Here is a 53691-nt window from a genome sequence, read left to right on the forward strand (position 1 = left end):
CGATCCCAACGCAGCGCCCGTTACCGGTCTCGTCGGTCTCCTCGGATTCGGCTGTGGAATCGTCGCCGTGGTTCTGGGCGACGTCCTCGTCACCATGGCCCGCACTCGAGTCGCTGATGCGATGGTCGACGAGAGCGCGGTCGACCTCGAGTGGACGGCCGGGTGGACGTGGGTCACACAGGTGCGGTTGCTGGTCGGCCTGGTCGCCGTCGTTGGGGTACTGGTCGCACTCGCCGTCGTCTCTCTGGGCTGGACGGAGGCCGTGGTCTCGAGGGGCGCACTCGTCGCCGCCACGATGGCGTTCGTCGTGGTGGTGCTGGCCACGAAGGCGCAGGCTGCACCGCGAACCTACCGTCTCACGCCCGAGGGACTGGAGCAGCGTCGCCCGAACGGGGCGCGCCTGTTCACTCCGTGGACGGCCATCGACGGGGTGACCGTGGCCGACCGCTCGGTCGTCCTCCACCGGCGTAGTATTCGCCCCGACATTCGCTTCGCCCGTCGGGACGTTCGGCTCGACGACGAGCGGATACGCACCGAGCTAGGGCAGTATCTCGAGTGACGGACACTCGGTTGCCAGCCACACCGATGGCGGCGTTCCCGGAGTACCGTTCGAACACTCGAGCGCCCCATCGGACCGCGGGTTGGGAGCGAATCGTCCTCCACTGGTATCACCGGCAGTCATTTCCAGAAATTATATGTATCTATCCGTGAAACTCTCCCGTGGAAGCTGCGCCCGCCGGATGCCGGTTGGGGCATAAGAATTGCCCCGGGTGCTGAACCCACCCAGGGCGTGGCTTCCAAATAACCCGTCAGCGGGTTTCGAAGCCATGACTCAGTACCAACCACGCGGCCTTAAAAGGCTCGCATACGCACCGTACAGCCCGCGAAACGCCCGTTCTCCCAGTGACGACGTTGGTCGGCGAGTGAGTGGCTCGTTCGCTCGAGTTTCACGGTCACAGCCAGCACCCACTCGAGTCTCACGGCCGGTCGCACTCGCTCGAGCGCGCCACAACGGGAGGCGTCGATGAGCGAGGACGTCGGCCGGTGGGGCGGCGAGGAGTGGAACCCGCCGCGCTGTCCGCACTGTGAGAGCGTCGTCGTGGGGGTGACGGCGACGGGACCGGACACCATCCAGGCCTCCTGTGGCTGTTGGCTCACACAGGCGGAAGCAGCGGAGTTGCGGACGGGAGAGTAGCGGTCACTCGAGCGCCGTCGCGCTGCCGGTGGCGGTCCCCGCTGCGGGTGGCTCTGCGACCGGGATCTCGAGGGTGACGACCGTTCCGCGGGGCTCGTTCTCGGCGAAACTGAGGGTGCCCCCGGAGTGGGTGACGACCCAGTTGACCAGCCAGAGACCGAGACCGCTGGCGTGGCGTAGCTGGGTGATCTCTTTCTCCTCGAGTAAGAGTTCCTGTTCTTCGGTGGGGATGCCAGGGCCGTTGTCGGCGACCGAGAGCGTGAGGAAGTCGTCGGCCGGGTCGACCGACACCGAGAGGGCGGTCGTCGGCAGGTCGTTGTGGACGACGGCGTTCTCGACGACGTGGTGGATGGCGGTCTCGAGCATGTCGTCGGCGCGGGCGTAGACGCCGTCGTCGGGATAGGAACGCGAGACGGTGATCGTCGCGTCGGAGAGGTCGTTCTCGACGGTCTCGATGGCGGTCTCGACGCTGTCGACGATGTCGATGGGACCGGTGGCACCGTCGCGGCGGTCGAGGGTCCGCTCGACGGCGCGGGTCTTCTCGGCGAGACCGATGAGTTCGCCGGCGCGCTCCTGGATGACGTCGGCGTACTGGCGGTTGGTCTCGTCCTCGACGACGTCGGCGAGCATCTCCGCACAGCCGTTGATGATGTTCATCCCGTTTCGTAGGTCGTGGCGGAGGACGCGGTTGAGAATCTCGACGCGCTTCTGGCGCTGTTTCTGCTCGGTGATGTCGGTGTAGACGCCGAAGGCGCGTTCGGGGTCGGCTCCCGACTCGAGGTCGACCGGGACGACGCGCATCATGAAATCGCGCAGGCCGTCGCTCGTCCGGCGTTTCACCTCGGTCTCGACGGTCTCGCCGTGAGCGCCACGGCGGTTGATCGTGTCGGCTTCGGCCCGACGGTCAGTCGGGACGATGAAGCGGTCTAACGGCTGGTCGGCGACGTCCGCCTGGTCGAAGCCGAAGACGTGTTCGAACGCCGGGTTGACGCGCTCGACGACGGGGTCGTTCTCCGTGCCGTGGCGCGCGCTGACGACCGCGTCGGGGACGTTCTCGAAGAGGGCGGCGAACCGGTCGCGCTCCTCTCTGAGCTGTGACCGGAAGGCCATCCGCTCGACGGCGTCGGCGACGTGTGAGAGCAACAGTTCGGCGAGTTTCTGGTCGTGCTGGTCGAACGCTTCGACGTCGGTCGAGAGGGCGACGAACGCACTCGAGCGGCCGACGGGGATACTCAGCGCCGAGCAGACGGGGCGGTTGGCCGCCGGTGAATCGTCGTCTGTCGGTTCGTAACTCACGAGTTCGCCGTCGGCCGCGTCGTCGACCTCGTAGAGGAGGTCGGTGGCGTCGATGATCCCGGTTCGATACGTCTCCTGGCTCTCGACGACCGTCCGCGCGATTGCGTTCATCGTGGTCCGCTGTGCGTGATCGGCGGCGAGGTCCGAGGAGACCGCTTCGACGGCGACTGCGTTCTCCTCGACCCGACAGACCGCACAGACGTCGAAGTTGAGGACGCCCGCTGCGGCGTGGACGGTCTCCTCGAAGAGTTCGCGGTCGCTCTCACAGAGTTCGAGGCGGGAGGCGACCTCGTGGAGGTGGGTGGTCTTCTGTTTTCGTTCCCGGAGTTCGCGTTCCATGCGCTTGCGCGCGCTCACGTCGCGGACCGTCCCGACCGACCCCGCGTACGTGCCGTCTTCACGGAGGACGGTCGTCGTCAGTTCGCAGGTGATCGTCTCACCGTCGCGGCGCTCGAGCGGCAACTCGTAGGTCGCGACGTCGCCGCCGGTGCGCAAGAGCGTCTCGATCTGGCGCTGGCCGCGTTCGTAGGTCGTCTCCGAGAGGACCGTCGAGACGTGGCTGCCGAGGAGGTACTCGCGCGAGTAGCCGACCATCGCCGCGAGCGTCTCGTTGACCGTGACGAAGGTTCCCTCGCGGTCGAGACCGTAGACGCCGTCGCCGACGGTCTCGACGATCACCTTCGCCTGCTCGAGTTCGCGCTGTCTTCGCGCCCGGTCGAGGGCGGCCTCCGCGGTGGCGGCGAGGACGTAGGTCATGCGGACGTCGGTCTCGTCGAACGGCTCCGGAGACGCAGACGCGACGGCGAGCAGACCGTGTTCGCCGAGCGGGTAGAGCGCGACGTTGCGCGCACCGGGTCTCGTTCCCGGCGGGACGAGGTCGGCGGTCAACTCGTCGATCACGCGCGGCTGCTGGCGGTCGTAAACCTCCCAGAACAGGCCGCCGTCGGGACCGATCGGTGGCGGGAGACCGTGGCGCTCGCGAACGCGTTCTGTGACCGCGGCACACTCGAGGCGGTTCGTCGCCTCGTCGTAGAGTCGAACGCTCGCTTTCGGGCGCTCGATCACGTCGTCGACGGCGGCGACGGTCAGCCTGGCGATCTCCTCGGGAGTCTCGGCGAGCATGAGATCGTGAGTGGTCTCCTGGAGCGCTTCGAGAACGTCCGCCCGCTTGTGGTCGGCGGTAACGTCCTGAACGCACGAGAGGAGTCCGGTGACGGTTCCCGTCTCGTCGACCAGTGGGACGTTGAGCCACTCGCAGGTGACGCTCGAGCCGTCGCGGCGGACGTTTCGCCCCCTCGTGCGGTGTGCACGCCCACGCGAGCGGAGGTGTTCCCAGTAGCTGCGGACGGCGTCTCGCTCCTCGTCGGGGACGAGTATAGCCGTCACGTGCGCGCCGAGAGCCTCGGTTTCGGTGTAGCCGAACAGGTCCGTCGCCGCGTCGTTCCAGGCGACGACCTCGAACTCGCGGTTCCACTCGATGATCGCGAGGGGTGCCTGCGCCGTGAAGAGTTCGTCGTGCGGGCGGGAGAGTGCCGGATGGCTCCCGGCGTTCGCGCGCGCCCGGTCGACGGCGAGTTCGACGACGCGCGAGACGAGCGTCTCGACGCCCGCCTCGTGTGGGACGTAGCCGTCGGCGCCCGCGGCGACGAGGTCACCAGCGAGCGTCTCACTCCCGTCGCCGGTGAACACGACGAGCGGAACCTCGGGATGAGTTGCCCCGATGCGTTCACAGACGCCGGGTCCCGTCGCGTCGGGGAGACGCGACTCGGTGACGATGCAGGTCTCGCCCGTGACCTCGAGTGCGAGCGCCGCCTCGAGCGTCTCGACGTGGTCGGTTTCGGCACCGATGGCCCGAAACGCGTCGGTGACGTCGTCTCGGGGCGTACCGTCGACGTATACCACGTGTAGCGAAGTCGTCATTCGGATGTCACCACGAGTCCCGTATTCGTACGGACAACGAACGGGGGTGTCTTTAATGTTAGAGTCGACTCAGGTGGTGAGTCGAAAAAAGTCCGGTGGAGCGAACGGCCGCGCCGTGGACGGGTCTCAGTCGGCGAAGCCGCGGAGGATGCCCTGGCCGTCGGTGCCACCGACGTCGGGGAGCGTCGCGCGCTCGGGGTGGGGCATCAAGACGGCGACGGTCTCGTACTCGCCGAGGACGCCCGCGACGTTGTGTTTCGACCCGTTCGGGTTCGCCGCCTCGCTCACCTCGCCGTCTGCGTCGCAGTAGCGAAAGAGCACGCGCCCCGAGGACTCGAGTTCCTCGAGTCGCTCGTCGGTGATCTCGTAGCGGCCCTCGCCGTGGGCGATGGGCACCTCGATGACCTCGCCCTCCTCGTAGGCCGCCGTCCAGGGGGTGTCCGCGCGCTCGACGCGCAGGTAGACGGGTTCACACTGGAAGCGAGCGCTCCGGTTGGTCGTGAAGACGCCCTCGGTGAGACCGGACTCACAGCCGACCTGTGCGCCGTTGCAGACGCCGAGGACGGGGACGCCGTCGGCGGCGGCTTCGCGAACCTCGTCCAGGATCGGCGAGCGCGCGGCCATCGCTCCCGCGCGGAGGTAGTCGCCGTAGGAGAACCCACCCGGCAGCACGACACCCGTCGTCTCCGCGGGCAGGCCGTCCTCGTGCCAGACGATCTCGGCGTCGATTCCCAGGTGTGAGAGCGCGGCCTCGGCGTCGCGGTCACAGTTCGACCCGCCGAAGCGGACGATCGAGACCGTCACCGTCCCCACCCCGTGGTGGTGGGACCGACGGGTTCGATCGGTGTGTGAGAGCGCATCATCTACCGCTCGTCGACCTCCACGTCGTAGTCGTGGATGGTCGGGTTCGCGAGCAGTCGGTCGGCCATCTCACCCGCTCGCTCGCGCGCCTCGTCGCTCGAGTCGGCCTCGAGATCGATCTCGAAGCGGTCGGCCGAGCGCAGCGCCGCGAGGTCGAAGCCCAGCCGCTCGAGAGCGTGTCTGGTCGTCTCGGCCTCGGGGTCGAGGACGCCGTGTTTGAGTCGAACCGTCACCGTCGCGGTGTAGGCGGTCATTATCTGACTCCCCGTAACCGTGCTCAAAAACGCTTTCGCCTTCGGGCCGTGATGCACGAACGTGTACAACACCGGCGGAAGGTCTCACCGGGCGCGCGTCTCGAGCGCTCGCGTCCCGCTCGAGCGCGCACTAGTGGCCGTCTCGAGCGCCTCGGTGATCCGGTCGGCGCTCCGGCGCGCGCCTGCGATGGTGCCCGCGAGCGGGCCGACGCTCGAGGCGGCGAGGGCACCCGTCGCGAACACCCGCGAGGACCGGCCGTCGGTGTGTCGCCACGCGAGCGTCTCGTCGTCCAGAACTGCGAGTCCGCGGTAGCCACGCTCGAGACCGAGCGCCCCGGCGACGCGCTCGACGAACGGGTGGTCGGCGACGGGGTCGAAGCCGGTCGCGAGCACGACCCGGTCGGCGAGGAGACAGCCCCCGCCCGCGAGCAACAGACGGACCTCCCCGTCGACGGCCCGCGCGTCGGCGACCTCACCGCGGCGAACCGAGAGCGTCCCGGCGTCGGCACACGCCTCGAGGTCGTCGTGGAGGTACGGCGGCACGGTCGCGTCGTTTCGCGCCTCACAGATCACCTCGTAGCGGGCACGAGCGCCCGGCGGGTGGCCGTGGAGGTGGCGCTCGATGTGTTTCCAGTTGATCCAGCGCGGGTCGGCCTCGACGAGTTCGCGCTCGAGCGGGCGACGGTGACAGAGCGTGACCTCGTCGGCGCGCGAAGCGAGACAGGTCGCCACCTGCGCGGCCGTAATGCCGCCACCGACGACGACCGTCCGACCGCCCGCGTCGGCGTCGAACCCCTCGTCGAAGACGTGGGTGACGCGCTCGAGTCCGTGCGCCCACGCGGGGCGGTGGGGTCGTCCCTGTCCGACCGCCAGCACGCACCGTCGCGCCCCGATCGTTCCTCGAGTGGTCTCGAGTTCGAGACCGCCTGCACGCTCGGCAATCGCGGTGACGCCGGCCCGTCGGTGGAGTGACTCGAGGTCGTGTGTCTCGATCACGTAGTCGGCGTAGTCGAGAAACAGCGACAGCGACGGTCGCCGGGGGTAGCCGGGGGTGGGTCGCAACTCGTCTTCCCGGCCGCGACTCTCCGCGAAACTCTCGAGACCGAACGGTTCGGTACCGACGTGGTGGACGAACGTCGAGCGCAGTTCCGCCATCTCGCAGGCGTGCGCCTTCCGGCGAAACGACTCGAGGAGGCGCTCGCGCGGGTCGACGATCACCAGATCGGAGCGCTCCAGCGAGGTCTCCTCGAGCAGTCGCTGGACGAGGTAGGTCCCGTGGATACCGCCGCCGACGAGGGCGCACTCGTACATCGACCCGACGTACGACCCGTTATTATTTTACGTCTTCGGATTGCTAAGATTGGATAGAATGAACACCTCGGCTATTAACCTGGCGGCCAGCAGCCAGTGATGGACGTTCACGCGGACGGCTCTGTCGCGAAGTTGGCAACCTATTCAGAGCGTATAGCAAGTATTATTAAATCTCCGCCAGAATTGTTAACGAGATGAGCGAGCACTCCATTCCCGTGACGGTTCTCAGCGGAACGCTCGGTGCCGGAAAGACGACGATGCTCAACCACGTCCTGCGCGAGGCGGGCGAGCGTGACCTCGCGGTCCTCGTAAACGACATGGGGTCGGTGAACGTCGACGCCGATTTAGTCGCCGAGCAGTCGGACATCTCCGCCGAGGAGGAGGAGGAACTGGTCGAACTCTCGAACGGCTGTATCTGCTGTGAACTCCGCGGCGACCTCCTCGACGCCGTCTCGAGGCTCACGCGAGAACGCGAGTTCGACGCACTGATCGTCGAGTCGACCGGCGTCGCCGAGCCGCTGCCGGTCGCCCAGACGCTCACGCTCGGCTTCGACCAGACCGACCTCGACCCGACCGAGTTCTACGAGGAGACCGGCATCGAACCGCTCGAGGGCTGTCACCTCGACACGACCGTCACCGTCGTCGACGCCCACCAGTTTCGGGACGCGATGGAGTCGACGGATGTCCTCGAAGACGGCGACACCGACAAGCCACTCGGTGATCTCCTGATCGAACAGATCGAGTTCTGTGACGTGCTCGTGCTCAACAAGTGCGACCTAGTCGACGAGGAGGCACTCGAGCACATCGAAGAGACCCTCGCAGTGCTCCAGCCGCGGGCGACGGTCGTCCGAGCCGAACACGGGCGAATCGACCCCGAGCTGATCCTCGAGACCGGCCAATTCGACTTCGAGGCCGCGAGTCAGTCTGCAGGGTGGAAACAGGAGCTGCGCGAGCCTCACGCGAGCGCCGAGGAAGAACACGGCGTCACCTCCTTCGTCTTCGAGGCCCGCCGGCCGTTCCACCCCGAGCGCTTCGCCGACGTGCTCGACTCGTTCCCCGACGCGGTGGTCCGCGCGAAGGGCCACTTCTGGCTCGCCGGACGCGAGGAGGAAGCGCTGACGCTCAACGTCGCCGGACAGTCGGTCCGCGTCGGCTACGGCGGCGACTGGTTCGCCACCCTCCCGCCGGAGGAACTCGACGAACAGTTCGAGGCGTTCCCCGAACTCGAGGAGCTGTGGGACGAGGAGTGGGGCGACCGCGGCACCCAACTCGTCTGTATCGGCGTCGAGATGGACCACGAGGAGGTACGAACCGCGCTCGAGGCCTGCGTCCTCACCGACGAGGAGATGGCCGCCGACTGGGAGACCTACGAGGACCGGTTCCCCACCTTCGAGATGCTCGAGGAGGGGGACGAGGACGAGACCGACTCGGCCGAGAGTGAACACGACCACGGCCACGACCACGACCACACGGTCGAAGCCGAAGTCGGACTCGGTGATTGAACCGGTGGCCGACCGACCACACTCGAGTGCTGGGACCGGAGAGCGCCCCTCTCGAGGGCGCGTCGAGAGCGTCGTCTACGAGGCGGTCGTCGAGCGCTACGAGGACGAACCCGACGTCTGTACCATCTTCCCGCGCGGTGGCGACGACCCGGTGACGACCTGGATTTCGGCCGACGAGGGATCGTTCGTCGACGTCGAAGACGTGCGGTGAGCGGTCCAGACGCGGGTCCGACCGACAAACGCAGGCCTGACTGACAAACGCGGGCCCGACCGGCAAACGCGGATTCGGCCGGGGACGACACTGCCATCACGAGCGCGTGAGTTGCTAGTCTCTGCGAACCCGAGCGGCCACGATCCTAGCAACGCTTTTTGAGTAGAATCGCCTGGATTACTAGCGCATGGCATACACGTGTTCGACCTGCGAGTCGGAGTTCCAGTCAGCAGCGGGCGTCACCCAGCACGTCGCGCTCCACCACAACACCTGTGCGGTGTGTGACGAGTCGTTCGACGACACCGACGGCCTGCGAACGCACATCCACGAGACGCACTGAGTCTGCAAACGCACAGCCACGAGACACACAGAGTCTGCGAACGCACAGCCACGAGACACACAGAGTCTGCGAACGCACAGCCACGAGACACACAGAGTCTGCGAACGCACAGCCACGACACCGAGACCGTCCCGTGTGAGTCGCTCGAGTCGTGGACGGACCGGCGGCCACCGACCGGCCGGATCGACGCCGTCTTTCCGAAGAACCCGGCAACGAGCGGCCGGTGTCACAACGTTTTTCCTCGAACCTGACCAACCGGTTAGCCAGATGGGAGTACCCGGGCGACTGACGGCGATGCGGGCCGTGCCAACCGCACCGCAGGCCGAATGAGCGGGGCGCTCAGACGACGGCTCGACTCGCTCCGGCGCTCGAGCGACGAGCGTCTCGTCGTCGGGGCAGTCATCCTGAGTACGTTCTTCGTCGGCTTCGGCGGCGGTGTCGTCTTCCCGATCCTCCCGAATCTCGGTGTTCTCCTCGGCATCTCTCCGTTTCTCGTCGGTGTGATCCTCAGCGCGAACCGGTTCTCACGGCTGGTCGCGAACGCGCCGGCGGGCGTCCTCGTCGACCGGGTCGGGACGCGGACGCCGTTCGTCGCCGGAATGGTGATCCAGACGGCGTCGACGTTCGGCTACGTCGTCGCCGTGCTGTCGACGGTCCCCGAGGCGTGGTTCTTCGTCGCCCGACTCGGGTGGGGCGTCGGCAGCGCACTCGTCTTCGCGACGGCCTACACCATCGCCGCCGACGTCAGCGACACGGATTCGATGGGCACGAGCATGGGCGTCATCCGCGGCGGCGTCCTCTTCGGCTTCCCGACGGGCGTCGTCCTCGGCGGCGTCGTGAGCGAACTCTGGGGGACGGTTACCGCCTTCGCGCTGGCGACGGCGTTCGCGGGCGTGGCGAGCCTCGTTGCCTTCTGGTCGGTCCCCGAGACACACGTCCAGGGTGAGACCAACACCTCCGTCAGGCCGTGGGACGTCGACACCAGCCTCCCCGCCGTCACCGTCGGTCTCGTGAACTTCGCCGTCCTCTTCGCCTACATCGGCGCGCTGTTCGCGACGCTCGTGCTCTTTCTCGGCGAACACGACCTCGGCGTCCTCGGCTTCGACGCCCAGGGTTCCTCGGGTATCTTCATGGCGGCCACCGTCGTCGCCGCCGGCGCGTTCATGTACCTCGGCGGCTACGTCAGCGACCGCCAGCGCTCGAGAGTGCCGACGCTGGTGTGCTTTCTCGGCGCGACGGTCGTCGGCTTCCTCCTGCTCGCTCAAGCGGACTCGGTCGCGACGCTCACCGCCGCGTGTCTGTTGATCGGGGCCGGACAGGGTGGGACGAGCGGCCCGCTGATGGCGCTGTTGGCGGATTTGACGCCCGACGAACGGATGGGGCGGGCCGTCGGCACGAACAACGTCTTCGGCGACATCGGCGGCGGCTTCGGTCCCATCGTCTCGCTGCCGCTGATCGAGACCGTCGGCTTCTGGCCGGTCTACCTCGCCTGTGCGCTGCTGCCAGCACTCGCCTGCGTGATCTTACTCGGCGGCGTCTACCGCGAGACCGGCCAGTTCACGCCAGCCATCTGAGCCAGCGGCGGGCGAGTCACCCACAGAAACAAACGTTTTTGGCCGAACGGTTGCACAGAAGAAGTGATGAGTGCGATTCCGACCGAGAAGAGGTGGCCCCGATGACGACCGACGTGACCGAGATCACGGTCGTCGGAGACGACGACACCGGACTGATCGCCCGCGTGACGAGCCTCCTCTTCGAGCGCGGAGTCAACATCGAGGACCTCGATCAGGCCGTCCGCGACGGCGTCTTCCGGATGTACCTCGCGGTCGACTGCTCGGAGATGGTCTGCACCGAGGCGAAACTCCGCGCCGACCTCGAGGAACTCGGCGACGACCTCGGTCTCGACGTCCAGGTTCGGTTCCCCGCCGACCGCGAGAACCAGCACATCGCCGTCCTCGTCACCAAAGAGAGCCACTGTCTCGAGGCGCTGTTCGAGGCCTGGGCGAACGACGACCTCGGCGCGGACATCGGCGTCGTCATCGGCAACCACGACGACCTCGAACCGCTCGCCGACCACTACGACGTCCCCTTCCACGACATCGGCACCGAGAGCGGCGCACAGAACGAGGAACGACTCCTCGAGTTACTCGCCGAGTACGACGCCGACCTGATCGTCCTCGCACGCTACATGCGGATTTTGAGTCCGAACGTCGTCTTCCGCTACGAAGACCGGATCATCAACGTCCACCCCTCCTTACTCCCCGCCTTCCCCGGCGCGGAGGCCTACCGCCAGGCCATCGAAGAGGGCGTCCGCGTCGCCGGCGTCACCGCCCACTACGTGACGACCGACCTCGATCAGGGACCGATCATCACCCAGCGCGCGTTCGACGTCCCCGACGACGCCGACCTCGACGAGATCAAACGCCGCGGCCAGCCGCTCGAGGCCGACGCCCTGCTCGAGGCGGTCCGCCTCCACCTCCACGGCGACGTCTCGGTCCACCGCGGCCGGACGAGCGTCCGCGAGAACGGCACGAAGTACCAGCTCGGCCTGCCGAAAGAACTCGAGGAGTTCACGCCCGACCGGCCGATCGACGGTATCACGAGCGCGCTCGACGACTAGTACTTCGTCGAGCGTCGGCCGACGAGAACCGCCGGATTGTTACTCACTCGTCCAGGTTCGACGACGCACTACCCGCCGTGGATCGCCGGAAAGATCGTCAGCGAGCCGTCGGCCGGACACGCGTCGTCGAGACCGACGCGCTCGCCCTCGAGCGTGACCCTGACGTTCGCCGCGAGGTCGTCGCCGTCGAACACCTGTGACTCGGCGTCGGGGTAGGTCTCGACGAAGGTCTCGAGTGCGTCCTCGACCGAGCCACCCTCGAACGCGACCTCGACGACTTTCTCCCCCGTCGCGTCTCGAACCGGACCGTAGACCGTGAGTTCCATGTGGCGGCGTTCGGCCCCCGACGGGGAGAAGCCATCGGTCTCCCGGCCGCTCGAGTAGCGAAACGACGTGTGACAGCCCGCACCCGAGGCGAAAAAGTGCGCTACAGCCCCTGGACCGAGCCGATCGCACTCGAGAGCGAGGGCGCTTCGAACACCTGCTGGCCGGTGTAGGCGTTGGTTCCCGCACAGTACATGTTGCGGGCGGCGGTGAGCGCCCGCTCGTCGAGTGGCTGTGGGTCGCGCGGACAGAGCGACTTCCAGTTCGCCACGTCGGTCGCCTTCGCCTCGGCTTTCGCCTCGTTGACCGCCCCGACCCACTCTGGCTGGGTGCGCTTGTGGTACTGACGCAGCACCTCCTTCGAGAGCTGTGTCTCCCCGTAGCTGAAGCGGTTCTCGTCGAAGGTGCCGACGACGTCCGCGACGCGGATCTCGCCGTCGAAGTAGAGACACTCGATCTTACCGTCTTCGTGGACCAGCCCCACCTCGTCGGCCCGCTCGGTGACGACGCGGTTGACCTCGAGTGCGAGTGACTCGAGATCCTCGATGCTCGCCAGCCCCGCGATGGCGTCGGCTTCGGCGCGCTCGAGGTGGCGGTCGCCCTCCTCGTACTTCGTGGTGAACTCGACGACGGGCGTCTCGAGGTCGACCGCCTCCTCGGGCCACTCCGCGGCGTCGATGCCGTACGCCTCGGGGTCGCTGCGCCGCCGGAGGCTCGAGCCTTTCGGGACGCGGTTTCTGAAGACGATCTCGAGCGGGATCAGGTAGTTCTCACCGGCCGCAGCGTGGTAAGCCTCGTAGTCGTAGGTGCGTCCCTCGTTCGGCAAGTCGGGGACGCGCGTCAGGTCGATCGCCATCTCCCACGGCGGACGGGTCGCCTCCGCGAGCGGGAGGACGTCGCCGTTCTCGACGACGCCGCGGTAGTGAGTCGGAATCGACGCCTCCTCGAGCAACTCGAAGTTGAACGCGCCCATCGTACAGAGGCTCGCCCCCTTGTCGGGAATCTGGTCGGGCATCTTGCCCCAGTCGAAGACGGAGTAGTCGTCGGTGAAGACGAACGAGCCGACGCCGAGGCCGTCGGCCGTCGCCTCGCGCTCGACGCGAAACTCCTTGACGCTGGTCATCTGTGCCACCTCGAGTCGGTGACGCCACCGCAGTGCATACTCGAGTCCCCGCGGGCGAACCGTATGAAGGTTTCACTATCCGCCTGGCGGCACACACGAGCGCAGCGGCGGCCACCGACTCACCGCCAGCACCGCTGGCCTGCCAGCGAGGTCACCGACACCCCCTGCAGACGGCCGGATTCACCACGCTTTTCTACCCGCCTCTGAATCGTATCCACGATGGACCGACCGGTGACCGAGACGGACCTCGAGTTCGACCACCGCCCCGAGACGGATCAGCCGTTCGAGAACGCCCTCGCGAAGGCCGAAGACGGCGAGCGCCTCACCGTCGACGACGCCATTGCCCTGCTCACGACGGGCACCGACACCGCGGGTATCGACCGGCGTCGCAAAGAGCGGGTGCTCGAGGTCGCAGACCGACGGCGCGCCGAGGTCGTCGGCGAGGAGGTCACCTTCGTTGCGAACCTGAACAACAACGTCACGACCGCCTGTACCGTCGGCTGTCTGTTCTGTAACTTCAAAGACGCCGCCCACACCTTCGAGACCGAGTACGCGGCCGACGCAGACGAGACGGCAGGGTTCACCAAGACGCCCGCCGAGTCGCGCGAAATCGTCCGCAACGCGGTCGAGCGCGGCATCTCCGAGGTCTGTTCGGTCTCCGGCCTCCACCCCGCGTTCGCCCTCGACGCCGACCACCTCGAGACCCTGCGCGCACACCCCGACCCGAAGGCGATCACCTTCACGCCGCCGGAGGCGTACGTCACCGATCCGGGCACCTACGTCGAACAGATCGACGCGATGAGCGTCGGCGGCGTCCACGTCCACTCGGTGACCCCCGAGGAGGCCTACCACGCTCGGCGCGGAACCGACTGGTCCTACGAGGAAGTCTACCGCCGGCTGAAGCGGGCCGGACTCGACACCGTCCCCGGCACGGCCGCCGAAATCCTCGTCGACGAGGTCCGCGACGTGATCTGCCCCGGGAAGATCGACACCGGGGAGTGGCTCGAGGCGATGGAAGCCGCCGCGAACGTCGGTCTCGGCCTGACGGCGACGATCATGTACGGCCACGTCGAGAACGAGACCCACCGTGCGCTCCACCTCGAGCGCGTCCGCGACCTCCAGGAGCGCGTCGACGGCGCGATCACCGAGTTCGTCCCGCTCTCGTTCGTCCACCAGCAGACGCCGCTGTACGAACACGGCGTCGTCACCGGCGGGGCGAGCCGCGACGAGGACGAACTCATGATCGCCGTCTCGAGGCTCTTTCTCGACAACATCGACCACATCCAGTCCTCGTGGGTGAAGTACGGCGACGAGGGCGGCCTGAAGATGCTCACCTGCGGCGCCGACGACTTCATGGGAACGATCCTCTCGGAGGAGATCACCAAACGCGCCGGCGGCGAGTACGGCGAGTTCCGCTCTGTCGCCGACTACGTCGACCTCATCACCGCCATCGGCCGGACGCCCGTCGAGCGCTCGACCGACTACACCCGACGGCGCGTCATCGACCCCGACGACCCGCCGTTCGGGCCACAGTTGGGACCGAGAGCCGACGGCACGCCGCTGCTGAGCGAACGCGAATCTGCGGTGCGCTCGGCGGCGAGCGCCGACGACTGACTCGAGTCGAAATCGGGACCACCGTCACTCGAGGCAGAACCGGTCTCCGTCACTCGAGTCGGCGCCGAGACGCCCGTCACTCGAGTGGGCTGCAACCGCCACCGCCACTCGAGCGCTGCGAGCGTGGACAACGCCTACGGCGCTCGACGGTGAAGCGTCCGTATGGGACCGTCAGCCGGCCGCGAGGACGGGCCACCGGGGCGCGAGCCCGGACCCGCGACGACCCGGGTTCGGCGAAGCTGGTACGGCCACGGGACGCTCGCGCGCGTCGAGAAGGGACCCGTCAACTGCTTTCTCCACGACGTCTCCTACACGTTCGCGGACATCTCGATTCTCTCACTGCCCGCACTGCTGGTCGTCATGCTGACCGGCGGCGAGTCGATCTTCGGCGTCGTGAGCGCGACCATGGTGGCCTGGGGGACGATGACCGTCGTCGCCGCCGCCATCCGTGGGGGCTGGCTCAGCCCGTTCGCGACCGACGTCCCCGGCTGGGTGTCGATGACCGCCGCGCTCGCCGGTCTCCGCCTGCTCTACTACAACGCCACCATCCTCACGGCCGCCTACGGCGGCGTCGCGCTCGCGCTCGTCCTCGAGCGCCCGCCGCTCTCGCTGGCCGTCGCCGCACTCGTCGCGTTCGTCGCGACGATGGCCTTCCCCCGGATCGCCGAGACGGTGGCGCGGGGGTGAACCGGGTGAGAACGTGTGTCGGAAAGGGGTCGGATCAGCGGACGCCAGTCTCGCCCGCGAGGACGGCCCGGTAACGCGCGCCCGCCTCGTCGTCGGCCGTCAGCGCCGCTTCGATCTCCGGCGAGAGCCACGCACGCCCCGGCGAGACCGCCTCGCCGTCGACGCCGTCGGGGTGGACCTCACCGGAGACGAACCGCTCGTAGACCGGCAGGCGCTCGCGCAGCGGGACGCCCGCCCCGTCGGCGACCCGCTCGAGTTCGGCGAGGGCGGGCCACTCGTAGGCAGGGTTGATGTGGTCGACCGTGACCGGCGAGACGCCACCGAGGTCGTCGATGCCGCAGTCGACGAGATCGGCCGCCGAAGCCAGGTTCGGCGGCACCTGCACCGAGACCGTCTCCGGCAGGGCCGCACGAGCCATCGCCGTCACCCGTCGCATCGTCTCGAGGGCGGGCGTCTCGCCGCGCCAGCGCTCGTTGGTCGCCACCGGCTGGATAATCACCTCCTGGACGTGGCCGTAGCGCTCGTGGAGGTCACAGATCGCGAGGAGACTGATCGCCCGGTCGCGCCAGGACTCGCCGATGCCGACCAGAATACCGGTCGTGAAGGCCACGTCGAGTTCGCCCGCGGTCTGGATCGTCCGCAGGCGCTGGCCCGGCTCTTTCCGGCGCGGACCCGCGTGGGCGGCGACCTCGGCGGTCGTCTCGAGCATCACGCCCATGCTCGCGTTCACGTCGGCGACCGTCTCCAGCTGCTCTCGCGTCTGGTCGCCCGGGTTCGAGTGCGGGAGCAGTCCCTCCTCGAGTGCGACCAGACAGGCCGCCCGCAGGTAGGCGTGAATCGAGTCGTAGCCCCACTCGGCGAGCTGGGCGTGAATCTCCTCGTAGCGCTCGTCGGGGTCGTCGCCGAAGGTGAAGAGCGCCTCCGTACAGCCCGCCGCGGCCCCCTCGCGACAGATCTCGGCGACCTCCTCGAGCGAGAGCAGCGAGGCCTGCCCGGGCGGGTCGAAGTAGGTGCAGTAGGTACAGGTGTAGCGACAGGCGGTCGTCAGCGGGACGAAGACGTTTCGCGCGAACGTCAGCGCCGACGCCCGCGGGACGTCCGCGGGCGTGACCGCGAGGAGACGGTCGACCTCGGCCTCGTCGACGGACACCTCGACACCGTAACGCGCCGCACCAGGGATCATCACCTCGGTGTGTCGGCTACCGAGAGATAAGTGTGTTCACCGCGGGCCGTCCCGGCCCGAGTCGGCGGCCGTCGGCGGTCATCGCTCGAGTCCGACCCGGCCGTCGGTGACGGTGAGCGAGAAGCCCAGGCGCTCGAGCACTGTGCTCGCGTACCCGTCGGTGTGGACCAGTACTTCGACCAGGTCCGCGGGTTCGTCCACGTCGGTCGCGAGGCGAAAGGAGTCGACAGACTCGAGGCTCGCACCGATCGCTCGCACACGGTCGTGGTGGTCGAGGTAGGAGGTGCCGTGGTAGTCGACGCGAAACCCGGGGTGGCGGACGACGAGCGCGTTCGTCCCGCCGCCGCGGCCGGGCGCGATGGCCACGTCGGCGTCCGCCGCGAACAGCGTCTCGAGCGCGTCGGGCGTGGCGAGTGCGAGGTCGGCCATGACGAGCGCGGCCGAGTCCTCCGCCGCCTCGAGCAGGGCGTTGACCGCAGTAGAGAGCGGGCGGTCGTCGACGACCGTCTCGAGGTCGGCCCACAGGTCATCGGCGAGGTGGTCGGTCTCTGGAACCCGCGGTGGCTCGAGTGGAGCCGTCGTCAGCACCGTTGGCGTGTGACCCGTCTCCCGGACCGCCTCGAGTACGTCGGCGAGCATCGCCCAGGCGAGCGCCTCACGTTCGTCGGCCGCGAGGGCCGGTGCGAGGCGCGTCTTCGGACGCTCCGGTGAGAACGGGACGACGACGTACATACGACTCGAGGTACCGACAGCGAACGAAAAAAGGCGTCGAAGCTGGCGAGTTCCGTCGGAACGCCACCGGCGAGCGGTGGCGACGGGGAGTCCGAAGGCGAAGCTAGAACAGCGGCTCGAGTTCGTCTTCGTCGTCGCCAACCAGGCTCTCCAGGTTCTGCTGGCTCTCGGCCTGGATGTCTTGCATGTTGTCCTGGGCTTCGATGGCGACCTGCTGGAGGCGCTTGATCCGCGGGACGTTCGTGACGCCCGAGAGCAGGATGGCCGCCGAGACCTCGGGTTCGTTCCGCGGGAAGTCACCGCCGCGGACCTCCATGCTGCCGGTCTCCTCTTCGAGCCACTTGCGCCCGCGCTCGATTCCTTTCCGGTTGAGGTACTCGGTGGGACCGGAGAGGACGAGCAGTGCGCGTTCTGCGCCGTCGATCTCACAGGGAAGCGTGAGACGGCCGAGGGCGGCTTTGCGCACGAGACTCGTGATGCGGTTGGTCGTGTTCGCCGCGTCGAGTCCGTCGGTACTGCCACCGCTCCCACCGGTAAAGCGCGAGAGTAGCCCGCCGCCGGTGTTGAGTTCGACTTCCTCGCTCGCGTAGCCGACGGTCGAGACGCCGCCGCCGGCGAGCGTGTTGATGATCTCCGAAGAGTCGACGACGCTCTCTGCGACCTCCTGTCCATCGCCGACTTCGCCGGCGCCAAAGAGGATGCCGAAGCGGCGAACGATCTCCTCGTTGATCTGGTCGTAGCCACCTTCGACGGACTCGCCGGTCTGTCGCCAGGAGTCGTTGTCGAAGACGAGGAGGTTGTCGACCTCGCGGACGAACGTCTGGAACGAGCGGGCGGCGTTGAGCGTGTAGATGCCACCCTCGTCCGTCCCGGGGAGGACCCCGAGACCGTACACCGGAATGGTGTAGATCCGTTTCAGGTGTTTGGCGAGCACCGGGGCACCGCCCGAGCCGCTGCCACCGCCCATCCCGGAGACGACGAGGAAGGCGTCGACCTCGTGGGTCGGGATGGCGTCGATCGCGTTCTGGACCTCGTCGATGTCCTCCTCTGCGACTTCCGCGCCGAGTTCGTTGTCTGCACCGACACCGTGGCCCTTCACTCGAGCCTGGCCGATGAGTACGCGATTCTCCTGTGGTATGTTCGTCAGACCGATGAGGTCGGCTTTCGCGGTATTGACCGCGATCGCCGCGCGGACGATTCCGCTGTTCGTTCGATCGTCGTAGTCGAGAAATCGATCGACGATTTTTCCTCCGGCCTGTCCGAATCCGATCATCGCCAGCTTCATAGTTGGTTAGGGGGCTCCGTTGCCTTGAAACCAGTGCGATAAAGGATATAAACCTTGTGATGGTCTGAATTTCTCTCAAAACGACTTATTACCCGAAACCAGCCGACAGGGAGTCGTTTTAAGAACGTATTACCAGTAGCCAGAAACATTTCACTCCAGAGAAACCTACCCTTTTACGTAAGTGTTTGGGCCAAACTGTTCTTCGTTTACCTGGCGAGAAAAGCGGCCGTCGGACCGGCCACCGACGTCGTGGCTCGAGCGGCCGTCAGACCGGCGACCGCGTCGAGCGGGTCCTCAGGCCGGTGCTTCCGTCGGTTCGCCGGTCGGGGCAGGCTCGAGTCCGAGGTAGGATGCGAGCGTCCGCAGGTCGGCTTCGCTTCGACCGAACTCGGAGACGTCGTTCTCCGTGACGGTGTTGTCGACGGAGAGTGAGCGCGCCTGGTCGGGACCGAACGGGACGAACGGGACCGGGCCGGCGACCGCGAGACCGAGTGAGGCGAGCGCCATCGGTACCGGGAGGATCGTGACCGACTTGCCCTCGGCCGCGTAGGCGAGTTTCGTCACGTCAGCGAGCGTCAACACCTCCGGCCCGCCGAGTTCGTACGTCCGGCCGACGTGTCGGTCGTCGTCGACCGCGTCGGCCAGCATCGGCGCGAGATCACCGACCCAGATGGGCTGAAAGCGTGTCTTTCCGCCGCCCGGCAACCCCGTCAGGTACGGCGTCGTCAGCAGTTTCGTGAAGCCGACGAACTCGTCTCCCTCGCCGAAGACGACCGAGGGGCGGAAGATCGTCCACTCGAGATCGGCGTCGCGGACGACCGCTTCGGCACGCCCCTTCGAGCGGAGGAAGTCGGTGGGGGCGTCGGGGTCGGCGTCGAGTCCGCTCATCTGGAGAAGCCGGCCGACGCCACCCGCTTCGGCCGCCCGAACGAGGTTCTGCGTCCCGCCGAGGTGGACCTCCTCGTGGGTCGCCCCGCCACGAGGTTGAAACAGCGGGGAGAGCGAGACGAGGTTGACGACGACGTCGTGGCCGGCGACCGTCTCCGCGATGGAGTCGTACGCCGTCACGTCCCCGACCGCGGTGTCGACGCCCGGCGAGAACTCGCCACCGTCGGGCGTCCGTGAGAGTGCCGTCACCTCGTGGCCGCGGTCGGCCAGTTCGTTACACAGGTTCGTGCCGATGAAGCCCGTTCCGCCAGCGACGAGGACGTTCATACTGGGAGTATCTGTCGCCAACAGGAAATAGCTGCGTGGTTACATAGGTAGGGTCCCGACGCGACGCGGAGACAACCGCTGATTCCAAGTACCCCCCGGGACGAGGTTCGGACAGATGCTGATCACGCTCGAGGGACTCGACGGAAGCGGCAAGACGACGGTCTGGGAGTCCCTCCACGAGCGCTACCCCGACGCGGTGTTCACCCGCGAGCCGACACACTCGTGGTACGGCGAGGCGGTGTATCGCTCGATCGGCGACGAGACGGCCGACCCACTCGCCGAACTCTTCCTCTACACCGCAGACCACGCCGACCACCTCTCGCGCGTGGTCGAACCGGCGCTCGAGCGCGGCGACCTCGTGATCTCCGATCGCTACACCGACTCTCGCTACGCCTACCAGGGGGCGACGCTCGAGGGCGTCCTCGACGAGCCACTCGCGTACGTCCAGGAGATCCACCGGCCGTTCACGGCCGTCCCCGACCTGACGATCTACTTCGATCTCGACCCCGAGCGCGCCGCGGCGCGGGCAGGCTCGACGAACAAGTTCGAACGCGCCGCCTACCTCACACGGGTACGCGAGAACTACGAGCGACTCCGCGCGGCCGACCCGGAGCGGTTCGTCGAGGTCGACGCAACGGCGACACCAGAGACCGTCCTCGAGCGCGTCGCAGAGGCGATCACGGAGGCACTCGGGGGCGAGCGCGAGTAGCGCCTCAGCGGTCGTCGGCCGGCTCCGGCAGTTCGACCTCGTCGGGGTGGGGCATCCAGAAGACGTCGATGGTGTAGCCGAGCGCGAGCGGCAGCGCGATCACGAGCATGACGACCATCTCGCGCGAGCCGAGGTCAGTGCCGATGCCGAGCGCACCGCTCCAGACGAGCGTCGAGGCGAGGAGGACGAGCGGAATCAGCACGAGCGTGTAGATGGCCGCACCCCACTGCGTCTCGAGCCGAATGCGAAAGAATCGGGTTGCGACGGCGGCGAACAGCGTGTGCACGCCGATCATGACGAGCAAGACGACGGCCGAGACGGCTGAGACCATGGTCGGAACTAGCGACTGCGTCGCCTTTTCGCTGTCGAATGCGAGCGCGGTCAGTCCATCGCGATGTACGTCTTCGTGTCCGTCACCCCGTCGAAGCTCTGGATGCCCGAAGAGACGACCTCGAGCACCTCGTACACCTCGTCGACGTCGACCTCGGTGATGATATCGTAGTTTCCCGCGACGATGTGAGCGTCGCTGACCGACTCGAGTTCACGGAGGTCACCGAGGAGGTCCTCGGACATCCCTGCAGCCGTCTTCACCATGATGAACGCGTGGACCATCGTCTATCGGAGGTGTGGTACTCTGTCACACGATAAAAGCCTTTTCCCGCGACGAGTCTACGCCGCCACTCACGTCCGTCTCGAGGGGGGAAGCTTATTGAGCGAGGGCGTCGTATGCGAGTCCATGTCTATGCGATTCGTTATCATTGGTGCAGGACGGGTCGGACTGCGCACGGCGCGCGTCCTCCGCGAGGAGGGCCACGACGTGACGCTCGTCGAACTCGACGAGTCGACGGTACGCCGGGCACGGAACCAGGAGTTCGAGGTCGTCAGGGGCGACGGCGCTCGCGAGGAGATCCTCGAGCGCGCCGGTCTCGAGGACGCCGACGCGCTCGGGGCACTGACGAGCGACCTCAACGTCAACTTCGCGGCGTGTATGATCGCGAAACACCACGGCTGTCGGACGATCATGCGCATCGACGAGGACTACCGCGAGGAGATCTACCGCAAGTACGCAGACGAGGTCGACGAGGTGATCTACCCCGAACGCCTGGGCGCGATGGGTGCGAAAAACGCCCTCCTCGGCGGAACGATCCGTGCCGTCGCCGACATCGCCGCGAACCTCCAGGTGGTCGAACTCACCGTCACCGACGAGGCACCGGTCCGCGGCTACACGATCAGCGAACTCCAGTTGCCGGCCGACGCCACCCTGCTGGCCTTCGGGAAAGCGGGCGGCGAACTGGGGATTCCGAGCCCCGACGAGTCACTCGAGACCGGCGACCGACTCGTCGTCCTCGCCGACTTCGCCGTGTTGAGCGACGTCCGTCAGATTCTCGTCGGTGACCCCACCCCCGTCTCGACGGCCGCCGCCTCGAGTCACCAGGGCCACGGAGGTGTCAACTGATGGTGACCGCGTTCGTCATGGTGAAAGCGAACACCGGCGAGGCCGACCGCCTACGCGACAGTATCGAAACGATCGAGGGCGTCGAATCGGCACACATCGTCGCCGGCGACGTCGACATCATCGCCAAAGCGACCGTCGAAACCCCGGCCGCCGTCAAAGAGATCGCCGCGACCCGGATTCAGGGCATCAGCGGCGTCGAAGACACCCAGACGTACATCGCGATGGACTGATGAAACGGGCCCTACTGGCCCCGCGACTGTGCGTTCTCGAGTAACTCCCTCGCCGGCCCCCGGTAGGTGTAGCCCGGAATAATACCCTGTGCGAACGTCCCTTCGACGAACTCCGCGAGCGCCTTCGCGTCGGCGACGCCCGTCTTCGCGTCCCAGGCGTCGTAGGTGAGCACGACCGTCACCGTCCGGCCGGTGCGTTCGACCACTGGCGCTTCGTACGTCTCGGTTTTCGCGACCGTGAACACGTCGACCAGTCGCCGCTCGAGCGTCTCGAACCAGCCATCTTCGACGACGGGGGCGACGGTCTCACCCTCGACGGCCGCGTCGAGCGTCGGCAGCGTGACGGAAACGCGAACGCGGCCGTCTTTAGGTTCGTCAGCCGGTGTCGCCGTCACCGTCGTCTCGAAGACACTCGTCGAGAGTGCGTAGCCGTCGTCCACGCGTTCGAACGCCTCGTGTGCGTCGAGCGCCCGCTCGACGGCGTCGGGAAGCGACGTCTCAGTCATCGCTCGAGCGGAGGGGCGCACCGGCAAAGGGCGTTGCGTTCGCAGGTACGTCACGAACCCGAATTATGCCGTCGAAATACGATATTACCACGACATACGAACACCATAACTACGGTGGAAACCGGTGTGGTCCGATGAAATGACTCCAGAGAAATACGCCGCCGAGCGCCGGCGGTTCGCACGCGTTCTCGGAACCGACGGCGAGTTCGGCCTTCCGGTCGGAACGACGCTCGAGGAACCGTCTCGAGCGGGCCACGACCCAGCACTCGAGACGGACGGCGAGGTACCGCACCATCGTCGACACGGCCGAGCGCCGACCGGAAGCGACTGACTCAGTCCCGGCTACGCCCCTCGAGCACCGACCGAACTGCCGTGACGACTTCCTCGAAGTCTTTCATCGTCAGGCCGTCAGTCGTCACGAAAATGCCCTCCCGCTCGGAGGTAACCCGGACCAGAAACCCGTTCTCGAAGGCGCGAATCGTGTAGCGATACGCCCCGAGTTCGGAGCCCTCGTAGGCCGCCCGCGTCGTCGAGAACTCGCGCCACTCGTGGCCGATGAACGTCGAGAGGTCGGCGTCACGCTCGAGGTCGTCGCGTAGGTACAGCTGTTCGTAATCGTCACGCGTAAAGTACGTGACCGAACGTAAGCTGTCACCGACGGCAGTGCGACAGGTCGTCTCGATTCGATCAGCGGTCTCGGCCGGCAGCAGCCCAGATGCCATACCGTCACGGTTGTCCCGCCGATACCTTAACCCTCCGCCCTCATTGCTGTGAGAGGACCGGCTCGAGGGTGCGAACGTGAACACCCACAGAACCCGCAACCGGGGGTCACAGAACCTCGGCCTCGTTGACACCGATCCGTTCGTAGCCACCGCTCGCCGGTGTTCGCGCTGACATGCGAGGGAAGGGATTTGAACCCTCGGACCTCTACAGGAGCGGGTCTTAAGCCCACCGCCGTTGGCCTGCTTGGCTACCCTCGCACCAGAACTGTACTTCTCCCTTTCCGCCGCGTTAAAATGGGCGTTTCGATGTGCCCCGTTCGTCGACCGCGAACAAGCGCTAGCGAGTGAGCGGGCCGAGGAACCCCCAACGGGGGTGACGACGGCTTTTGGTGGAGCGTTTGTCAGTGACGCGAGCGTGGCGCTCAGGGGGCTTCCGGCGAGAAGAACTGCTCGAGCGCGCTACCAGTCGACGCTCAGGGTGCCGTCGCCGTGGGGGTCGGGGGCGAGTTCCTCGTCAGTGCGGCGGTCGACGACGTGGATACAGCCGTCGCCTTTCTTCGCGGGGCAGACCTCGGCGGCGCGGATGTTCTCCTCGAGTTCGTCCTCGCCGATGAAGTACGAGCGGGCGCGCGCGAGACCGGTCTGGAGGTCCATCTCCCAGTTGTCGGCGACCTCGGCGCACTTGCCCGCGCCGAAGCACTTGTTGGCCTCGAAGATGATCTTGTAGGGTTTCTCGGCGACGGGTGGGCCGTCGCTCGAGCCGACCTCGCTCGGTCGTGGTGGGTCGTCACTCATGGTCGTGTGTTCGTGCGGACCGACTTTCGGGTTGCGGTTGGTGCGAACCGTGCGGTCGCGCTCGAGGTGGGTTGGTGGTCGGTGGCGAACGGTGCTGGTGGTGATGGTGGTTGTGGCCACCGACCGAGAGAGTAGTTGGTGTGTGGATGTGTGTTGCGAGATCGGTAACCGACGGCGCGTGTTCGTGCCGTCGAGCGATCAGCGACCCCAACGCGGCGATCGGATGTGACGATCTGTCGTAGACCACACGTGGTGTAGGACCGTTGTCCCCGCGGACTGCGCACGACGGTGTGACGTGCGGTCGCGTGTGTGGTGGCAAGCGGGACTCGCCTCGCAGCGAACTGTCGCCAGCGGAGTCGACCCCCATCGACTCCGCCGGACCCCGCCCCGACCCGCGTCAGGCAATAGCACCTACGAGCCGATAATACATTAATATTTCCATACCAGCCAGATAAACTACACCGATATCGAAGGTAAAGAATTGTGGCGCGTGCAGAATCGTTCGTGGCCGCAACACCGCACCACGAGCGGGCGATTACTCGTCGCGTTCGACGGAGACCGACTCGAGGACGATGTCCTCGACGGGGCGGTCTTTCGCGCCGGTCTCGGTCGAACCGATCGATCGGACGACGTCCATGCCGTCGGTGACCTCCCCGAAGACGGAGTGACGGCCGTCGAGACCGGTCGTGGCGTCGAGGGTGATGAAAAACTGCGAGCCGTTGGTGTTCGGCCCGGCGTTCGCCATCGAGAGGATACCGGCGCTGTCGTGGGAGAGGTCGTCGTGGAACTCGTCGTCGAACTGGTAGCCCGGACCGCCGCGGCCGGTGCCGGTCGGGTCCCCACCCTGGATCATGAAGCCGTCGATGACGCGGTGAAAGAGGACGTCGTCGTAGAGCGGCCGGTCGGTGACGCGCTCGCCGCTCTCGGGATCGGTCCACTCACGCTCGCCCGTCGCGAGACCGATGAAGTTCGCGACCGTGCGGGGGGCGCGTTCTTCGAAGAGTTCGACCTCGATGTCACCTTCACTCGTGTGCAAGGTTGCAGTTGGGTTTCCCATACGCTCGCCGACGAGGGGACGGGTGAAAACCGTGGTGGTCTCGAGCGGAGGGGGACGGCCACCCCGTAGGTACATACCGGCGGCCGTAGAATCCCCGGGCGATGACTCCCGGAACGTACACGGCGACGGATCTGGTGCTCGCGACGTTGCCCTCCGGCGTCGAGGTTCGGACGACGGTCCACACCTACGACGGGGCGGGTGACGGACCGACGCTCTACGTGCAGGCGGCCCAACACGGCCGGGAGATCAACGGCTCGGAGGTCCTCCGACGGGTCCACGAGCGCCTTTCGCTGCGAAAACTCGCGGGGACACTCGTCGCCGTCCCCGTGGCGAACCCGCTGACGTTCGACCACGTCTCCTACACCGCACCCGACACGCTCGACAGCGTCAACCCGAACATGAACCGCGTCTGGCCGGGCGACGAGAGCGGCAGCCTCCACCAGCGCATGGCCGCCCGCCTCTGGGACTACATCGCCCGCGCGGACGCCGTCGTCGACCTCCACACCGGAAGCCCCGACATGCTCACCCACGTCGTCTACCTCGAGGGCGACGCCGACTCGCGAGCGCTCGCCGAGGCGTTCGCCACCGAGTTGGTGCTCTCAGAGCAGGCCGACGAGGACGCCCCGGAGCAGTGGTTCGACCGGGGGTTCGACGGAAAGCTTCGCGTCGTCGCCGTCAGACACGGCATTCCGGCGATCACGCCCGAACTCGCACACAGCAGACACCTGGTCGAGGACGCCATCGACCGCGGCGTCGAGGGACTGTTCTCCGTCATGCGCCACCTCGGGATGCTCGAGGGACCGGCGCTCGAGCGCGAGCAGACCCACGCGCGAAACCACCTCGGGCAGGTGACCGCGAGCGCCCCGGGACTGTTTCGCGCGCGACCCGGACTCGAGTTGGGCCAGTACGTCCCCGAGGGAACGAACCTCGGGACGGTGACCCATCCAGCGACCTACGAACGCCTCCAGGAGGTGGCCAGCGACCGCGACGGCATTCTCTACACGCTCACGAGGGAGGCGACGGTGAACGCGGGCGACCAGCTCGCGAGCGTCGCCATCGTCCGAGAGTGACTAGAACGCGCGCAGACCCTCGAGCACCGCCGCGGCGCTGTCGTTGGCCGATCGACTGGGACAACGCTTAATCAGTCATGGAACATCTCAGCGAGTATGGCCGCGATAGAGATTTCCGACGAGGTCTACGAGGCCCTTCAGCTCCCCGAAGACGAGCGTGAAGAGGTGATGCGCGAGGAGTTGGCAATCTCGTTGTACGCGCGCGACGTCCTCTCGTTCGGAAAGGCGAGAGAACTCACCGCGTGTTCCCACGAGCGATTCAGCGCGCTCCTCGGTTCCCGCGGAGTCGAGCGACACTACACCGACGAGGAGCTAACCGACGACCTCGAGTATGCCCTCGAGTGAACGGCACCGCCCGGTGGTCGTCTCGGATACCTCACCCATTCTCAATCTCGCACTGGTTGACCGTCTCGGCCTCCTCACAGCGCAGTTCGACTCACTGATCGTACCAGAGACAGTTCGCAAGGAACTACTGGCGGGCGAAGCGGCCGTCGAACGCCTCGAATCGTTCCTCGAACGTGAGTTCGTCACGTTGACATCCTCCCCGCGCTGAAGCGCGAGGATTCCCCCGTGGGGCGTCGGGCGGTCCGACGCGACCCCGAAGGCAACTTCCTCCCCGACGGGAGTACCGGGTTCGTGAGCACCACGTCGGGGCGGTGGGCGCGTGACGACGCCAGTCCGTTGCGGACTCCCCCGCTTGTGGCTCCGCATACGCCCGGTCGCCCGACCGCAACAGGGGCGACCGTCCGAACGCATACGTCCGGCTCCGTCCTTTCGACGGAGCCGGCACGGGTCGTGCCATCGACCGAACTCCACCGAACCGCTTCGGCAGAGTGGGCAACCGCGAACGGGGCGGGGTTTGGGGTGCCGTCGCCCCCTCGTTTGCGCGGGCGTTGCCGTCCGTCTCCAGTGACGGGTAGGGGTACTGCGAGGACGACGAACGAGCCTGAACCACGTACTCCCCGGCGGGTTTGCCGCCGGCGGGCGTGGAATCGTCCGTATCGGCGGGAAGCGGCCCCGAATCTTCCGATTGATACTTTACGCGATTGGCTTGGTATACGATACGACGCCGGCCGTAGTGTAGCGGGCCGTACGGCGCGTATCCCCGCCCTGAAGGGCGAGCTTTGCGCCTGTTTTCATGTAATCAAGGCCGCCCGTTCGGGTATAGTCGAGATCGAGACCGCACTCGACGACCTCCGAGACGCCGGGTTCTGGATCGGTGACGACCTCACACAGAGAGCGATCGAAGCCGTCGAAGCGTCCGACCGCGACTGACACTCAGAACGCGCGCAGCTCCTCGAGCACCGCCGCCCCGGTGCCGTCTGCGATCACGTCTCGAGCGCGCTCGAGTCCCTCCTCGAGCGTCTCGGCGTCACGGCGCGCGTAGATTCTGACGGCGGCGTTGAGTGCGATGGCGTCGGCGAAGTGGTCGGTTCGCTCGCCGGAGAGGACGGCTTCGGTGATCGCCGCGGAGTCGGCTTCGACGGCGTCGACGGCGAGGTCCTCGCTCTCGAAGTCCATGCCGTAGTTCGCGGTTTCGATCTCGTAGTCCTCGAAGCTGTCTGCGTCTTCGGCGTCCGGGTCGTCACCGCTCGCCCGTTCCCACTCGGCGACCTTGGTGTAGCCGGGGCGGATGTCGTCGTAGCCCTCCATGCCCTGGAACATGATGACGCGCGAGAACTCGAGGTGGGCGCTCTCGGCGACGAGGTCGGTCGTCTTCTTCGCGAAGGCGAGGTGGTAGAACGAGCCGAGGTGGACGCTCGCGCCGGCGGGGTTCGCGAGCGTCTCGATGGTGTTGACGAACGTGCGCACGCCCATCTGGTCGCGGCGGTCGTAGAGCGCGTCGATGCCGGAGTTGAAGTTGGGCTGGTAGTAGAAGCCGAAGCCGGTCTCGTCGACCATCTCGGCGCTCTCGGCTGGCTCGAGGTCGGTCCGGACGCCGAGTTCGTCGAGGACGTGTTTGTACGCACACGCCTTCTGCGTGGGGACGCGGTCGCCGGAGTGGGTGACGACGGGCGTGCCGGCCGCGGCGGCGACGACGCCCGCACCGACGCCCAGCAGCGCGCTCGTGTGTTTGCCGTCGTAGTTCGCCCCGCAGTCGACCGGGTCGCAGTCGGGGGCGGCGACCTCGACCGACTCCTCGCGCATGACGTCGGTGAACGCGGCGAGTTCCTCCGGCGTGTTCTTCTTCCAGCGGTTCGCCAGCCAAAACGCGCCGAGGGTGAGGTCGTCGGGTTCGCCCGCGAGGATCCGCTGGAAGGCCTCTCGAGCCTGCTCGCGGTTCATGTCGTCTGCGGACTTCGGGCCGGAGCCGACGAGTTCCGTCAGCAGGCGCTTCAGCGGCCACTCGCCGAACTCCCGGGTTGGCGTAGACATACGCGACCGTTGGGTGAGCGAACGCAAAAACGTCCCGTTCCCGGCGCGATAGCCGAGTGAACGTGACGGAAATCGACGGCGTTTCTCGACAGAGCCACAACGAACTGCGACGGATCGGCCCTCGAGCGCGTGCCGTCAGTAAGGCGAAAGCGCTACCTTGGGGTCGTCCTTAGCGCCTGCAATGAGCACCCAGTCGGGCGACTGGCGCGCCGGACTCGACGAGATCGACGCCGCCCTGATCGACGGCTACCAGAGCGGGTTTCCGATCGCCGAACGGCCGTTTCGAGCCGTCGGTGAGACGCTCGGCGTCACCGAGAGCGAGGCGCTCGAGCGCGTCCGGACGCTCACCGGCGCGGGTATCTTCCGCCGGTTCGGGGCCGTCCTCAACCCACCGGTGATCGGCTCCTCGACGCTCGCCGCGCTCGAAGCGCCCGCCGACCGGTTCGACGAGATCGCCGCCATCGTCAACGGCTACCGGCAGGTGAACCACAACTACGAGCGCGATCACGAGTGGAACATGTGGTTCGTCGTCACCGCCGGCTCACGGGAGACGCGCGACCGGATCATCGACGAGATCGAGGCGAAAACCGGCTGTGAGGTCCTCGTCTTGCCGATGTTGACCGACTACTACATCGACTTAGAGTTCCCCGTGGTCAACGCCGACCGGTTCGCGCGCGAGTCGGTCACGACCGGTACCGACGCGTCTGCGACGCGGATCAGCGAGGACGCCGCCGGCGACCTCTCGGCGTTCGACGCCGCCATCTTACTCGAGATCCAGGACGGCTTTCCGCTCACCGCGACGCCGTATCTCGACATCGCTGACGCGCTCGAGGCACCGGTCGAGGACGTCCTCGAGTCGATCACGTGCCTGCAGGCGAACGGCTGTATCAAGCGCATCGGCTGTGTGGTCAACCACGTGGTGACGGGCTTCGACGCGAACTGTATGGTGGTCTGGGACGTCCCCGACGGCGAACTCGACCGGCGGGGTGAACGGGCGGGCGGCCTGCCGTACGTCACCCTCTGTTATCACCGGCCGCGCCGCCCCGACCAGGAGTGGCCGTACAACCTGTTCACCATGATCCACGGACGAGACGCCGAGGCGGTCGACCGGAAGATCGACGAACTCGCCGCCGACTACCTGCCGTTTTCCCACGAGCGACTCTACTCGACGGCGACGCTGAAACAGACCGGTGCGCGCTACGAGGACCTCGTCGGCGAGTGAGAGCGGTGACGGACGCGGAGCGAGCGTGGAGAGAACGGTGACGAGCCGAAGACGAGAAGAGACGGCGTTTCAGCTGTCGGCGGCGACGTAGAGCATCGGGCCGATGACGACCAGGCCGACGCCCATCAGCCGGTAGAGCGTCGTCTCGCCGGCCATGTCCGTCGGCGTCAGCATGAAGAGCGTCCCGACGAGGATGACGTTGAGTCCGAGAATCTTCATCGATTTCAGTGGCAGGGCCGCGAGCACCGCCAGCACGAGCGCTCCCAGCAGGACGTGCCCCATGTGGAACGGAAGCATGACGTTGTCGATCGCCTGGAGAGGTACCTCGATCATTCCTGTTCGTTACTCCCAACGATTCGGCCTTTAAGCTTGCGATGCGGGACGCTACGGAGGGTTCGGGTGTGAGACCGCCGTAGCCGTCACCGGACGCTCCCCGGCGTTCGTGCGCGCGACGACTCACTCGAGCGCCGCGGCGAGGGTTTCGATCGGCGTGCGCGCGCGGTGGAAGCGATCGTACGCCTCGAGTTGCGTCCGACACGAGGCGCCGGGAGCGACGACACGCTCGCCGTCGCTGGCGTCGAGCTGGGAGAACAGGATCGAGGCGATGGCGTCGCTCATCGAGGCGTGTTCGGTCTCGTAGCCGAAGCTGCCAGCCATGCCACAGCAGCCGGAGTCGACGGGGTCGACCGCGTAGCCCGCCCGGCGGAGGACGGCGACGGCGTGGTGGTCTCTGGCAAGCGCCTTCTGGTGGCAGTGGCCGTGGTAGGTGAGCGTCTCGCCGTCGGTCACCGCCTCCGCAAAGGAGAGTTCCTCGTCGAGTCCGAACCGGTCGAGGTACTCACAGACGCCGTAGGAGTTCGCCGCGACCCGCTCGGCCTCTGGACTCGAGAGGAGGTCGAGGTAGTCAGACTGGAGCATGACGGCGTCGGAGGGTTCGGGGACGACCACGTCGAGACCGGCGTCGACCAGCGGCGCGAGGACGCGGACGTTCTCTCTGGCGAGCGCCTTCGCGCGCTCGAGGAAGCCCTTCGAGTAGGCCGGACGGCCCGTATCGCCGAGTCCGTCGGGGACGGAGACGGAGACGCCCGCCGCTTCGAGGATGGCCACGGTCGCCCGGCCGGTCTCGGGGTGGCTGTAGTTCGTGTAGGTGTCGGGGTAGACGACCGCCGAGCGCGTCGCGTCGGCGGGGAGGACGAGTCCGTCGCGCGCGTCGAACCAGTCGCGAAACGTCTCGCGGTGAAAGCGGGGCAGCGGTCGGTCGGCCGCGATGCCGACGGTTCGCTCGAGCGCCCAGCGTGCGCCGGGGACCTCGGCGAGGGCGTTCGAGAGCGGGGCGGTGGCGCTGCCCAGCCGCGAGACGGTCTCGGCGTGTGCGAAGAGTTTGTCCCGGAGGGTCGAGCCGTTGCGCCCGTGGTACTCGTGGGTGAGTTCGGCTTTGAGCTTCGCCATGTCGACCTCGCTCGGGCAGTCGATGGCACAGCCCTTACAGCCGATACACAGCCCGAGTACCTCCTCGATGAACTCGTCGGTGAACGCCTCGTCTGGCTCGAGTTGGCCGCTCATCGCCTGGCGGAGCGCGTTCGCCCGGCCGCGCGTGCTCGTGATCTCCTCGCGGCTGGCGCGGAAGGTCGGACACATCACGCCGCCGGTCGTCGACTGCTCGCTGCGACAGCCGCCACAGCCGTGACAGAGTTCGACCATTCCCTGAAAGCCGTTGTCGTTCTCCCACTCGAGGACGGGGTCGAACCCGGCGTCGAAGGTGTAGTCGGGACCGAACCGGAGGTGCTCCCGGAGGTCGACCGTCCGCGCGCGAGCGGGCGTCGCGTCGTCGTCGAGCCCACAGACCTGACCGGGGTTCAACAGCCAGTCGGGGTCGAACGCGCGCTTCAGGTCGCGGAAGGTCTCCCAGACACGCTCGCCGTAGAGTTTCCTGTTCCACTGGGTGCGCGCGCGGCCGTCGCCGTGTTCGCCGGAGACGGAGCCGCCGAGTTCGACCACGAGGTCGGAGACCGCCTCGGAGATCCCGTAGAAGGTCTCGAGTCCGGGTTCGGTCTTCGTACTGACGAGCGGGCGGATGTGGAGCACGCCCGGACCCGCGTGGGCGTAGAAACTGGCGTAGGTGTCGTAGCTCTCGAGAATCTCCTCGAAGCGTTCGACGAACGTCGGTAGCTGGCTCGGGGGGACGGCCGTGTCCTCGATGAAGGCGACGTGTTTCTCGTCGGTCGTCCGCGAGAGCAAGATCGGTAGGCCGGACTTTCGCAGCTTCCAGAGTTCGGCGCGTGCGTCCTCGTCGTAGGCCTCTATCGCCGCGAGCGCGCTCGGATCGGCGTCACTCGTCGGCGCGTCCGCCGGTGGGTCGGCGTCGGGGATCGCCGACGGACAGCGGTCGGCGAGCAAGCCGGCGACCCGCTCGCGCCCCTCGGCGTCGTCTGCGGCGTAGAACTCGACGAGCAAGACGGCGTTCGTCCCGTCGGGGAGCACCTCGGTGACGGGACCGAACTCGGCGGTCGCCCGCGCGAGGTCGATCAACACGTCGTCGAGCGCCTCGACGGCCGCCGGGTCGTGCGCCAGAATCGGCTCCACGTCGGCCATCGCGTCGTGGAGGTCCGCGTAACAACAGAGCGCGACCGCCTTCGTCTCGGGGACGGACTCGAGGGCGACCGTCGCCTCGGTGATGATCGCGAGCGTGCCCTCACTGCCCGCGAGCAGGCGCGCGAGGTTGACCGTCCCCGCCTCGCCCGTCACCTCGCCGCCCGGGAGCGTCTCCCCGCGGGTCTCGGCGACGAGGCGGTCCAGATTGTACCCCGAGACGTTGCGCTTGAGGTCGGGGTAGGCGTCGGCAATCGCGTCGCTCTCCTCCGTGAGAATCCGGGCGACTTCGGCGTAGATCCGCCCCTCGAGATCACCGTCGGGGTCGGCCCGTTCCTCGAGTTCCGTGAGCGTCACCTCGCCGAAGCGGGTGACGGTGCCGTCGGCGAGGACGACCTCACACGCCTCGATGTAGGCGTCGGTCTTGCCGTACTGGAGGGAGTGTGCGCCCGTCGAGTTGTTGCCGATCGCCCCGCCGATGGCGCTCTTATCGCCCCAGGCGGGATCCGGGGCGAACTTCAGCCCGTGGTCTGCGAGCGCCTCGTTGAGCGTGCCGAGGATCGTTCCCGGCTGGACGGTCGCCGAGCGCGCGTCGGGATCGATCTCGAGGATCTCGTGCATGTACCTGGTGAAATCGAGGACGACCGCGCGGCTGACCGACTGGCCCGCGAGGCTCGTGCCGCCGCCGCGCGCGAGCAGCGGAATCTCCCGCGAAGCACAGTACTCGACGACGCCGACGACGTCGCCGGTCGAGCGAGGGAAGACGACGGCGATCGGCGTCACCTCGTAGGCGCTGGCGTCGGTCGCGTACAGCGCCCGCGAGTACGAGTCCGCGCGCACCGGACAGTCGACGACGCGCTCGAGGTCGGAGACGAGCGCCGGGCGGTCGACCGCGTCGCTCGCGTAGTCGTAGTTCGTCCGTCGGTCGGCGGCCGGGTCGCCGCTCGGCTCCGTTGCCATACCTGACACTCGACGAGCAGCGAGTAAAGCGTCCCGGACTCGCCGGTCCGGCGAGGCGGATCTGTGGGTCGAAAACGGGTGTGGAACGTGTCCGGTTGGGTGGGTGCCTGACGATGGTCCCGTCGGTTTCCCACGTGCGCCCCCGGGACCAACCGTCCGTGTAGACGGCAGTACGGAGTTGGCCGTGAACGAGTACAAGCACCACCCCTACATAGAGAGGGTACATCGAGCGGTCTCGGTGGGCGAGCCACCCCTGCCCACTACGTGCCTCGAGCGCATATGGCCGGTATGAGCGACCACCTCGAGCGTGCACACGAGGAGTTGACACGGGCGAGAGACCACGCTGGCTCGGTCGTCCGCAAGCAACTCGCCTCGGTCGAGGAGGGACTCACCGAGGAGGTCGCGGGCGGCCGAACGCAACGCGAGTTCGACCCGAAAGACGACCGCCTCGCCGAACTCGAGTCGAAACTCGACGGTCTCGTCGACGAAGCGGACGAGCCGACACGGGAACACGTCGCCCGCGCCAGAGCCTACGTCCACGAGTTCCGAACGGAGGGGAGGTGAGATGGCGACTCGAGCGCAGCGGTGGCTGACGGAGTCAGACCACCAGCCCGAGCGTGACGAGCACGACGCGACGGTTCCGTCGGGTCTCGTCCGCGGTCTCCAGGCGGGGTTCGTCGCGACGCTCATCATGACGGCGTTTCGTCTGCCGATCATGCGCTCGCTGCCGCCGTCGGCGAACGCCTGGGCGCGCGTCGCGGGCGGTGACCCCGACGACCACCCGGTCGCCGGGCTACTCCTCCACCTCTGGTACGGAACCGCGGCGGGTGCGCTCTTCGGCGTCCTGTTCGCGCTGCTCGAGGCCGAACAGGCGATCGAACCCGAACAGCGCGGGATCCTCTGGGGGTCGGTCTACGGGATGGGGCTCTCGGCGTTCGGCTCACAGGTGATGCTCGACCGATCGCTCGGGGTCAGACTCGACGCGGACGAAATCGCGCTCTTCCACGCCGCCCACCTCGTCTACGGTATCGCCCTCGGCGCGTGGGTCGGATCGCGAACGGAAGGTGTCGACGACCCCGAGACCGAGTACGAGTACGGCGAGGGGAACTGACCGGGCGCCCTCGAGCGAGAATACATCAGCCCGTTTTCGTATTACGGAGCCCGGAGGTTCGTGATAACAACCGGTTTATGCGCGTATCGTCGCCTCTCTGATATGGATCTCGGTCTCGTGGCGCTCGTCGTCGCAATCGGGTTCGTCCACGGCGTGTTGCCGGATCACGGGTGGCCGATCGCCGCGATGTACGCCCTCGGCCGTTCACACCGGTGGCTGGCGGGTGTGACCGCCGGACTCATCCTCGGCGTCGGGCACCTCGTCAGTAGCGTCGCGCTCGTGCTGGCGTACTTCTGGGTCAGCGGCTTCGCCGCCTTCGCCAAGGGACCGTGGCTGCGCTACGTGGCTGGTACCATGCTCATCCTGCTCGGCATACACGAGTACCGACACGGCGGCCACGCCGGGTTAGACGGCCACGACCACACCCACCACACCGACGGCGGCGACGACCACGGAGGCGACGACCACGCACACCACGAGGGACACGGCGACGATCACGGACACGCACACGACCACTCCCACGGTGAACACGTCCACGGCGAGCACACACACGACCACGGAGAGCACACCGACGGTGTGCTCTCGCGACTCCGGGACGCCCTCCCCGGCGGCGGCCACCAGCACCTCGAGGAAGCACACGCCCAGCGTGGGCTCTTCGCCCTGGGGGCGACGGCGCTCTTACTCGGCTTCGCTCACGAAGAACCCATCCAGATCCTCGCCATCTGCGTCGGGACGGCCTACTGTCTCGAGCTGATGCTCGTCTACTCGCTGGCGGTGATCGTCGCCATCCTGCTGCCGACGCTCCTGCTGATCGCGGGCTACGAGCGCCACCGCGAGACCATCGAGCGCTACACGCCCTACCTGCCGACGATCACCGCGGTCGTGCTCGTCGGAATGGGGCTGGCGTTCATCACCGGCGTCTTCTGAGCGGGGCGCACCCGTACGAACCTCCCGGAGTCCGGTCCCCGAATTTATATACCAACACGGGACCAGAGCCGCCATGTCCGAAGAACACACCGGACGACGAACCGTACTCAAGAGCCTTCTCGCCGTCACGCTCGCCGGTCTCACGCTCCCGACTGCCGCGGCGGCGAGGCGAGCGCAGTGTCCGCGCGAACTGCCGCCACACCCGGCGACCGGGGAGACGCTCGAGGCGCTCACGGCCCGTCCCGACACCGTCGTCGCCGTCGTCGACCGGATCGTCGACGGCGCACACGTCGTTCTCCTCCTCGAGGAGCGAGGCGAACTGGTCGACGAACTCGTCGTCCCCGTCGGCTCGTTCCCGCCGGTCGAGGAGGGCGAGGTACTCCTCGTGACGCTCGAGCGTGGCTCGCCGGCGACGGTTCGGCGCCTCGAGAACGAGACCGAGCGCCGACGCCGCGAGAGACGGGAGCGCCTCGAGCGCCTGCGCTCGTAGGCTCAACGGCCCGCGTCGCGGACGACCAGCACCGGCACCGAGGCGTTGTCGACCACCCGCTCGGAGACGCTCCCGAGCGTCGTCAGCTTCTCGCGGGGGCTCTTCCCGCGGGTGCCGATGACGATCAGGTCGACGGCTTCCTCCTCGGCGTAGGTGAGGATCGTCTTCGCGGGGACGCCCCGGCGACGCTCGCCGACCGTCTCGAGACCCGCCTCCGTGGCCGCGTCGACCACCTCCGCGATCGCCCGCTCGGTCTCGGTCTCGAGCGTCGCCTCGAGATCCGCACGCGTGTCTTCGTCGGCGGCGGCCGTGATCCGCGTGTCGACGACCGAGAGCGCGTGGACCGTCGCGTCGTTCGCGCTCGCGATCGGAAGCGCGTGGGCGAGCGTGTCGGCGGTGGCGTCGCTCCCATCGGTGGGGACGAGGACGCGGTCGTACATGGCTCGAGATTCGGAACGGACCGCCATAAGCGCTCTCGCCCCGGCAGTGATCAGTACGGCGAGCGGTCGACCCGTTCGGGTGGCTCGAACGCGGTGGCCAACTCGAGCAACTGGACGAGGATGCGGCCGGTCGCCCCCCAGACGGTGTAGCCGTTGACGTGGAAGTAGTGGATGACGATCTCGCCGTAGTAGGGGTGGTCCCGGCGGTCGTACTCGTAGTTCGTCGGGTCGAGCAGCGCCGCGACCGGGAGGACGACGACTTCCGCGACCTCGCGCTCGTCGGGATCGTAGACCCGGTCCGGCACCCGGGCGACGAAAGGCGTCACCGCGTACTCGGTGACGGTGCGGATGTCGTCGAGTTGGCCGACGATGGTGACCTCCGAGGTCTCGAGTCCGATCTCCTCGTAGGATTCGCGCAGGGCGGTCTCGAGGATCGTTCCGTCCTGGCGTTCGGCGCCGCCGCCAGGAAAGCTCATCTGGCCGGGGTGCTCGCCGAGGTGGTCGGCCCGCTTGGTGAACAGCAGGTGGTGTTCACCCGCCCGTTCGATCACCGGGGCGACCACCGCCGCGTCGTGGGGCTGGTCGGTCACCTCGGTGGGTTCGTACGCCGCGATAGACTCGAGAGTGAGGTGTGCCATAGATCGGATGGTCACTCTGAGGGTCGGTCACACAGCTACTTACAGCTACGCGTTCTCACTCGAGCGCACTCGCGAGTCGCTCGCGCTCGTCTCCGAGGTCGAGCGGGGCCCAGGTCTCGAGGTCGTAGCTCACCTCGAGGAGGTCGCGGAGTCGGTCGGCGTCATCCGTCTCGAGCGCCTCGTCGACTGCGTCACGGAAGGTCGCGGCCGCCGCCTCGCCGAGGGCGGCCCGGTCGAGCGGGCGTGGCTCGAGTGCGAGGATGTGCGGGAGGTCCTCGGCGGCGGGCGGCGTGGACGGAAACGCCGTCGGACCCGCGACGTAGAGGGGCTGGTCTCGGCCCGCGGGTTCGAAGCGGACGAGACCGAATTCGTCGAGTGCAGCCTCGAGAACTGCGTCGAACGCGTCGTCGTCGAGTGACTGGCCGCCCTCACGGAAGGCCGCTTCGGCGAGCGCTCGCTCGAGTTCGGCGCGTGTCAGACCGCCGAAGAGGTCGACCACGCCCGCGAGTTCGTCCACGGTAGCGTCCATGAGGCGGGAGTTGGCAGCGGAGTCAAATGAGTCTTTACGCCGTCACTCGAGCCAGGGCGTCGCCGCGTCGCGGACGGCCGCAGGTGTAAACGGGGCGTCGGTCCAGGGTGGGAGCCGCCGGTCGAGACCGGGTGGGGAGATGGCGTCGGCGTAGCGCGTTAGCTGGCCGCGTTCGTCCGCGGGGTCGTACGCGAGTCCGTTGAAGCGGGCGTCGGCGGCGTACTGGTCGATCAGGGTGGAGCCGACCTCGAGGTAGCGCTCCCGCAGGCGCGAATAGGCCGGGGCGACGCCGTGGTCGTCGAGGACGCGAAACAGCGCGGCGGCGACCTGGTGGCTCATGCCCTCGAGTCCGGCGTCGCCGTCGACCGCGCGGTGGTCGTGTTCGTGCCGGCCGAGGTCGACCTGGGCGGTGCCGGCGAAGCCGGCGTGGGCGAAGGCGTCACCGAGGGTGCCGATCTCGAGACCCCAGGCACGCTGGGCGCGGAGTCGACGGGCGAGTGCGGCCGTCGTCGCGAACTCGCCGGCCAGCGCGTAGCGAAACGAACCGAGGTAGGAGAGGACGGGTGCGTCGTGGTCGGTCTCGAGTACACGGACGAGCGGTTCGTACAGCAGTCGGCAGAGTCGCCCGTAGAGACGGCCGTCCTCGACGCGGGCGTAGTAGCCCTTCGAGAAGTCGTATCCCATCGTCAGCGGCGCGAGCAGTCGCTCGACGTGGGCGCGGTCGTAGCTGCTGGCGTCTGCGTCGTGGACGACGACGTACTCGCCCACCTCGGCGGCGGGCCCGAGCGCGAGCCAGACGTCTCGTCCCTTCCCGAAGCCGTTGGCCAGGCCGGTCTCGGTGAGCAGGTCCGTGACGGATGGCGCGGTACACCAGAGGACCGACAGCGAGAGCGAGAACGACTCGAGCCACTCGCGGACGGCGTCGATGCGCTCGGGCGAGGCGCGGACGGGGACGAAGACGTGAGCGGGGGCGAGCGTCTCGAGCGTCGAGAGGACGCGCGTGGCGGCTGGGCTGGCGTGTTCGCGCTCGGTCATCGGGACGACGACGGCCGTCCGCTCGAGCGTCTGCGAACCGACGAGACCGCGTGGTGGCGGGTCGTCGGTGAGGCGGTGGAGCGTCGCGATCCGCTCCTGGGTGTACTCCATTACCTGAGGCTTCGAGCGGAAGGTGAAAACGGCGACGACTCCGGCCAAGTGCGGTCGTTAGCCGTTCGCGCCGGCGGGGAGGCGGCCGGCCGCGTAGAGGACCGCTGAGACGACGACCGATGCGAGCAACGCGAGGACGAACAGACGAAAGAGTTCGTCGAAGGCGACGCCGAGGTCGACGAGACCGCCGACGAGGAACGGGCCGACGGCGTGTAAGGGCATCATGGTGGCGCTGAAGACGGCGTAGGCGCTGCCGCGGTGTTCGTCGGGCAACGAGGCGAGGACGTAGGTGTCGGAGACGGGAAAGAGGCTGTGGATGACGTAGCCGATGATGGCGCTCATCAGGAGGACGCCGAGGGCGGAGTCGACGACCGTCAGCGCGTAGAGACAGACGGCGAAACTCGCGGTGATCGCGAGCAACAGCGGGACGAACGGGAGGTGGTCGGCGAGGCGGCCGGTGAGCCAGAACGCTGGCAGGCCCGTCGCGAAGACGACCGTCAGCATCGAGAGGGAGAAGCCCTCGGAGAGACCTTTCGTCTCGACGAGGTAGGTGGCGTAGAGGTTGAACAGGCCGTTCCAGACGAGACCGATGAGACCGACGAGCGCGACCGCCGTGAGGATCAGCCGCCAGTTCGCGAGGAAGGCGACCCGCAGGCGGCGGTCGGCGTGGCCCGCGTCGGGGAGGTCCGTCCGCTTCGCGAGGACGTAGAAGAGCGCCGTCGAGGCGGCCGCCGCGAGCGCGATCGCGATGAAGATGACCCGCCAGGCGGCGATGGGCCAGTAGGTGATCGCGAAGGCGACGCCGACGACCGCGGGCGCGCCGACCGCCGCTAGCTGGGCGGCGACGCCGTGGATGCCGATCACCCGGCCGACGCGGTCGGGAAAGAGTTCGCTCACGAGCGGGTTCGCCGCGACGAAGTAGATGCCGCTCGAGAGACCCATCAGGAACGCCCCCACGTAGAGGACGCGAAGCGAGGTCGCGCTCGCAGCGAACGCCGCAGAGCCAGCCATCACGAGACCGCTCCAGCCGACGACGGTGTGGCGAGGATACTTCGTCAGCAGGTAGCCCGTCGGCAGCCTGGGTGTCGTGCTCCCGATCCAGGCGAGCGTCGCGAGCAAGCCGACGGCGGCCGTACTGGCGTCGAAGATGCCGCGAAACGGCTCGAGCAGCGGCGCGTAGATGAGCCGGCCGAGGTTGACGAGGATGACGAGCGTACACAGTGAGCCGAACAGTTTCGTCCGGCCGCCGACGCCCGTCGCCTCCGTACTCATGGCTCTCCCTCTCGAGGACGGACACACAAGGCTTTCGAATCGAAATACCGGTCGGTGAGCGGTGGCACCATCGACCCCGGTCTTTTTCTCCTCTACCTTCGTACGGGGCGAACATGAAATCAGTCCGGAAAGCCTTGCGGGACGGAGAACTCTCGAAGGACACCTACGAGCGGGTGACCTGCGCCGAGTGTGACAAAGCGTTGAAAACGCGAAACGACCCGGACACGATCACGACGATCCGGATCTGTCCCGACTGTGGCAAAGAGTGGAAAGAACTGCGCTAGCTCTCCTCTGATACGGACTGTGGTACCGTACCGTCAGACGGCCACGGTCTCTGTCCGGCCGCTCACCGGGTGACGAATCAGCACGGACCGTCCCACCTCCCCGTGGACTCGAGTCACTCGAAGACGGCGTCGAACGCCTGCGCGCCGAGCGGGTCGTGCGTACACGCCTCGAGGTTCGCTGTCACGTGTTCGGCGTTCGCCATCCCGACGAGCGAGGCGGTGACACCGGGGGCCGAGCGGGCGAAGGTGATCGCGCGCTGGGTCGGCGTCTCACCCTCGAGTCTGGCGGCGACGGGACCGGGAATCGCGCCGTCTTCGGTGAGTTCACCCTGGGCGATGCTCGCGCTGGTGAAGACGTTCAGCCCCGCGTTGGCGGCGAACCAGAGCGCACAGGTCGGCCCGTCGGGCGTCTCGTGGGCGTCGACGGTGAACGCGTCGGCCATGACGACGTTGAACGGCACCTGGATCGCCCGGAAGTGTGTCCCGGCGGTCCCGGCCTCGCGGGATGCCGACCGAGCGCGCTCGACGACCGCCGGGAGCGAGAGGTAGGAGGGGTGCTCCGGCGGAACGCGGAACGCCTCCCAGGTCGCCACGCCGTAGTGACCGATGTCGCCCGCCGCCGCCCGCTCCTCGAGGAGGACGAACGCCGCCTCGAGCGCGTCGTAGACCTCCTCGCGCGAGTGCTCGCGAAGCTGTGTCTCCGGATTGTGGACGTAGTAGAGGTCGGGCGTCGTCCCCAGGTTCTCGAGCGAGCGCTCGAGCTGGTCGGCGAGGAAGTCGGGCGCGAGCGAGTGGCTGCCCGCGACGAGGTCCTCGCGGTCGACGATGCCGGAGTCGACGTACTCGCGCGCGACGTACCGGCCGGGGTTCGACGGCCGGTCGCCGTCGAACGGGACGAACCCACCTTTCGTCGAGACGAAGACGGCGTCACGCTCGACGTCGCTCTCGCGAAGCGCCTGCCCGACGACGCGCTCGCTGCGCTGACAGCGGTAGTTGATCGCCGTATCGAGGACGTTACAGCCCGACTCGAGCGCCGTCGTGATCGCCTCGAGGTAGCGCTCGTCGACGGCGTCGGTCGGCGCACCGAGGTAGGTGCCGAGACCGAGACTCGAAACGAGTCCGTCGCCGTAGCGGCGAAAGTACGTCCGGCCGAAGCGCCCGTGGTGGGCGTCGCGATAGTCCCAGGTCGCAGGTCCGGTTGCCATAGCGGGCGTAGGCGCTCGAGGGTGAAATACGGGGGGATACGCCTAGCGCTCGCCTGCCAGCGCTGCGAAGAGGAGGTCTTCGAACTCGGCTTTGCTGATGCCGTTGGAGGGACCGATGCCGCGCATGTGGTCGACCGAGAGCTGTCCGCCGCCCATCCGGGCGTGGCCGCCCGCGGTCGCCATCGGGATGTCGCTGACGACGTGGCGGAGGGTCTCGCCCATGTGGACCCGGTCGTCGCGCGAACGCCCCGAGAGGTGGATGGTGCCGTCGTGTTCGCCGAAGACGACGACGGCAGTCACCCCCTCCAGGTGCATGAGTTCGTCTGCGGCCTGTGGAATCGCGTCGACGTTACCGATCTCTCCGACGTCACAGACGGCGAACGGTCCCTCGACGCGCTTGTCGGTGATCGCGTCGGCTTTGACGTGTAACACGTCGTCGCTCACCTGCGGGTTGGCGATCCGGTCGAGGAGATCCTCGTCGATGGCAGCGAAGAGGTAGGCGCTCGCGTCGAACTCGGCACTCGAGCAGCCTTTCGTGAGGCGGTTCGTGTCCGACTGGATGCCGTAGACGAGTCCGGTCGCGAGTTCGGGCGTCACGAGCACGTCGACGTCGTCACCGACGTCGGCGTCGGTGTGCAGGTGCGCGCCGAGTTCCTCGAGGTACTCGACGAAGATCGTCGACGCCGCGCCGTAGTCGGCTCTGACGTCGGTGAACTCGGTTCCGGTGCCGTTGCCGGGGTGGTGGTCGACGACCGCGATCGGTTCGATCAGCTGTGAGCCGGTGAACCCTCGCGGCGAGTTGTGATCGACCAGGACGACCGCGTCAGCGGCCAGATCACCCGAGGACTCGATCGGGTCGGGATCGAACTCGAGGACGGTTCGGAACGCCCGGTTCTCCTGGTGGCGGATCTCACCGGCGTACTGGATGGTGACGTCGGTGTCGGCCGAGTCGGCGATCACTTTCGTCGCCATCGCACACGCCATCGCGTCCGGGTCCGGGTTCGGGTGCATCAACACCGTCACCTCGTCGTGGCCGGCGAGCACGCGCCGAAAGCGAACGCCGGGTGGGCGACGCAGCCAGCGGACGAGCCACCAGCCACCGACGGCGAGTGCGAGTGCGCCCAGAACACCGAGCGAGACCACGAGCGGATCGGTCGTTCCGATCGTCTCGGTGGTCTCTTCGACGAGTGACGCCACCGCACCCGTTGGCGCTGGCGACGGCGCGGCCGAAACGCTCATACACCCCTCTCCAAGTCGACGACCATGAAAGTTCCCTTAGCTAACCAGTGCCCACGGCCGTCTTGCTGACTCGTACTACCGAAATAATCAGTCAGAAGTACAGTACGCCTCGAGAGCGTCTCGATAGCCCTCCCGGTACGTGGGATAGGCGAACGAGTAGCCGAGACCGCACAAACGGTCGTTCGCACAGCGCTTGCTCGTCAGGATCCGCCGCCTGGCAGCCTCGGAGAGGTCGCCCGCCTCGAGTCGCTGCGCTTTCGTCCGCTTCGGCGGCGCGTCGAGCCCGCACGCTGCGGCCAGCCAGTCGGCGAACGCCCACTTCGAGGCGGGTTCGTCGTCGACGACCTGGACGACCTCGCCGCGTGCGAGGCCCTCCTCGAGCAGGAAGCGGACCGCCCCCGCCGCGTCGTCGCGGTGGACCATGTTCAGGTAGCCCTCGGTGACCGGCCCCTCGAGGTAGCGCTCGAGGCGGTAGCGCTCCGGACCGTAGAGACCGGCGTAGCGGGCGACCGTCCCCTCGAAGCCGTGGGTGGGCGGCGACTCGAGGGCGATGCGCTCGGCTTCGGCGAGCACCGCCGTCTTCTCGGTCGTCGGCTCGATGGGCGTCTCCTCGTCGACCCAGTCGCCGCCGTGGTCGCCGTGGACGCCCGTCGAGGAGGTGTAGACGAGTCGCTCGGGCGGCGACTCGCGTGAGCCGAACGCCTCGATGGCCGTCTCGAGTCCCTCGACGTAGATCCGCCGCGCCGCCGCGGCGTCGCGCCCGCCGCTGCTGGCCGCGAAGACGAGTGCGTCGGCGTCGGGCACCGATGCGAGGTCGTCGGCGTCGGTGATGTCGGCGCGCACCGCCTCGAAGCCGGCGCGCTCGATCCGCTCGACGCCCTCGCTCGAGCGGCGGACGCCGACGGGGTCGTGGCCCGCATCACGCAGTTGTCTCCCGAGTTCGAGTCCGACGTAGCCACAGCCGAGAATCGCGACGCGCATGGGAGAGGCTCGGAGGGCGAGCCCCATAGGGCCACCGCTCGCGTCTCAGGGCGTCCGGTCGGCGATCACGTACTGGATGTGGACGAACTCCTCGAAGCGCATCGGCGCGCGCCGTTCGATCTTCTGCTGGACCTCGCGCGCCTCGAGATCGATCTCGAGGTCGGCTTCGACGGCCTCGACGTCGAGGACGGCGACGGTCATCCCGAGCAGGAGGTTCTCACACGCCATCTCGACGACCGTCTCCGGGTCGGGTTCACCCTCCGCGAGCGAGACGAGCGCGGCGGTCTCCTCGAGCGAGAGATCGGGAGTCTCACCCGCCGCGAGTGCCTCGAGCGCCTCGCGGTCGACGGGCGTCTCGTCGGCGGCGGTCTCGAGACCGACGCGCTCGATGAGGTCGCGAAGCTGTTCGTCGTAGGCCGCACGCAGCGCCTGGGGCGACGCGGGGGCGTCGGTCCGCTGGTCGTAGAACATACGCGTCTCGATGGCGGTGGACCGCAAAGTGGCTTCGCATCTCGAGTGTGGTGGGTGACGGCGGGACTCTCTCGCGGAAGTAGGTAGTGGAACCGAAGTCCGCAACGTTCAATTCATCGTAGTGCCACGATGGGTGCATGAAAGTGGCGCTCGTCGGAGTCGGACAGGCCGGAGGGAAAGTGACCGAACGGTTGGTCCGTTTCGACGCGGAGATGGGTTTCGACGCGGTACAGGGTGCGCTGGCGATCAACTCCGCGAGCGCCGATCTCGAGGGACTCAGTATCGAGACCCAGCTCATCGGCCAGGACCGGGTGAACGGCCACGGCGTCGGCGGTGACAACGAACTCGGCGCGAAGATCATGCAGGCGGACGCGCGGGAGGTCCTCGGCGCGCTCGACGGCAAGGTTACCTCGAAGGCGGAGGCGATCTGGGTCGTCGCCGGGCTGGGCGGTGGCACCGGCAGCGGCGGTGCGCCCGCGCTGGTCAACCAGCTCACGCAGGTCTACGACGTGCCGGTGTACGTCCTCGGCATCCTCCCCGGCCGCAACGAGGGGGCGCTCTACCAGGCCAACGCCGGGCGCTCGCTCAAGACGGTCGTCCGCGAGGCCGACTCGACGCTGCTGATCGACAACGACGCCTGGCACAAACAGGGCGAGAGCGTCGACGAGTCCTTCGGGACGATCAACGACAACATCGCCCAGCGCGTCGGCCTGCTCTTCGCCTGCGGGGAGGCGACCGACGGCGGGGCGGCCGCCGCGAGCGTGGTCGACTCGAGCGAGATCATCAATACCCTCGCGAGCGGCGGTGTCTCGGCGCTCGGCTACGCGAGCGCGGTCGCCGCCGAAGACAGCGCCGAGAACATTACGACGGTGATGAGCGTCGCCAGACAGGCGCTGCTGACGGGGACGAGCCTCCCCGACGCGACCACCGCCGACGCGGCCTTACTCGCCATCGTGGGCGAACCCGAGCGCCTCTCCCGGAAGGGCATCGAGAAGTCCCGGCGCTGGCTCGAGGACGAGACCGGGAGCATGGAGGTCAGAGGCGGCGACCTGCCGGTGGCCGGCGAACGCATCGCCGCGCTCGTCCTCCTCGGCGGAGCGGAGCGCTCGCCGCGAGTCGAGGCGTTCCTCGAACGTGCGCGCGAAGCACAGCGCGGACGCACCGAGGAGCAGTCGGACCCGGCGGACGCGTTCGCGAACGACGAACTCGAGAACCTGTTCTGAGAGCGCCCCGCGGTCACCGCGGCGGAGACGACGAGCGCGACGAAGCCCCGTCACTCGAGGCGTCTCTGACCACGGTGACCGTCACGCCACCACAGCGACACTCGTAGGCGCGACGCGTCCCGGCGTCGGTGGTCATCGAGAGGATCAGACGGTCGTCGCAGAGCGCGCGGTCACACCGGTCACAGGTGGCGGAGAGGTGCTCGAGCATGGATTCGTTCGACGGAACTCGGCCGACCACCCTCAAGGTACGCCAACAGGAGAGTGAAAGTGAAAGTGGACGGCCGCCGCCCGAGGGAAGCGAGCCGATTCGCCGAAGGCGTCGCGATCCGAGAGCCGAGAGGGCGGAGAACCGGCATCTTCGGATGGGCGCTCACGTGTGACTACTCTCCGAAAGTATATTTCCCCGGAGTTCACTGTGGGTGGTAATGGCTGGCAAGTGGACCGGGGGAGTCGTCGACTCGACGAACGGCGACGGACCGCCGACCGTCGCGGAGTGGGAGCCGGTCGCCGTACCGGGTCGGCCAGCGCTGTTCGCAGACGCGGACGGAGCGGTCGCCTACCGGACGACGTTCACCGACGGACGCACGTCCCAGAGCGAGCGTGCGCGCATCCAGCTCCGAGGTGCCTTCGGCCGGACGCGCGTCTGGCTCAACGGCGAGTACCTGGGATCACACGACGCCTACTTCGTCCCGGCCACGTTCGAGTTCGACCCCCGCGAGGAGAACGAGTTGCTCGTCTGCTGTGCGCCGACGAGCCGTGCGAGTCCGAGCGACACCGAAGCCTCGTCGACGCACGCCCCAGGAATCTGGTGGGGCGTCGACTTACAGCTGCGGCCGCCGACGTTCATCGACTCGCTGACCGCACTCCCGCGGGTGGGCGACGAACGCGCCGAGATCGAGGTCGAAATGGTCGTCGACGCGGGCGAGGCGGTCGACGATGCGGTGACGCTCTCGCTCCGTCCGGAGGGGTTTCGCGGCGGCGGATCGATGGAGCGCGCGCGTGTCGTCGCCGACGCGGGCGAGCGCGTCACGGTGTCGAAGACGCTCGAGGTCCGCGATCCGAAGCGGTGGTGGCCGCGCGAGGAAGGGCCACAGCATCGCTACACGGTCCGGGCGAAACTCGGAGACGACACCGTCGAGCGCACCGTCGGACTGCGTACGGTCGAGCGGGACGACGGCGGCCTGCGGGTCAACGGCCGACGCGTTCGCGCACACGGGTTCCTCACCGGCCCGAGCGCCGGCGTCGAGACCGTCGAGCGGGCAGTCGACGCGAACGCGACGGTGCTTCGTGCGCGCGGACACGTCCCACCGCCCGACGTCTACGAGGCGTGTGACGAGGCGGGGCTGCTGTGCTGGCAGGACCTCCCGGTCGCACCGGACGTCTCACTCGAGGACGGGACGGCTCTCCTCGAGTCGCTCGTCCGAACGTACGGCGCGCACCCGAGTCTCGCGACGGTCGGCGTCGTGAGTGACCCGGTCGACCCGTTCGAGAAGCCGGTCGGGAGCGGGCGGCTGGGAAGACTGCGCTTTCGCTGGCGGGCCTGGCGGGCGAGTTTCGAACGCGACACCGCCGACGCCATCGCGGCGGCGGCACCCGACTCCCTCCCGACGATTGCCCTCACCGGCGCACCGGGAACCGACCCCGACGCCGTGACGCTCGCCCCCGGGTGGCGCTATCTCGAGGCGACGGACGTCGACTGGCTGCTCGAGCGCTATTCCGACCTCCCAGCGTCCGTCACCGTCGAGATGGGGGCGCTGGCGCACGCCGTCGGTGGCGAGACGGAAGCGAGAGACGCACTCGAGTCGCGTCCCGGGTTCAACTCGACGGCGCTCGAGCGCCTCGAGAGCGGTCTCGAGGAGTCACAGGCGTCGCAGGCTCGGGGGCTGCAGACGGTGGTCGACCGCCTCCGCCGACGGGGGACCGGCGTCGTGGTCGCCTCGGCTCTCGTCGACGAGACGCCGGCGGGTGGACTCGGCGTCTGCGCCCACGACGGGACCGAGAAGCCGGCCTACGGGGCGGTTCGGGCGGCGTTCGAACCGGCCCAGGCAGTCCTCGACGGGCCGCCCCGCCCGGGTTCGACGGTCGGCGTCACGTTCTGTAACGACAGGTCGGTGCCGGTCCAGACGACGGTCGTCTGGCACGCAGGCGACCAGTCGGGTGAGACGAACGTCTCGCTCGAGGCGTTCGAGCGAGCGGCCGCGGGAACGGTCGACATACCGCCCGACGCGACGGCGGTCAGCCTCGAGTCGACGGTCGGTGAACGGACCGTTCGGAACGACTACCTTTTATAGTGACGGGCAGGAGCCGTGTGAACGAATTACACGGGCACGGGGGTGCCTGCCATGCGATATCTACGCATGAACCGACCGGTACAGTTAAATGATGGGGAACAGTAGTACCGGTCACCAGAACGCCACCGGTGGCGTGTATCGCTCGACGATCGATGACAGGAAATCTTATTCACCGAGGTTTCGCAGGTTCCGAGCGTCAGCCACGGCCGGTGCGGGAATGGCACAGAGGGTTTACTAACACATGGTAGACGAATCGAAAAACATCGAACTCACAGAGGACGACCTCGAGAACAAGTCGAAGGGCCAGCTCATCAAGAAGGCAGGCCAGCTTCGAGACCGACGAAACGAACTCAACCAGATGGCCTCCGAGCGCGCATCGAAGCGCGACGACCTCAACGCGAAGACACGCGAGCAGGTCGACGAAGCCCAGGCACATCGCGAGAAACGAGACGAACTCAACGAGCAGGTCCAGGAGCACAAAGAGCAGCGAAACGAGCTCAACGCCGAGGCCAACAAGCTGTTCGACCGCGTCGAGAAGCTCAAATCCGACATGCAACTCGGCGAGGGCAAGGACCTCGAGCAGCTCGAATCGGAGATCGAGCAGCTCGAGTTCAAACAGCAGACGGAGGTCCTCTCGAGCGAGGAAGAGCGTGACCTGATCGAGAAGATCGAGGCCAAACGCGAGGAGTACGCCGACCGGAAGGGAAAACTCGAGCAGAACGACGACCTGGAGGGTCTCGTCGAGGAGGCAGAGGAGGTCCGCTCTGAGGCCTCCCAGCACCACCAGAAGGTGACCGAGCTCGCAGACCAGGCCCAGGAGCACCACAACCAGATGATCGAGGCCTATCGCGAGGCCGACGACATCCGCGACGACGCAGACGACATGCACGAGTCGTTCGTCGAAGCCCAGGAGGCGGCCGACCGCCACCACGAGGACTTCGTCCGCGTCCAGAAGCGCCTGCGCGAGATGGACAAGAAAGAGGAGAAACAGCGCAAGTCCGCTCGCAACAAGAAGAAAGAGGAAGCCAAGGCCGAGGCCGAGGAGATCTACCAGAAGTTCAAGGAAGGAGAGACCCTCGACACCGAGGACCTGATGAAACTGCAGAAGACTGGCCTACTCTAGAGCGGCTCGTCCACCTGTGTCTCTTTTCGTTTCTTAGACCGGGCGAGCCAGTGCTCCGCCGGTCGACGCAGGTGGCGGGGTCGGTCTCGAGTCACCGACTGCAGCGAGCGTGCATTTTTAACACGACCGCGCACCCAGAGTGAGCCATGGCTCGAGACCGTCTTCGAGGTGAGCGGTGTGGTTGAGACGCGGACGCTGACACAGCTGGCGGTCGTCCTGGTGACGGTCGCGGTGTTCGCCGTCGTCGGGGTGGCGTTGTTCGTCCTCTACCCGCAGTCGCTGGTCGACTTCCTGGGGGTACTCGCCGTCCTCGCGGTGGTCGGCGCTGGCGTGAAAGTCGCCGGTGGCATCAGCAGGTCGCTCGTCCCCGGCTACGACGTCGTCGAGGTCGCCGTCGAGGGACCGATCACGCGCGACGGCGGGGGCGGACCGCTCCCGTCGACGCCGCGTGGAACGCCCGCCGACGACATCGTCGAACAGATCGACCGCGCGGACGACGCCGACCACGTCGAGGCACTGCTCGTGAAACTCAACACACCGGGCGGCGAGGTCGTTCCGAGCGACGACATCCGCCTCGCAGCCGACCGCTTCGACGGCCCGACGGTCGCCTACACGACCGACGTCTGTGCCAGCGGCGGCTACTGGATCGCGAGCGGCTGTGACGAACTCTGGGCGCGCGAGGGCAGCATCGTCGGCTCCATCGGCGTCATCGGTTCGCGAGTGAACGCCACGGCACTGGCCGAGAAACTCGGACTCTCCTACGAGGGGTTCACCGCGGGCGAGTACAAAGACGCCGGGATGCCGCTGAAAGAGATGAGCGAGGACGAGCGGGCGTACTTACAGGGGATGATCGACGGCTACTACGACCACTTCGTCGAGCGCGTGAGCGAGGGACGCGACCTCGAGCCCGCGTTCGTTCGCGACACCGAAGCGCGCGTCTACCTGGGGGCGGCCGCCCTCGAGAACGGGCTGGTCGACGCCCTCGGCACGCGCGAGGACGTCGAAGAGCACGTCGCGGCCCTCCTCGAGCGCGAGTCGGTGACCGTCGAGGAGTTTACGCCGCCGCAGTCGCTGATGCAGCGGGTTGGAACGGGCGCACAGCGCGTCGCCTACGCGTTCGGTGCGGGCGTGGCGGCGGTGGTGGGCGGCCGGGAGTTCCGCCTGCGGACCTGAGCGGGCCGGCCCGCGTCGGTTCCGGTGGGGCGAACGAGTGAGTGGTTTTATCGTCACGCAGAATGCATCAGCCACCGTGACCACACTGGTCGTCTGCCTCGACCGGACCGACGACGTGGGCCGTAAGACCGGCCTGCGCTCGCCGATCGTCGGCTGGGAGGCGGTGCGCGCGCTCGTGACGGACGTCGGTCTCGCAGACCCCGAAGACTCGGGAGTGAACGCGTTACTCGAGTCGCTCCGGGTCGCCCAGAGCCTTCGCGACGAGGACGAAGAGACCGTCGTCGCGGTCGTCTCGGGTGATCGCGAGTCGATGGTCAGCGCAGACCGAGCCGTCGCGCGCCAGCTAGACGACCTCATCGAAACGTACGAGCCGACCTCGGCGGTCGTCGTCATCGACAGCGCAGAGGACGAGCGCCTCGTCCCGGTCGTCGAGAGCCGGGTGCGCGTCGACTCGGTCGACCGGGTCGTCGTCAGGCAGGCCCGCGACATCGAGTCGACCTACTACCTGCTCAAGCAGTTCCTCGCCGACGAGGAGTTGCGCCAGACGATCCTGGTCCCCATCGGTCTCGCACTGCTCGTCTTCCCGATCCTCGCGACGCTTCGCAGTCCCGCCGAGGGTGCGGCCGCGATCACGACCGTCATCGGCCTGTTCTTGCTGTACAAGGGGTTCAACGTCGACGAAATTCTCACCGGCGTAGCCGTCAAAACCCGCACGTCGCTGTACTCCGGGCAGGTGTCGGTGATCACCTACGTCGTCGCCGTCGGACTCACCCTCGCGGGACTGTTCGCGGGCGGTCTCGGCGTGTCGAACCTCGAGGACACACAGGGGATCTACCTCCCAGCGATGCAGTTCGCCTTCGACAGCGTCCCGTGGCTCGTGATGGCGGCGCTCACCGCGAGTGCGGGCAGACTGCTCGACGAGGCGATCAGCGAGGAACCGATCCGCAGTTCCTACCTCAACTTGCCGTTCATCGTCGTCTCGATCGGACTCGTCGCCCGCGGCTTCGCCGCGTACTTCCTCGAGCAGGAAGGCGTAGTCGACCCGATTCACGTGCCCGGATACGACCAGGGAATCCTCACGATCGACCCGTTCACGATCGCAGGTGGCAACCGCCTCGCACTGTCGGTCGCGGCGGGGATTCTGGTCGGTCTCGTCGGCATCAAGGTCGCCGCGACGTTCAGCGGCACCGAGCCGGACGACGGAGACGGTGTGGTGGAGACCCCAGAACCGGATCCGGAGACGAACCCACCCGAGGAGACGACGGAGCCGAGAGCGACGGCCGGCGCCGAGGCACACCCCAACGGCGGCACGGCGGAGGCGGCGAGCGACGCCGAAGAGGTGGGGGAACTCGAGAGCGGTGACGCGGACGGCGAGTCACTGTCCTGAGCGTACCGACTCGGCACGCCTTTAGGCACGCGCCGTGAGCGACGACCATGGATACGGACGCGACTGGTGCGTGGGTCAGTCTCTTCTCCGGCGGCAAGGACTCCTCCTGGGCGCTGTACCGGGCGCTCGAGACGGGGCTTCCGGTCGAACGACTCGTCACCGTCCACCCGACGGGCGACTCCTACATGTACCACGTTCCGGTGACCGACCTCGCGACACTCGCCGCCGAGAGCATCGGTATCGACCTCCTCGAGGTCGAACCCGACGACTTCGAGGCCGCCTCGGCGAGCGACTCGAGCGCCCAGGGTGACGCCGAACTCGAGCCACTCGAGGCGGCACTGGGCGACCTCGACGCCGACCTGCCGGGCGGCATCGCGGGCGTCACCGCCGGGGCGGTCGAGAGCGAGTTCCAGACGAGCCGAATCGAGGCGATGTGCGAGCGCCTCGAGTGTGACCTCTTCGCGCCGCTCTGGCAGCAAGAGCCACGAGCGCTCGCCGACGCGATGCTCGAGGCGGGCTTCGAAATCCTGCTCGTGCAGGTCGCCGCCGCCGGACTCGACGAGTCCTGGCTGGGACGGACCCTCGACGCCGAGGCGCTCGACGAACTCGAGGCACTCAACGAACGCTACGGCGTCCACCTGCTGGGCGAGGGCGGCGAGTTCGAGACGCTCGTCGTCGACGGCCCGCACATGGACCGGCGGCTCGCCCTCGAGTACGAGACCGAGTGGGACGGAACGCGTGGGCGGATCCGCGTGAGCGAAGCGAGCCTCGAGTAGCCGACCCACGAGCGAGCGGATGCGAGCGAGTGGCTTTTTCGCCCACGGTTTTGCGAGTGGTTCGAGCGAGCGCCAGCGAGTGAGGACCCGACGGAAAACCGTGGGGGTCGACGGCCCAGGTCACCGAGCGAGCGAGGCGAGCGCGTGGTCCCGCTCGCGCTCGTCGGCGTCGAGCCACCACGCGAGGCGGTCGAGTTCGAGCAGTCGGTAGGAGGTGACCAGCGAGAGCCACTCACAGGAGGCGACCGTCCGGAGCGGACTCGAGGCGTCGAGCGCGGGCGTCTCGAGCGCGTCGGCGAGCGTGGTGACGAATCGCTCGAGGCTGGCGTCGGGTGTCGCGGTGTCGACGCCCGCGAGCATCCGGAGGTACTGAAAGCTCGCGGGACCGACGCCCGAAATCGAGCCGACCGGATCCGAGTCGTAGGTGTAGAGCGTCGCCTCCGCCGCCCAGGAACGCAGTGCAGAGAAGTCGTCGTCCTCGGGGCGGGCGGCGAACACCCGGGCGGTCTCGAGCAGGACGTGACGGCTGCGGCGGGCGCGGAGGGTCTCGACGAGGGCGGCGTCGTCGGGCGAGAGCGCTGCGAGGTCGGCGAACGTACGGATGCTGTCGGTCTCGAGGTACGCCTCGCGAAAGCGCTCGACGGCCGGGTCGGCCGCCGCCGTGTGCTGGGATCCGGCGCTCGAGGAGGCGGCGTCGACGAGCAAGAGCAGTGGGTCGGTGCCGCCGGGGCGCTCGAACTCGAGAAACGTGCGTGCGAGCGCCTCGTACGGAGCGTCGGCGGCGAACTCGTCGAGGGCGGCTTGCACGCGTCTCGTGTGCATTGTCCACAGTACTCACCCTGTGGACTGATAGGTCTGTCGCCGCTACCGACCGTTCGTGATGTGGGTGTGTGCGCCGATGAGCGCCCCAGCGAGGTCCAGCTCTTCGAGAATCGTCCCCTCGTCGATGATCGAGTCGCGGATGTCGCCGTTCGTGATCGTCGCCTCCGGGAAGACGACCGAGCCGTCGACGTGGCTGTCCTCGAGCACCGCGCCGTCCATGACGTGGACGTTCTCGCCGACGGTCGTGTTCTCGAGAGTCGCGGTCTCGGCGATCAGTGAGTCGCCGTCTAAGTGCCAGGAGACCGCCTCGAGGTAGCTCTCAGGGGTTCCGATGTCGTACCAGGCGTCTTCGAACGTGTAGGCGTAGGTGGGGACGCGCTCCTGGAGCCAGGCGACGAACCAGCCGGGTTCGTCGGGGTTGTTGCCGTCTTCGAGGTAGGTCGAGAGCAGCGAGACCGAGTCACGCGGGAAGGCGTAACAGGCGATGGAGACGAGCGTGCTCTTCGGGTCGTCGGGTTTCTCCTGGAAGTCGACGACGCGCTCGCCCTCGAGTTCGACCAGGCCGTAGGACTTCGCCTTCTCGCGCGAGCCGACGTCGTAGGCGGCGAGCGTGGGGGCGTTCTGGCGCTCGAAGTAGTCGAGGAAGTCGGCGATGTCGAAGCTGATCAGGTTGTCACCGGCGATGACGAGGAGGTCGTCGTCGACGTTCTCGCGTTCGACGAGCTGGGCGAGCGCGCCGACGACGCCGAACTTCTCGTCTTCTTCGGTGGTGTCTTCGATCGAGAGCCGGGGTTTCTC

Annotated in this window: 58 protein-coding genes, 1 tRNA gene and 1 pseudogene (1 of these 60 only partly in view); 28 read left to right on the plus strand and 32 right to left on the minus strand. The window is 67.5% G+C overall.

Translation table 11 applies throughout. The features are described from left to right. A pseudogene (locus tag N0B15_RS02710) lies at positions 1-559 on the plus strand (hypothetical protein); the annotation flags it as partial. Positions 560-1024: 465 nt separating this feature from the next. Further along, positions 1025-1195, plus strand: coding sequence for a hypothetical protein (locus N0B15_RS02715; RefSeq protein WP_263017852.1), 171 nt, complete (start codon positions 1025-1027; stop codon positions 1193-1195). 3 nt (positions 1196-1198) lie between these two features. Here the strand turns inward: N0B15_RS02715 and N0B15_RS02720 are convergent, their stop codons facing one another. From N0B15_RS02720 to N0B15_RS02735, 4 genes are all read right to left on the minus strand, one after another. Further along, complete coding sequence (locus N0B15_RS02720; protein WP_263017853.1) at positions 1199-4411, minus strand: PAS domain S-box protein; 3213 nt, start codon at positions 4409-4411, stop codon at positions 1199-1201. 126 nt (positions 4412-4537) lie between these two features. Further along, positions 4538-5215 (minus strand): phosphoribosylformylglycinamidine synthase I, encoded by a 678-nt coding sequence (gene purQ, locus N0B15_RS02725; protein WP_263017855.1) that lies wholly within the window; start codon positions 5213-5215, stop codon positions 4538-4540. Between the two features lie 59 nt (positions 5216-5274). Then, complete coding sequence (gene purS / locus N0B15_RS02730; protein WP_263017856.1) at positions 5275-5526, minus strand: phosphoribosylformylglycinamidine synthase subunit PurS; 252 nt, start codon at positions 5524-5526, stop codon at positions 5275-5277. Between the two features lie 84 nt (positions 5527-5610). After that, positions 5611-6837, minus strand: a complete 1227-nt coding sequence (locus N0B15_RS02735; protein WP_263017857.1) for an FAD/NAD(P)-binding protein — start codon at positions 6835-6837, stop codon at positions 5611-5613. A gap of 194 nt (positions 6838-7031) precedes the next feature. Between N0B15_RS02735 and N0B15_RS02740 the strand changes: the two genes are divergently transcribed. The 5 genes from N0B15_RS02740 (at position 7032) to N0B15_RS02760 (ending at position 11510) form a co-directional block, all read left to right on the plus strand. Further along, entirely contained in the window at positions 7032-8339 is a 1308-nt protein-coding gene (locus N0B15_RS02740) for a GTP-binding protein (protein ID WP_263017858.1), read from the plus strand. Between the two features lie 4 nt (positions 8340-8343). Continuing rightward, positions 8344-8550, plus strand: coding sequence for a DUF7511 domain-containing protein (locus N0B15_RS02745; protein ID WP_263017859.1), 207 nt, complete (start codon positions 8344-8346; stop codon positions 8548-8550). A 187-nt stretch (positions 8551-8737) separates the two neighbouring features. Further along, the gene (locus N0B15_RS02750) at positions 8738-8890 is read left to right on the plus strand and encodes a C2H2-type zinc finger protein (RefSeq protein WP_263017861.1); all 153 of its coding nucleotides are present in this window, start codon (positions 8738-8740) and stop codon (positions 8888-8890) included. Between the two features lie 326 nt (positions 8891-9216). Then, a complete protein-coding gene (locus N0B15_RS02755; RefSeq protein ID WP_263017863.1) occupies positions 9217-10464 on the plus strand; it encodes an MFS transporter in 1248 nt (415 codons plus the stop codon). Positions 10465-10565: 101 nt separating this feature from the next. Then, positions 10566-11510: a formyltetrahydrofolate deformylase gene (locus tag N0B15_RS02760; RefSeq protein ID WP_263017865.1), complete on the plus strand. Its 945-nt coding sequence runs from the start codon at positions 10566-10568 to the stop codon at positions 11508-11510. A gap of 68 nt (positions 11511-11578) precedes the next feature. On the opposite strand, the gene N0B15_RS02765 is transcribed toward N0B15_RS02760, so the two are convergent. Continuing rightward, positions 11579-11836, minus strand: coding sequence for a MoaD/ThiS family protein (locus N0B15_RS02765; RefSeq protein WP_263017867.1), 258 nt, complete (start codon positions 11834-11836; stop codon positions 11579-11581). Between the two features lie 101 nt (positions 11837-11937). Continuing rightward, positions 11938-12957 (minus strand): phosphoribosylaminoimidazolesuccinocarboxamide synthase, encoded by a 1020-nt coding sequence (locus N0B15_RS02770; protein ID WP_263017868.1) that lies wholly within the window; start codon positions 12955-12957, stop codon positions 11938-11940. A gap of 219 nt (positions 12958-13176) precedes the next feature. Between N0B15_RS02770 and cofH the strand changes: the two genes are divergently transcribed. After that, the gene (gene cofH, locus N0B15_RS02775; protein WP_263017869.1) at positions 13177-14571 is read left to right on the plus strand and encodes a 7,8-didemethyl-8-hydroxy-5-deazariboflavin synthase subunit CofH; all 1395 of its coding nucleotides are present in this window, start codon (positions 13177-13179) and stop codon (positions 14569-14571) included. Positions 14572-14733: 162 nt separating this feature from the next. Next, positions 14734-15258, plus strand: coding sequence for a DUF8215 family protein (locus N0B15_RS02780; protein WP_263017870.1), 525 nt, complete (start codon positions 14734-14736; stop codon positions 15256-15258). A gap of 34 nt (positions 15259-15292) precedes the next feature. On the opposite strand, the gene cofG is transcribed toward N0B15_RS02780, so the two are convergent. The 4 genes from cofG to N0B15_RS02800 form a co-directional block, all read right to left on the minus strand. Further along, positions 15293-16441 (minus strand): 7,8-didemethyl-8-hydroxy-5-deazariboflavin synthase subunit CofG, encoded by a 1149-nt coding sequence (gene cofG / locus N0B15_RS02785; RefSeq protein WP_263017871.1) that lies wholly within the window; start codon positions 16439-16441, stop codon positions 15293-15295. 78 nt (positions 16442-16519) lie between these two features. Beyond that, the gene (gene cofC / locus N0B15_RS02790) at positions 16520-17173 is read right to left on the minus strand and encodes a 2-phospho-L-lactate guanylyltransferase (RefSeq protein WP_263017872.1); all 654 of its coding nucleotides are present in this window, start codon (positions 17171-17173) and stop codon (positions 16520-16522) included. Positions 17174-17276: 103 nt separating this feature from the next. Further along, entirely contained in the window at positions 17277-18458 is a 1182-nt protein-coding gene (locus N0B15_RS02795; RefSeq protein WP_263017873.1) for a tubulin/FtsZ family protein, read from the minus strand. Positions 18459-18752: 294 nt separating this feature from the next. Beyond that, positions 18753-19673, minus strand: coding sequence for a complex I NDUFA9 subunit family protein (locus N0B15_RS02800; protein ID WP_263017874.1), 921 nt, complete (start codon positions 19671-19673; stop codon positions 18753-18755). A gap of 115 nt (positions 19674-19788) precedes the next feature. Here N0B15_RS02800 and tmk point away from each other — a divergent pair, with 115 nt between their 5' ends. Then, positions 19789-20382, plus strand: coding sequence for a dTMP kinase (gene tmk / locus N0B15_RS02805; protein ID WP_263017875.1), 594 nt, complete (start codon positions 19789-19791; stop codon positions 20380-20382). A gap of 4 nt (positions 20383-20386) precedes the next feature. Here tmk and N0B15_RS02810 read toward each other — a convergent pair whose 3' ends face one another. Both N0B15_RS02810 and N0B15_RS02815 read right to left on the minus strand, forming a co-directional pair. After that, positions 20387-20713, minus strand: a complete 327-nt coding sequence (locus tag N0B15_RS02810; protein WP_263017876.1) for a DUF7991 family protein — start codon at positions 20711-20713, stop codon at positions 20387-20389. Positions 20714-20763: 50 nt separating this feature from the next. Next, on the minus strand, positions 20764-20994 hold the full coding sequence (locus N0B15_RS02815; protein ID WP_263017877.1) for an Lrp/AsnC family transcriptional regulator: 231 nt from the start codon (positions 20992-20994) through the stop codon (positions 20764-20766). A 130-nt stretch (positions 20995-21124) separates the two neighbouring features. Between N0B15_RS02815 and N0B15_RS02820 the strand changes: the two genes are divergently transcribed. Together N0B15_RS02820 and N0B15_RS02825 are read left to right on the plus strand one after the other, a co-directional pair. Then, a complete protein-coding gene (locus N0B15_RS02820) occupies positions 21125-21838 on the plus strand; it encodes a potassium channel family protein (protein ID WP_263017878.1) in 714 nt (237 codons plus the stop codon). Beyond that, a complete protein-coding gene (locus N0B15_RS02825; RefSeq protein WP_263017879.1) occupies positions 21838-22068 on the plus strand; it encodes an Lrp/AsnC family transcriptional regulator in 231 nt (76 codons plus the stop codon). Before N0B15_RS02820 ends, N0B15_RS02825 begins: the two co-directional genes overlap by 1 nt. Before the next feature lie 11 nt (positions 22069-22079). Here the strand turns inward: N0B15_RS02825 and N0B15_RS02830 are convergent, their stop codons facing one another. After that, positions 22080-22574, minus strand: a complete 495-nt coding sequence (locus tag N0B15_RS02830; protein ID WP_263017880.1) for a DUF5813 family protein — start codon at positions 22572-22574, stop codon at positions 22080-22082. Between the two features lie 139 nt (positions 22575-22713). On the opposite strand from N0B15_RS02830, the gene N0B15_RS02835 reads away from it, so the two are divergent. Continuing rightward, positions 22714-22905, plus strand: coding sequence for a hypothetical protein (locus N0B15_RS02835; RefSeq protein ID WP_263017881.1), 192 nt, complete (start codon positions 22714-22716; stop codon positions 22903-22905). Position 22906: 1 nt separating this feature from the next. Here the strand turns inward: N0B15_RS02835 and N0B15_RS02840 are convergent, their stop codons facing one another. The 4 genes from N0B15_RS02840 to N0B15_RS02855 all read right to left on the minus strand — a co-directional run bounded on the left by N0B15_RS02840 (position 22907) and on the right by N0B15_RS02855 (position 25148). Next, complete coding sequence (locus tag N0B15_RS02840) at positions 22907-23296, minus strand: DUF7522 family protein (protein ID WP_263017882.1); 390 nt, start codon at positions 23294-23296, stop codon at positions 22907-22909. A 174-nt stretch (positions 23297-23470) separates the two neighbouring features. Further along, a tRNA-Leu gene (locus tag N0B15_RS02845) sits at positions 23471-23554 on the minus strand. A gap of 201 nt (positions 23555-23755) precedes the next feature. After that, positions 23756-24091, minus strand: coding sequence for a ferredoxin (locus tag N0B15_RS02850; RefSeq protein ID WP_263017883.1), 336 nt, complete (start codon positions 24089-24091; stop codon positions 23756-23758). A gap of 535 nt (positions 24092-24626) precedes the next feature. Continuing rightward, entirely contained in the window at positions 24627-25148 is a 522-nt protein-coding gene (locus N0B15_RS02855) for a peptidylprolyl isomerase (protein ID WP_263017884.1), read from the minus strand. Between the two features lie 101 nt (positions 25149-25249). On the opposite strand from N0B15_RS02855, the gene N0B15_RS02860 reads away from it, so the two are divergent. The 3 genes from N0B15_RS02860 (at position 25250) to N0B15_RS02870 (ending at position 26771) form a co-directional block, all read left to right on the plus strand. Beyond that, positions 25250-26218, plus strand: a complete 969-nt coding sequence (locus N0B15_RS02860; RefSeq protein WP_263017885.1) for a succinylglutamate desuccinylase/aspartoacylase family protein — start codon at positions 25250-25252, stop codon at positions 26216-26218. Between the two features lie 96 nt (positions 26219-26314). After that, positions 26315-26563 carry a UPF0175 family protein gene (locus N0B15_RS02865; RefSeq protein ID WP_263017887.1) on the plus strand — a complete coding sequence of 83 codons (249 nt, stop codon included), beginning with the start codon at positions 26315-26317 and terminating at the stop codon, positions 26561-26563. Positions 26564-26576: 13 nt separating this feature from the next. Then, on the plus strand, positions 26577-26771 hold the full coding sequence (locus tag N0B15_RS02870) for a PIN domain-containing protein (RefSeq protein WP_263017888.1): 195 nt from the start codon (positions 26577-26579) through the stop codon (positions 26769-26771). 725 nt (positions 26772-27496) lie between these two features. Here the strand turns inward: N0B15_RS02870 and N0B15_RS02875 are convergent. Next, positions 27497-28594 carry an anthranilate phosphoribosyltransferase gene (locus tag N0B15_RS02875; RefSeq protein WP_263017889.1) on the minus strand — a complete coding sequence of 366 codons (1098 nt, stop codon included), beginning with the start codon at positions 28592-28594 and terminating at the stop codon, positions 27497-27499. A gap of 181 nt (positions 28595-28775) precedes the next feature. Here N0B15_RS02875 and ahbB point away from each other — a divergent pair, with 181 nt between their 5' ends. Then, complete coding sequence (gene ahbB, locus N0B15_RS02880; RefSeq protein ID WP_263017891.1) at positions 28776-29816, plus strand: siroheme decarboxylase subunit beta; 1041 nt, start codon at positions 28776-28778, stop codon at positions 29814-29816. 69 nt (positions 29817-29885) lie between these two features. On the opposite strand, the gene N0B15_RS02885 is transcribed toward ahbB, so the two are convergent. Next, on the minus strand, positions 29886-30149 hold the full coding sequence (locus N0B15_RS02885; protein WP_263017892.1) for a DUF8006 family protein: 264 nt from the start codon (positions 30147-30149) through the stop codon (positions 29886-29888). A gap of 123 nt (positions 30150-30272) precedes the next feature. Then, positions 30273-33365, minus strand: a complete 3093-nt coding sequence (locus N0B15_RS02890) for an FAD-binding and (Fe-S)-binding domain-containing protein (RefSeq protein WP_263017894.1) — start codon at positions 33363-33365, stop codon at positions 30273-30275. A 288-nt stretch (positions 33366-33653) separates the two neighbouring features. Between N0B15_RS02890 and N0B15_RS02895 the strand changes: the two genes are divergently transcribed. The 4 genes from N0B15_RS02895 to N0B15_RS02910 all read left to right on the plus strand — a co-directional run bounded on the left by N0B15_RS02895 (position 33654) and on the right by N0B15_RS02910 (position 35893). Then, complete coding sequence (locus N0B15_RS02895) at positions 33654-33929, plus strand: DUF7553 family protein (protein WP_263017897.1); 276 nt, start codon at positions 33654-33656, stop codon at positions 33927-33929. 1 nt (position 33930) lies between these two features. Beyond that, positions 33931-34476, plus strand: coding sequence for a DUF6789 family protein (locus tag N0B15_RS02900; protein WP_263017898.1), 546 nt, complete (start codon positions 33931-33933; stop codon positions 34474-34476). Positions 34477-34578: 102 nt separating this feature from the next. Beyond that, positions 34579-35403 carry a DUF2796 domain-containing protein gene (locus tag N0B15_RS02905; RefSeq protein WP_263017899.1) on the plus strand — a complete coding sequence of 275 codons (825 nt, stop codon included), beginning with the start codon at positions 34579-34581 and terminating at the stop codon, positions 35401-35403. Positions 35404-35476: 73 nt separating this feature from the next. Beyond that, on the plus strand, positions 35477-35893 hold the full coding sequence (locus N0B15_RS02910; RefSeq protein ID WP_263017900.1) for a DUF3006 family protein: 417 nt from the start codon (positions 35477-35479) through the stop codon (positions 35891-35893). A 2-nt stretch (positions 35894-35895) separates the two neighbouring features. Here N0B15_RS02910 and N0B15_RS02915 read toward each other — a convergent pair whose 3' ends face one another. The 5 genes from N0B15_RS02915 to N0B15_RS02935 are packed head-to-tail and all read right to left on the minus strand — an operon-like array spanning position 35896 to position 39918. Further along, entirely contained in the window at positions 35896-36333 is a 438-nt protein-coding gene (locus tag N0B15_RS02915; protein ID WP_263017901.1) for a universal stress protein, read from the minus strand. A 50-nt stretch (positions 36334-36383) separates the two neighbouring features. Continuing rightward, positions 36384-36971 carry an NUDIX hydrolase gene (locus tag N0B15_RS02920; RefSeq protein ID WP_263017902.1) on the minus strand — a complete coding sequence of 196 codons (588 nt, stop codon included), beginning with the start codon at positions 36969-36971 and terminating at the stop codon, positions 36384-36386. 55 nt (positions 36972-37026) lie between these two features. Further along, positions 37027-37500: a DUF7109 family protein gene (locus N0B15_RS02925; RefSeq protein ID WP_263017903.1), complete on the minus strand. Its 474-nt coding sequence runs from the start codon at positions 37498-37500 to the stop codon at positions 37027-37029. A 42-nt stretch (positions 37501-37542) separates the two neighbouring features. Further along, positions 37543-38646: a glycosyltransferase family protein gene (locus N0B15_RS02930; RefSeq protein ID WP_263017904.1), complete on the minus strand. Its 1104-nt coding sequence runs from the start codon at positions 38644-38646 to the stop codon at positions 37543-37545. Positions 38647-38703: 57 nt separating this feature from the next. Then, positions 38704-39918, minus strand: coding sequence for an MFS transporter (locus tag N0B15_RS02935; protein WP_263017906.1), 1215 nt, complete (start codon positions 39916-39918; stop codon positions 38704-38706). 113 nt (positions 39919-40031) lie between these two features. On the opposite strand from N0B15_RS02935, the gene N0B15_RS02940 reads away from it, so the two are divergent. Beyond that, positions 40032-40202, plus strand: a complete 171-nt coding sequence (locus tag N0B15_RS02940; protein ID WP_263017908.1) for an HVO_0758 family zinc finger protein — start codon at positions 40032-40034, stop codon at positions 40200-40202. Positions 40203-40315: 113 nt separating this feature from the next. Here the strand turns inward: N0B15_RS02940 and N0B15_RS02945 are convergent, their stop codons facing one another. From N0B15_RS02945 to N0B15_RS02960, 4 genes are all read right to left on the minus strand, one after another. Beyond that, positions 40316-41407, minus strand: coding sequence for an aldo/keto reductase (locus N0B15_RS02945; protein ID WP_263017909.1), 1092 nt, complete (start codon positions 41405-41407; stop codon positions 40316-40318). A 42-nt stretch (positions 41408-41449) separates the two neighbouring features. Next, entirely contained in the window at positions 41450-42646 is a 1197-nt protein-coding gene (locus N0B15_RS02950) for a DHH family phosphoesterase (protein ID WP_263017910.1), read from the minus strand. A gap of 87 nt (positions 42647-42733) precedes the next feature. After that, positions 42734-43627, minus strand: a complete 894-nt coding sequence (locus N0B15_RS02955; protein ID WP_263017912.1) for an SDR family oxidoreductase — start codon at positions 43625-43627, stop codon at positions 42734-42736. 45 nt (positions 43628-43672) lie between these two features. After that, positions 43673-44098: a DUF5791 family protein gene (locus N0B15_RS02960; RefSeq protein WP_263017913.1), complete on the minus strand. Its 426-nt coding sequence runs from the start codon at positions 44096-44098 to the stop codon at positions 43673-43675. Between the two features lie 137 nt (positions 44099-44235). On the opposite strand from N0B15_RS02960, the gene N0B15_RS02965 reads away from it, so the two are divergent. Next, on the plus strand, positions 44236-45321 hold the full coding sequence (locus N0B15_RS02965) for a tubulin/FtsZ family protein (RefSeq protein ID WP_263017915.1): 1086 nt from the start codon (positions 44236-44238) through the stop codon (positions 45319-45321). A 13-nt stretch (positions 45322-45334) separates the two neighbouring features. Here the strand turns inward: N0B15_RS02965 and N0B15_RS02970 are convergent, their stop codons facing one another. Continuing rightward, on the minus strand, positions 45335-45529 hold the full coding sequence (locus tag N0B15_RS02970) for a hypothetical protein (RefSeq protein WP_263017916.1): 195 nt from the start codon (positions 45527-45529) through the stop codon (positions 45335-45337). Between the two features lie 217 nt (positions 45530-45746). Between N0B15_RS02970 and N0B15_RS02975 the strand changes: the two genes are divergently transcribed. From N0B15_RS02975 to N0B15_RS02995, 5 genes are all read left to right on the plus strand, one after another. Further along, complete coding sequence (locus N0B15_RS02975; protein WP_263017918.1) at positions 45747-47612, plus strand: glycoside hydrolase family 2 protein; 1866 nt, start codon at positions 45747-45749, stop codon at positions 47610-47612. Between the two features lie 241 nt (positions 47613-47853). Continuing rightward, positions 47854-48735 (plus strand): coiled-coil protein, encoded by an 882-nt coding sequence (locus N0B15_RS02980; protein ID WP_263017919.1) that lies wholly within the window; start codon positions 47854-47856, stop codon positions 48733-48735. A gap of 177 nt (positions 48736-48912) precedes the next feature. Continuing rightward, positions 48913-49908: a signal peptide peptidase SppA gene (gene sppA / locus N0B15_RS02985; protein WP_263017921.1), complete on the plus strand. Its 996-nt coding sequence runs from the start codon at positions 48913-48915 to the stop codon at positions 49906-49908. 76 nt (positions 49909-49984) lie between these two features. Next, complete coding sequence (locus tag N0B15_RS02990) at positions 49985-51295, plus strand: DUF373 family protein (RefSeq protein WP_263017923.1); 1311 nt, start codon at positions 49985-49987, stop codon at positions 51293-51295. 47 nt (positions 51296-51342) lie between these two features. Further along, entirely contained in the window at positions 51343-52071 is a 729-nt protein-coding gene (locus tag N0B15_RS02995) for a diphthine--ammonia ligase (RefSeq protein WP_263017924.1), read from the plus strand. Positions 52072-52191: 120 nt separating this feature from the next. Here the strand turns inward: N0B15_RS02995 and N0B15_RS03000 are convergent, their stop codons facing one another. Beyond that, the gene (locus N0B15_RS03000) at positions 52192-52893 is read right to left on the minus strand and encodes a hypothetical protein (protein WP_263017925.1); all 702 of its coding nucleotides are present in this window, start codon (positions 52891-52893) and stop codon (positions 52192-52194) included. 42 nt (positions 52894-52935) lie between these two features. Then, a protein-coding gene (locus tag N0B15_RS03005) for a nucleotidyltransferase family protein (protein WP_263017926.1) crosses the window boundary here: on the minus strand, positions 52936-53691 show its 3' portion. It continues 213 nt past the right edge of the window; 756 of the gene's 969 nt are visible here — the last part of the coding sequence; its start codon lies beyond the right edge, outside the window — the gene reads right to left on this strand; its stop codon occupies positions 52936-52938.

Origin of the sequence: Natronobiforma cellulositropha (genome assembly GCF_025629245.1) — an archaeon.
GTDB classification, from domain to species: domain Archaea; phylum Halobacteriota; class Halobacteria; order Halobacteriales; family Natrialbaceae; genus Natronobiforma; species Natronobiforma cellulositropha.

Coding starts and splice junctions, on each gene's coding strand:
- N0B15_RS02715 (WP_263017852.1), top strand. CDS start 1,025: ATGAGCGAGGACGTCGGCCGGTGGGGCGGCGAGGAGTGGAACCCGCCG.
- N0B15_RS02720 (WP_263017853.1), bottom strand. CDS start 4,411: ATGACGACTTCGCTACACGTGGTATACGTCGACGGTACGCCCCGAGAC.
- purS (WP_263017856.1), bottom strand. CDS start 5,526: ATGACCGCCTACACCGCGACGGTGACGGTTCGACTCAAACACGGCGTC.
- N0B15_RS02735 (WP_263017857.1), bottom strand. CDS start 6,837: ATGTACGAGTGCGCCCTCGTCGGCGGCGGTATCCACGGGACCTACCTC.
- N0B15_RS02740 (WP_263017858.1), top strand. CDS start 7,032: ATGAGCGAGCACTCCATTCCCGTGACGGTTCTCAGCGGAACGCTCGGT.
- N0B15_RS02750 (WP_263017861.1), top strand. CDS start 8,738: ATGGCATACACGTGTTCGACCTGCGAGTCGGAGTTCCAGTCAGCAGCG.
- N0B15_RS02755 (WP_263017863.1), top strand. CDS start 9,217: ATGAGCGGGGCGCTCAGACGACGGCTCGACTCGCTCCGGCGCTCGAGC.
- N0B15_RS02760 (WP_263017865.1), top strand. CDS start 10,566: ATGACGACCGACGTGACCGAGATCACGGTCGTCGGAGACGACGACACC.
- N0B15_RS02765 (WP_263017867.1), bottom strand. CDS start 11,836: ATGGAACTCACGGTCTACGGTCCGGTTCGAGACGCGACGGGGGAGAAA.
- N0B15_RS02770 (WP_263017868.1), bottom strand. CDS start 12,957: ATGACCAGCGTCAAGGAGTTTCGCGTCGAGCGCGAGGCGACGGCCGAC.
- cofH (WP_263017869.1), top strand. CDS start 13,177: ATGGACCGACCGGTGACCGAGACGGACCTCGAGTTCGACCACCGCCCC.
- N0B15_RS02780 (WP_263017870.1), top strand. CDS start 14,734: ATGGGACCGTCAGCCGGCCGCGAGGACGGGCCACCGGGGCGCGAGCCC.
- cofG (WP_263017871.1), bottom strand. CDS start 16,441: ATGATCCCTGGTGCGGCGCGTTACGGTGTCGAGGTGTCCGTCGACGAG.
- cofC (WP_263017872.1), bottom strand. CDS start 17,173: ATGTACGTCGTCGTCCCGTTCTCACCGGAGCGTCCGAAGACGCGCCTC.
- N0B15_RS02795 (WP_263017873.1), bottom strand. CDS start 18,458: ATGAAGCTGGCGATGATCGGATTCGGACAGGCCGGAGGAAAAATCGTC.
- N0B15_RS02800 (WP_263017874.1), bottom strand. CDS start 19,673: ATGAACGTCCTCGTCGCTGGCGGAACGGGCTTCATCGGCACGAACCTG.
- tmk (WP_263017875.1), top strand. CDS start 19,789: ATGCTGATCACGCTCGAGGGACTCGACGGAAGCGGCAAGACGACGGTC.
- N0B15_RS02810 (WP_263017876.1), bottom strand. CDS start 20,713: ATGGTCTCAGCCGTCTCGGCCGTCGTCTTGCTCGTCATGATCGGCGTG.
- N0B15_RS02815 (WP_263017877.1), bottom strand. CDS start 20,994: ATGGTCCACGCGTTCATCATGGTGAAGACGGCTGCAGGGATGTCCGAG.
- N0B15_RS02820 (WP_263017878.1), top strand. CDS start 21,125: ATGCGATTCGTTATCATTGGTGCAGGACGGGTCGGACTGCGCACGGCG.
- N0B15_RS02825 (WP_263017879.1), top strand. CDS start 21,838: ATGGTGACCGCGTTCGTCATGGTGAAAGCGAACACCGGCGAGGCCGAC.
- N0B15_RS02830 (WP_263017880.1), bottom strand. CDS start 22,574: ATGACTGAGACGTCGCTTCCCGACGCCGTCGAGCGGGCGCTCGACGCA.
- N0B15_RS02835 (WP_263017881.1), top strand. CDS start 22,714: ATGACTCCAGAGAAATACGCCGCCGAGCGCCGGCGGTTCGCACGCGTT.
- N0B15_RS02840 (WP_263017882.1), bottom strand. CDS start 23,296: ATGGCATCTGGGCTGCTGCCGGCCGAGACCGCTGATCGAATCGAGACG.
- N0B15_RS02850 (WP_263017883.1), bottom strand. CDS start 24,091: ATGAGTGACGACCCACCACGACCGAGCGAGGTCGGCTCGAGCGACGGC.
- N0B15_RS02855 (WP_263017884.1), bottom strand. CDS start 25,148: ATGGGAAACCCAACTGCAACCTTGCACACGAGTGAAGGTGACATCGAG.
- N0B15_RS02860 (WP_263017885.1), top strand. CDS start 25,250: ATGACTCCCGGAACGTACACGGCGACGGATCTGGTGCTCGCGACGTTG.
- N0B15_RS02865 (WP_263017887.1), top strand. CDS start 26,315: ATGGCCGCGATAGAGATTTCCGACGAGGTCTACGAGGCCCTTCAGCTC.
- N0B15_RS02875 (WP_263017889.1), bottom strand. CDS start 28,594: ATGTCTACGCCAACCCGGGAGTTCGGCGAGTGGCCGCTGAAGCGCCTG.
- ahbB (WP_263017891.1), top strand. CDS start 28,776: ATGAGCACCCAGTCGGGCGACTGGCGCGCCGGACTCGACGAGATCGAC.
- N0B15_RS02885 (WP_263017892.1), bottom strand. CDS start 30,149: ATGATCGAGGTACCTCTCCAGGCGATCGACAACGTCATGCTTCCGTTC.
- N0B15_RS02890 (WP_263017894.1), bottom strand. CDS start 33,365: ATGGCAACGGAGCCGAGCGGCGACCCGGCCGCCGACCGACGGACGAAC.
- N0B15_RS02895 (WP_263017897.1), top strand. CDS start 33,654: ATGAGCGACCACCTCGAGCGTGCACACGAGGAGTTGACACGGGCGAGA.
- N0B15_RS02900 (WP_263017898.1), top strand. CDS start 33,931: ATGGCGACTCGAGCGCAGCGGTGGCTGACGGAGTCAGACCACCAGCCC.
- N0B15_RS02905 (WP_263017899.1), top strand. CDS start 34,579: ATGGATCTCGGTCTCGTGGCGCTCGTCGTCGCAATCGGGTTCGTCCAC.
- N0B15_RS02910 (WP_263017900.1), top strand. CDS start 35,477: ATGTCCGAAGAACACACCGGACGACGAACCGTACTCAAGAGCCTTCTC.
- N0B15_RS02915 (WP_263017901.1), bottom strand. CDS start 36,333: ATGTACGACCGCGTCCTCGTCCCCACCGATGGGAGCGACGCCACCGCC.
- N0B15_RS02920 (WP_263017902.1), bottom strand. CDS start 36,971: ATGGCACACCTCACTCTCGAGTCTATCGCGGCGTACGAACCCACCGAG.
- N0B15_RS02925 (WP_263017903.1), bottom strand. CDS start 37,500: ATGGACGCTACCGTGGACGAACTCGCGGGCGTGGTCGACCTCTTCGGC.
- N0B15_RS02930 (WP_263017904.1), bottom strand. CDS start 38,646: ATGGAGTACACCCAGGAGCGGATCGCGACGCTCCACCGCCTCACCGAC.
- N0B15_RS02935 (WP_263017906.1), bottom strand. CDS start 39,918: ATGAGTACGGAGGCGACGGGCGTCGGCGGCCGGACGAAACTGTTCGGC.
- N0B15_RS02940 (WP_263017908.1), top strand. CDS start 40,032: ATGAAATCAGTCCGGAAAGCCTTGCGGGACGGAGAACTCTCGAAGGAC.
- N0B15_RS02945 (WP_263017909.1), bottom strand. CDS start 41,407: ATGGCAACCGGACCTGCGACCTGGGACTATCGCGACGCCCACCACGGG.
- N0B15_RS02950 (WP_263017910.1), bottom strand. CDS start 42,646: ATGAGCGTTTCGGCCGCGCCGTCGCCAGCGCCAACGGGTGCGGTGGCG.
- N0B15_RS02955 (WP_263017912.1), bottom strand. CDS start 43,627: ATGCGCGTCGCGATTCTCGGCTGTGGCTACGTCGGACTCGAACTCGGG.
- N0B15_RS02960 (WP_263017913.1), bottom strand. CDS start 44,098: ATGTTCTACGACCAGCGGACCGACGCCCCCGCGTCGCCCCAGGCGCTG.
- N0B15_RS02965 (WP_263017915.1), top strand. CDS start 44,236: ATGAAAGTGGCGCTCGTCGGAGTCGGACAGGCCGGAGGGAAAGTGACC.
- N0B15_RS02970 (WP_263017916.1), bottom strand. CDS start 45,529: ATGCTCGAGCACCTCTCCGCCACCTGTGACCGGTGTGACCGCGCGCTC.
- N0B15_RS02975 (WP_263017918.1), top strand. CDS start 45,747: ATGGCTGGCAAGTGGACCGGGGGAGTCGTCGACTCGACGAACGGCGAC.
- N0B15_RS02980 (WP_263017919.1), top strand. CDS start 47,854: ATGGTAGACGAATCGAAAAACATCGAACTCACAGAGGACGACCTCGAG.
- N0B15_RS02995 (WP_263017924.1), top strand. CDS start 51,343: ATGGATACGGACGCGACTGGTGCGTGGGTCAGTCTCTTCTCCGGCGGC.
- N0B15_RS03000 (WP_263017925.1), bottom strand. CDS start 52,893: ATGCACACGAGACGCGTGCAAGCCGCCCTCGACGAGTTCGCCGCCGAC.